This window comes from Streptomyces sp. NPDC093568 (assembly GCF_044764945.1).
Taxonomy (GTDB): domain Bacteria; phylum Actinomycetota; class Actinomycetes; order Streptomycetales; family Streptomycetaceae; genus Streptomyces.
In genome coordinates, this window is record NZ_JBIWJD010000016.1 from 1 (window position 1) to 55,262 (window position 55,262).

General features: G+C 72.8%; 52 protein-coding genes and 2 pseudogenes (1 of these 54 running past the window's edge). 24 read left to right on the top strand and 30 right to left on the bottom strand.

The genetic code is table 11. The features are described from left to right. Nucleotides 1-91: 91 nt before the first annotated feature. Complete coding sequence (locus tag ACIRD7_RS38420) at nucleotides 92-976, bottom strand: RNA polymerase sigma-70 factor (RefSeq protein ID WP_403460619.1); 885 nt, start codon at nucleotides 974-976, stop codon at nucleotides 92-94. Between the two features lie 145 nt (nucleotides 977-1,121). Here ACIRD7_RS38420 and ACIRD7_RS38425 point away from each other — a divergent pair, with 145 nt between their 5' ends. After that, entirely contained in the window at nucleotides 1,122-1,952 is an 831-nt protein-coding gene (locus ACIRD7_RS38425; protein ID WP_403460620.1) for an alpha/beta fold hydrolase, read from the top strand. A 61-nt stretch (nucleotides 1,953-2,013) separates the two neighbouring features. On the opposite strand, the gene ACIRD7_RS38430 is transcribed toward ACIRD7_RS38425, so the two are convergent. Beyond that, nucleotides 2,014-2,964, bottom strand: coding sequence for a DMT family transporter (locus ACIRD7_RS38430; RefSeq protein WP_403460622.1), 951 nt, complete (start codon nucleotides 2,962-2,964; stop codon nucleotides 2,014-2,016). A gap of 47 nt (nucleotides 2,965-3,011) precedes the next feature. Here ACIRD7_RS38430 and ACIRD7_RS38435 point away from each other — a divergent pair, with 47 nt between their 5' ends. The 5 genes from ACIRD7_RS38435 (at nucleotide 3,012) to ACIRD7_RS38455 (ending at nucleotide 12,007) form a co-directional block, all read left to right on the top strand. Next, nucleotides 3,012-4,460: a PLP-dependent aminotransferase family protein gene (locus ACIRD7_RS38435; RefSeq protein WP_403460623.1), complete on the top strand. Its 1,449-nt coding sequence runs from the start codon at nucleotides 3,012-3,014 to the stop codon at nucleotides 4,458-4,460. 180 nt (nucleotides 4,461-4,640) lie between these two features. Further along, nucleotides 4,641-6,215, top strand: coding sequence for an alkaline phosphatase D family protein (locus ACIRD7_RS38440; RefSeq protein WP_403460624.1), 1,575 nt, complete (start codon nucleotides 4,641-4,643; stop codon nucleotides 6,213-6,215). 151 nt (nucleotides 6,216-6,366) lie between these two features. Beyond that, the gene (locus ACIRD7_RS38445) at nucleotides 6,367-7,776 is read left to right on the top strand and encodes an SWIM zinc finger family protein (protein WP_403460625.1); all 1,410 of its coding nucleotides are present in this window, start codon (nucleotides 6,367-6,369) and stop codon (nucleotides 7,774-7,776) included. Then, nucleotides 7,773-10,451 (top strand): DUF6493 family protein, encoded by a 2,679-nt coding sequence (locus tag ACIRD7_RS38450; RefSeq protein ID WP_403460627.1) that lies wholly within the window; start codon nucleotides 7,773-7,775, stop codon nucleotides 10,449-10,451. The genes ACIRD7_RS38445 and ACIRD7_RS38450 overlap by 4 nt, the downstream gene beginning before the upstream one ends. 134 nt (nucleotides 10,452-10,585) lie before the next feature. Then, nucleotides 10,586-12,007, top strand: a complete 1,422-nt coding sequence (locus ACIRD7_RS38455; RefSeq protein WP_403460628.1) for a GNAT family N-acetyltransferase — start codon at nucleotides 10,586-10,588, stop codon at nucleotides 12,005-12,007. 12 nt (nucleotides 12,008-12,019) lie between these two features. Here ACIRD7_RS38455 and ACIRD7_RS38460 read toward each other — a convergent pair whose 3' ends face one another. Beyond that, nucleotides 12,020-13,441: a trans-sulfuration enzyme family protein gene (locus ACIRD7_RS38460; RefSeq protein ID WP_403460629.1), complete on the bottom strand. Its 1,422-nt coding sequence runs from the start codon at nucleotides 13,439-13,441 to the stop codon at nucleotides 12,020-12,022. A 60-nt stretch (nucleotides 13,442-13,501) separates the two neighbouring features. Here ACIRD7_RS38460 and ACIRD7_RS38465 point away from each other — a divergent pair, with 60 nt between their 5' ends. Together ACIRD7_RS38465 and ACIRD7_RS38470 are read left to right on the top strand one after the other, a co-directional pair. After that, nucleotides 13,502-14,008, top strand: coding sequence for an Lrp/AsnC family transcriptional regulator (locus ACIRD7_RS38465; RefSeq protein WP_403460631.1), 507 nt, complete (start codon nucleotides 13,502-13,504; stop codon nucleotides 14,006-14,008). Nucleotides 14,009-14,072: 64 nt separating this feature from the next. Continuing rightward, a complete protein-coding gene (locus tag ACIRD7_RS38470; RefSeq protein ID WP_403460633.1) occupies nucleotides 14,073-15,761 on the top strand; it encodes a DUF885 domain-containing protein in 1,689 nt (562 codons plus the stop codon). 15 nt (nucleotides 15,762-15,776) lie between these two features. On the opposite strand, the pseudogene ACIRD7_RS38475 reads toward ACIRD7_RS38470, so the two are convergent. From ACIRD7_RS38475 to ACIRD7_RS38485, 3 genes and pseudogenes are all read right to left on the bottom strand, one after another. Further along, nucleotides 15,777-15,878 (bottom strand): annotated as a pseudogene (locus ACIRD7_RS38475) (3-ketoacyl-ACP reductase); the annotation flags it as partial. A gap of 84 nt (nucleotides 15,879-15,962) precedes the next feature. Next, nucleotides 15,963-16,478: an immunity 21 family protein gene (locus ACIRD7_RS38480; RefSeq protein WP_403460634.1), complete on the bottom strand. Its 516-nt coding sequence runs from the start codon at nucleotides 16,476-16,478 to the stop codon at nucleotides 15,963-15,965. A gap of 57 nt (nucleotides 16,479-16,535) precedes the next feature. Next, entirely contained in the window at nucleotides 16,536-17,021 is a 486-nt protein-coding gene (locus ACIRD7_RS38485; protein WP_403460635.1) for a rhodanese-like domain-containing protein, read from the bottom strand. Nucleotides 17,022-17,115: 94 nt separating this feature from the next. Here ACIRD7_RS38485 and ACIRD7_RS38490 point away from each other — a divergent pair, with 94 nt between their 5' ends. Then, a complete protein-coding gene (locus ACIRD7_RS38490) occupies nucleotides 17,116-17,562 on the top strand; it encodes an Lrp/AsnC family transcriptional regulator (protein WP_403460636.1) in 447 nt (148 codons plus the stop codon). Here the strand turns inward: ACIRD7_RS38490 and ACIRD7_RS38495 are convergent. The 7 genes from ACIRD7_RS38495 to ACIRD7_RS38525 form a co-directional block, all read right to left on the bottom strand. Continuing rightward, nucleotides 17,556-20,585, bottom strand: coding sequence for an AAA family ATPase (locus ACIRD7_RS38495; RefSeq protein WP_403460637.1), 3,030 nt, complete (start codon nucleotides 20,583-20,585; stop codon nucleotides 17,556-17,558). The two genes, ACIRD7_RS38490 and ACIRD7_RS38495, sit on opposite strands and share 7 nt — an antisense overlap. Beyond that, on the bottom strand, nucleotides 20,582-21,745 hold the full coding sequence (locus tag ACIRD7_RS38500; RefSeq protein WP_403460638.1) for an exonuclease SbcCD subunit D: 1,164 nt from the start codon (nucleotides 21,743-21,745) through the stop codon (nucleotides 20,582-20,584). The genes ACIRD7_RS38495 and ACIRD7_RS38500 overlap by 4 nt, the downstream gene beginning before the upstream one ends. Nucleotides 21,746-21,899: 154 nt before the next feature. Continuing rightward, nucleotides 21,900-23,051 (bottom strand): aromatic acid exporter family protein, encoded by a 1,152-nt coding sequence (locus ACIRD7_RS38505; protein ID WP_403460639.1) that lies wholly within the window; start codon nucleotides 23,049-23,051, stop codon nucleotides 21,900-21,902. A 57-nt stretch (nucleotides 23,052-23,108) separates the two neighbouring features. Continuing rightward, a complete protein-coding gene (locus ACIRD7_RS38510; protein WP_403460640.1) occupies nucleotides 23,109-23,645 on the bottom strand; it encodes a hypothetical protein in 537 nt (178 codons plus the stop codon). Nucleotides 23,646-23,734: 89 nt separating this feature from the next. Continuing rightward, a complete protein-coding gene (locus ACIRD7_RS38515) occupies nucleotides 23,735-24,361 on the bottom strand; it encodes a YigZ family protein (protein ID WP_403460641.1) in 627 nt (208 codons plus the stop codon). 75 nt (nucleotides 24,362-24,436) lie between these two features. Continuing rightward, complete coding sequence (locus ACIRD7_RS38520; RefSeq protein ID WP_403460642.1) at nucleotides 24,437-24,979, bottom strand: SixA phosphatase family protein; 543 nt, start codon at nucleotides 24,977-24,979, stop codon at nucleotides 24,437-24,439. Beyond that, a complete protein-coding gene (locus ACIRD7_RS38525) occupies nucleotides 24,976-25,737 on the bottom strand; it encodes a hypothetical protein (RefSeq protein WP_403460733.1) in 762 nt (253 codons plus the stop codon). Before ACIRD7_RS38525 ends, ACIRD7_RS38520 begins: the two co-directional genes overlap by 4 nt. A 232-nt stretch (nucleotides 25,738-25,969) precedes the next feature. On the opposite strand from ACIRD7_RS38525, the gene ACIRD7_RS38530 reads away from it, so the two are divergent. Both ACIRD7_RS38530 and ACIRD7_RS38535 read left to right on the top strand, forming a co-directional pair. Then, nucleotides 25,970-26,377: a CoA-binding protein gene (locus ACIRD7_RS38530; RefSeq protein WP_403460643.1), complete on the top strand. Its 408-nt coding sequence runs from the start codon at nucleotides 25,970-25,972 to the stop codon at nucleotides 26,375-26,377. Nucleotides 26,378-26,451: 74 nt separating this feature from the next. Continuing rightward, nucleotides 26,452-27,678, top strand: coding sequence for a 4-hydroxybenzoate 3-monooxygenase (locus ACIRD7_RS38535; RefSeq protein WP_403460644.1), 1,227 nt, complete (start codon nucleotides 26,452-26,454; stop codon nucleotides 27,676-27,678). A 23-nt stretch (nucleotides 27,679-27,701) separates the two neighbouring features. Here ACIRD7_RS38535 and ACIRD7_RS38540 read toward each other — a convergent pair whose 3' ends face one another. Further along, on the bottom strand, nucleotides 27,702-28,061 hold the full coding sequence (locus tag ACIRD7_RS38540; protein ID WP_403460645.1) for an ArsR/SmtB family transcription factor: 360 nt from the start codon (nucleotides 28,059-28,061) through the stop codon (nucleotides 27,702-27,704). Between the two features lie 61 nt (nucleotides 28,062-28,122). Between ACIRD7_RS38540 and ACIRD7_RS38545 the strand changes: the two genes are divergently transcribed. Further along, nucleotides 28,123-29,244: a cation diffusion facilitator family transporter gene (locus tag ACIRD7_RS38545; RefSeq protein WP_403460646.1), complete on the top strand. Its 1,122-nt coding sequence runs from the start codon at nucleotides 28,123-28,125 to the stop codon at nucleotides 29,242-29,244. Nucleotides 29,245-29,246: 2 nt separating this feature from the next. On the opposite strand, the gene ACIRD7_RS38550 is transcribed toward ACIRD7_RS38545, so the two are convergent. Both ACIRD7_RS38550 and ACIRD7_RS38555 read right to left on the bottom strand, forming a co-directional pair. Continuing rightward, nucleotides 29,247-29,804 (bottom strand): YbaK/EbsC family protein, encoded by a 558-nt coding sequence (locus tag ACIRD7_RS38550; RefSeq protein WP_403460647.1) that lies wholly within the window; start codon nucleotides 29,802-29,804, stop codon nucleotides 29,247-29,249. 43 nt (nucleotides 29,805-29,847) lie between these two features. Next, the gene (locus ACIRD7_RS38555; protein WP_403460648.1) at nucleotides 29,848-30,420 is read right to left on the bottom strand and encodes a helix-turn-helix domain-containing protein; all 573 of its coding nucleotides are present in this window, start codon (nucleotides 30,418-30,420) and stop codon (nucleotides 29,848-29,850) included. Between the two features lie 106 nt (nucleotides 30,421-30,526). On the opposite strand from ACIRD7_RS38555, the gene ACIRD7_RS38560 reads away from it, so the two are divergent. Next, complete coding sequence (locus ACIRD7_RS38560; RefSeq protein ID WP_403460649.1) at nucleotides 30,527-31,384, top strand: EamA family transporter; 858 nt, start codon at nucleotides 30,527-30,529, stop codon at nucleotides 31,382-31,384. A 1-nt stretch (nucleotide 31,385) separates the two neighbouring features. On the opposite strand, the gene ACIRD7_RS38565 is transcribed toward ACIRD7_RS38560, so the two are convergent. After that, nucleotides 31,386-32,282 (bottom strand): DapH/DapD/GlmU-related protein, encoded by an 897-nt coding sequence (locus ACIRD7_RS38565; RefSeq protein ID WP_403460650.1) that lies wholly within the window; start codon nucleotides 32,280-32,282, stop codon nucleotides 31,386-31,388. A gap of 110 nt (nucleotides 32,283-32,392) precedes the next feature. Between ACIRD7_RS38565 and ACIRD7_RS38570 the strand changes: the two genes are divergently transcribed. After that, nucleotides 32,393-32,923 (top strand): gamma carbonic anhydrase family protein, encoded by a 531-nt coding sequence (locus ACIRD7_RS38570; protein WP_403460651.1) that lies wholly within the window; start codon nucleotides 32,393-32,395, stop codon nucleotides 32,921-32,923. Between the two features lie 93 nt (nucleotides 32,924-33,016). On the opposite strand, the gene ACIRD7_RS38575 is transcribed toward ACIRD7_RS38570, so the two are convergent. From ACIRD7_RS38575 to ACIRD7_RS38590, 4 genes are all read right to left on the bottom strand, one after another. After that, nucleotides 33,017-33,661, bottom strand: coding sequence for a DedA family protein (locus ACIRD7_RS38575; RefSeq protein ID WP_403460652.1), 645 nt, complete (start codon nucleotides 33,659-33,661; stop codon nucleotides 33,017-33,019). Between the two features lie 73 nt (nucleotides 33,662-33,734). Beyond that, on the bottom strand, nucleotides 33,735-35,279 hold the full coding sequence (locus ACIRD7_RS38580) for a carboxylesterase/lipase family protein (protein ID WP_403460653.1): 1,545 nt from the start codon (nucleotides 35,277-35,279) through the stop codon (nucleotides 33,735-33,737). 162 nt (nucleotides 35,280-35,441) lie between these two features. After that, a complete protein-coding gene (locus ACIRD7_RS38585; protein ID WP_403460654.1) occupies nucleotides 35,442-37,166 on the bottom strand; it encodes an RICIN domain-containing protein in 1,725 nt (574 codons plus the stop codon). Nucleotides 37,167-37,687: 521 nt separating this feature from the next. Beyond that, the gene (locus ACIRD7_RS38590) at nucleotides 37,688-38,125 is read right to left on the bottom strand and encodes a DUF4442 domain-containing protein (RefSeq protein WP_403460734.1); all 438 of its coding nucleotides are present in this window, start codon (nucleotides 38,123-38,125) and stop codon (nucleotides 37,688-37,690) included. 210 nt (nucleotides 38,126-38,335) lie between these two features. On the opposite strand from ACIRD7_RS38590, the gene ACIRD7_RS38595 reads away from it, so the two are divergent. Continuing rightward, nucleotides 38,336-39,637, top strand: coding sequence for an MFS transporter (locus ACIRD7_RS38595; protein WP_403460655.1), 1,302 nt, complete (start codon nucleotides 38,336-38,338; stop codon nucleotides 39,635-39,637). A 35-nt stretch (nucleotides 39,638-39,672) separates the two neighbouring features. On the opposite strand, the gene ACIRD7_RS38600 is transcribed toward ACIRD7_RS38595, so the two are convergent. The 3 genes from ACIRD7_RS38600 to ACIRD7_RS38610 form a co-directional block, all read right to left on the bottom strand. Continuing rightward, nucleotides 39,673-40,518, bottom strand: coding sequence for a spermidine synthase (locus tag ACIRD7_RS38600; protein ID WP_403460656.1), 846 nt, complete (start codon nucleotides 40,516-40,518; stop codon nucleotides 39,673-39,675). A 98-nt stretch (nucleotides 40,519-40,616) separates the two neighbouring features. Continuing rightward, the gene (tuf, locus tag ACIRD7_RS38605; RefSeq protein ID WP_403460657.1) at nucleotides 40,617-41,786 is read right to left on the bottom strand and encodes an elongation factor Tu; all 1,170 of its coding nucleotides are present in this window, start codon (nucleotides 41,784-41,786) and stop codon (nucleotides 40,617-40,619) included. A 303-nt stretch (nucleotides 41,787-42,089) separates the two neighbouring features. Beyond that, on the bottom strand, nucleotides 42,090-42,812 hold the full coding sequence (locus tag ACIRD7_RS38610; RefSeq protein ID WP_403460658.1) for a DNA alkylation repair protein: 723 nt from the start codon (nucleotides 42,810-42,812) through the stop codon (nucleotides 42,090-42,092). Between the two features lie 49 nt (nucleotides 42,813-42,861). Here ACIRD7_RS38610 and ACIRD7_RS38615 point away from each other — a divergent pair, with 49 nt between their 5' ends. Next, nucleotides 42,862-43,644, top strand: a complete 783-nt coding sequence (locus ACIRD7_RS38615; RefSeq protein WP_403460659.1) for a TVP38/TMEM64 family protein — start codon at nucleotides 42,862-42,864, stop codon at nucleotides 43,642-43,644. A 32-nt stretch (nucleotides 43,645-43,676) separates the two neighbouring features. Here ACIRD7_RS38615 and ACIRD7_RS38620 read toward each other — a convergent pair whose 3' ends face one another. Then, on the bottom strand, nucleotides 43,677-44,846 hold the full coding sequence (locus tag ACIRD7_RS38620) for a thiolase family protein (protein WP_403460660.1): 1,170 nt from the start codon (nucleotides 44,844-44,846) through the stop codon (nucleotides 43,677-43,679). Nucleotides 44,847-45,060: 214 nt separating this feature from the next. Between ACIRD7_RS38620 and ACIRD7_RS38625 the strand changes: the two genes are divergently transcribed. The 3 genes from ACIRD7_RS38625 to ACIRD7_RS38635 all read left to right on the top strand — a co-directional run bounded on the left by ACIRD7_RS38625 (nucleotide 45,061) and on the right by ACIRD7_RS38635 (nucleotide 46,921). Beyond that, entirely contained in the window at nucleotides 45,061-45,531 is a 471-nt protein-coding gene (locus ACIRD7_RS38625) for a winged helix-turn-helix transcriptional regulator (RefSeq protein ID WP_403460662.1), read from the top strand. Nucleotides 45,532-45,716: 185 nt separating this feature from the next. Then, nucleotides 45,717-46,592, top strand: a complete 876-nt coding sequence (locus ACIRD7_RS38630; protein WP_403460663.1) for an undecaprenyl-diphosphate phosphatase — start codon at nucleotides 45,717-45,719, stop codon at nucleotides 46,590-46,592. Between the two features lie 149 nt (nucleotides 46,593-46,741). After that, nucleotides 46,742-46,921, top strand: a complete 180-nt coding sequence (locus tag ACIRD7_RS38635; RefSeq protein ID WP_403460664.1) for a hypothetical protein — start codon at nucleotides 46,742-46,744, stop codon at nucleotides 46,919-46,921. 42 nt (nucleotides 46,922-46,963) lie between these two features. On the opposite strand, the gene ACIRD7_RS38640 is transcribed toward ACIRD7_RS38635, so the two are convergent. Next, entirely contained in the window at nucleotides 46,964-47,779 is an 816-nt protein-coding gene (locus ACIRD7_RS38640) for a DUF899 domain-containing protein (protein WP_403460665.1), read from the bottom strand. Between the two features lie 193 nt (nucleotides 47,780-47,972). On the opposite strand from ACIRD7_RS38640, the gene ACIRD7_RS38645 reads away from it, so the two are divergent. Then, nucleotides 47,973-48,458: a nuclear transport factor 2 family protein gene (locus ACIRD7_RS38645; protein WP_403460666.1), complete on the top strand. Its 486-nt coding sequence runs from the start codon at nucleotides 47,973-47,975 to the stop codon at nucleotides 48,456-48,458. 70 nt (nucleotides 48,459-48,528) lie between these two features. Next, nucleotides 48,529-50,112 carry an apolipoprotein N-acyltransferase gene (gene lnt, locus ACIRD7_RS38650; RefSeq protein ID WP_403460667.1) on the top strand — a complete coding sequence of 528 codons (1,584 nt, stop codon included), beginning with the start codon at nucleotides 48,529-48,531 and terminating at the stop codon, nucleotides 50,110-50,112. On the opposite strand, the gene ACIRD7_RS38655 is transcribed toward lnt, so the two are convergent. Both ACIRD7_RS38655 and ACIRD7_RS38660 read right to left on the bottom strand, forming a co-directional pair. After that, a complete protein-coding gene (locus ACIRD7_RS38655) occupies nucleotides 50,036-50,941 on the bottom strand; it encodes a Gfo/Idh/MocA family protein (protein ID WP_403460736.1) in 906 nt (301 codons plus the stop codon). The two genes, lnt and ACIRD7_RS38655, sit on opposite strands and share 77 nt — an antisense overlap. Before the next feature lie 30 nt (nucleotides 50,942-50,971). Further along, a pseudogene (locus ACIRD7_RS38660) lies at nucleotides 50,972-52,138 on the bottom strand (FAD-dependent monooxygenase); the annotation flags it as partial. Nucleotides 52,139-52,223: 85 nt separating this feature from the next. Between ACIRD7_RS38660 and ACIRD7_RS38665 the strand changes: the two are divergent. From ACIRD7_RS38665 to ACIRD7_RS38675, 3 genes are all read left to right on the top strand, one after another. Continuing rightward, complete coding sequence (locus ACIRD7_RS38665; protein ID WP_403460668.1) at nucleotides 52,224-52,814, top strand: TetR/AcrR family transcriptional regulator; 591 nt, start codon at nucleotides 52,224-52,226, stop codon at nucleotides 52,812-52,814. 58 nt (nucleotides 52,815-52,872) lie between these two features. Continuing rightward, nucleotides 52,873-53,382, top strand: coding sequence for a DinB family protein (locus tag ACIRD7_RS38670; protein WP_403460669.1), 510 nt, complete (start codon nucleotides 52,873-52,875; stop codon nucleotides 53,380-53,382). A gap of 112 nt (nucleotides 53,383-53,494) precedes the next feature. After that, complete coding sequence (locus ACIRD7_RS38675; RefSeq protein WP_403460670.1) at nucleotides 53,495-54,010, top strand: hypothetical protein; 516 nt, start codon at nucleotides 53,495-53,497, stop codon at nucleotides 54,008-54,010. Between the two features lie 129 nt (nucleotides 54,011-54,139). Here the strand turns inward: ACIRD7_RS38675 and ACIRD7_RS38680 are convergent, their stop codons facing one another. Beyond that, nucleotides 54,140-54,595 carry a hypothetical protein gene (locus ACIRD7_RS38680; RefSeq protein WP_403460671.1) on the bottom strand — a complete coding sequence of 152 codons (456 nt, stop codon included), beginning with the start codon at nucleotides 54,593-54,595 and terminating at the stop codon, nucleotides 54,140-54,142. A 121-nt stretch (nucleotides 54,596-54,716) separates the two neighbouring features. Continuing rightward, nucleotides 54,717-55,262, bottom strand: the 3' portion of a protein-coding gene (gene ung / locus ACIRD7_RS38685) for a uracil-DNA glycosylase (protein ID WP_403460672.1). Its footprint extends 138 nt past the window's final position; 546 of the gene's 684 nt are visible here — the last part of the coding sequence; its start codon lies off the right edge, out of view — the gene reads right to left on this strand; its stop codon occupies nucleotides 54,717-54,719.

Below are 55,262 nucleotides of genomic sequence, written 5' to 3' on the forward strand. Positions count from 1 at the left end.
GTGCGGTGCAGTCCTAGACAGCTCCACCACACCCGAGGTCTTCGCCATGATCAAGCCCGACGACTGTCAACAACGCTCGTGATCAATACACCTAGGCGGTGGTCAGGGACCGCAGCTTGTCGGGGTTGCGGATGATGTGGACGGCCTGGACGCGCCCGTCGCGCACCTCCAGCTGGAAGACGGAGTCGGGCTTGTCGCCCGACAGGGCCAGCACCGCGACGCCGCCGTTGATCTCCACGAACCGCCAGGACAGGCCCTCGACACCCTTGCGTACGACGCCCACGATGAAGCGGCCCACGTGGTCGGCCGTCTCCAGGACCCGCAGCGGCGCCTTCGCCTTGCCCCCGCTGTCGCCGACCAGCTGCACGTCCGGGGCCAGCAGGGACATGAGCCCCTCCAGGTCGCCCTCCGCCGCCGCGGCGAGGAACCGCTCGGTGAGGTCACGGCGCTGGGCCGGGTCGACCTCGTAGCGCGGCCGCCGCTCGTCGACGTGCTTGCGGGCGCGTCCGGCCAGTTGCCGTACCGCCGCCTCGCCGCGGTCGAACATGACGGCGATCTCGCCGTACGGGTAGCCGAACGCCTCCCTGAGGACGAACACCGCCCGCTCCAGGGGCGACAGCGACTCCAGGACGACCAGGAGGGCTAGGGAGACGGAGTCGGCCAGGACGGCGCGCTCCGCGGTGTCCTGGACGGTGTCCCCGAAGTCGGTGACGTACGGCTCCGGCAGCCAGGGGCCGACGTAGGTCTCGCCCCTCGCCTTGACCTGGCGCAGCCGGTCGATCGCGAGGCGCGTGGTGACGCGCACCAGATAGGCGCGCGGCTCGCGCACCTCGGACCGGTCCGCGCCCGACCAGCGCAGCCACGCCTCCTGCACCACGTCCTCGGCGTCGGCCACCCGCCCGAGCATGCGGTAGGCGACCCCCAGCAGGACGGGGCGGTGCTCTTCGAAGACGTCGGTCGCGATGTCGGTGGTCACCGAACCATCCCAGCCCACCCGTGCGGCCCTGTCCAGGCGGTATCGGTGCCACGGGGGCGGACCCCGCCCGGGGTCTACCCGCCGGTAGCAATTGCTGACAGGCTGTCTACCCACAGTCGGCCCCTGAGCCTCGGCGAGGAGCAGCATGTCCGCCACCGTCTCCTTCGAAGTCCCCACCTCGAACGGCCCGCAGAGCATGACCCTCGCCTACGCGCGCGTGGGCACCGGCGAACCGCTGCTCCTGCTGCACGGGATCGGTCACCACCGCCAGGTGTGGGACCCGGTGATCCCCGTCCTCGCGGGCGAGCGTGACGTGATCGCCGTGGATCTGCCCGGATGCGGTGAGTCCCCGACGCTGCCGCACGGGATGGCGCACGACGTCCCGACGATGACGCAGGTGCTGGCGGCCCTGTGCGAGGCCCTGGAGCTGGAACGGCCGCATGTGGCGGGCAACTCGCTGGGCGGACTGCTCGCCCTCGACCTCGGCCGGGCCAAGCTCGCGCGATCCGTGACGGCCCTGTCCCCGGCCGGTTTCTGGTCGCAGTTGGAGCGGCAGTACGCCTTCACCGTCCTCACGGGGATGCGGCGCACCGCCGAGCGCATGCCGGTGCCCCTCGTCGAGTGGCTGTCCCGCTCGGCGGCCGGCCGTGCCGCCCTGACCAGCACCATCTACGCCCACCCTGGGCGCCGTTCGCCCGAGTCGGTGGTCGCCGAGACGGTCGGGCTGGCTCGCGCGGGAGGCTTCTTCGAGACCCTGCGGTCGGGCAGGGAGGTGCAGTTCTCCGATGACGTGTCCGGGATTCCGGTCACGGTGGCGTGGGGCAGCAAGGACCGGCTCCTGGTGCCCCGGCAGGGGATCCGCGCGAAGCGGATCATCCCCCGCGCCCGGCTGGTGCGGCTGCCCGGCTGCGGTCACGTCCCGATGAGCGACGATCCGGCGCTGGTCGCACGGGTGTTGCTCGACGGCAGCCGCTGAGCGGGCCACCCAGTCGCGCCCCAGAGCTTCGGGGCGACCTTCAGGACGGGCGGGTCGTGGGTCAGGGCGGCGAGGCCGGTGCGGTCGTCAGGGTCGAGGTCGTGCCGGGCGATGGTGCCGAGGTGGCCCCCGGCTGCGGGGACGCCGGGCGGGCACGGCATCCCAGGACGACGCCCGCGCCGACCAGCGCGCTGCCGACGGCCTGCGGGACGCCGTAGGAGCCGGCTGCGACGAGTGGCGCGGTGCAGGCGGCGGCGACGGGGATGAGCCCGGAGAACAGCGTGGCGCGCTCGGCGCCGAGCCGCTGCATGCCCATGTACCAGCACACGAACCCGACGACGGTGACGATCACCGCCTGCCACAGCAGCGCGGCGACCTCGACGGCGTCCGGCCGGCGCAGCCAGGCGCCGCCGTCGAGCACCACCCCGGCCACCGCGGACTCGACGGCCGCGACGCCGCACACGGTGGCGGACAGCAGACGGGGGCCGAGGGGCCGCAGCACGGGCACGGCGAGCACGGCGAACCCCACCTCGCCGACCAGCGCGCACGCCGAGAAGGCGATGCCGGGGCCGTCCGTGCGCCCCCAGCCCTGGACCGCGCAGGCGCCGGCCACGACGAGCCAGGCGCCGCTCAGGACCGCGCGACCGGGCCTGCGCCGCTCCAGGAGAGGGACGAGAACAGCCACCAGCAAGGGCGCGCAGCCCACGAAGACGCCGGGTACGGCCGGTTCGGCGGTGCGCTCGGCGGCGATCACGGCGAGGTTGAAGCCGACCATGCCGACGGCCGCGAGCAGTGCGAGGCGGGACCACTGGCGGGGTGTCAGCGCCCGGATCCGGTCCGCGGCACCCGGCCCGACGAGCGGCAGGAGAAGCAGGCACGCCAGCGCGTAGCGGAGGAACTGGCCGCCCGCGTACGGGTAGTCACCGAGCAGGCTGTTGGCGGTGAAGGAGCCTCCGACGAGGACGCAGGCGAGCGCGGCGAGCAGGGCACCGCGCGTGGTGGTGGCATTCATGGCAGCGACGTTAGGAACGGATGCGGTCCGGATTAAGGTCCACTTCCATGACGTCATCGCGGACCAATCCGGACCTGGGCGCCGGGTCCCCTGCCTGGGAGCTGCTTCTCCCGGCCGCCTCGGCGCCCGCACGCGCGCGTGGGCGTTCGCTGCAGGCGGCGCTGCGGGAGGCGGTGCGGTCGGGGCGGCTGCTGCCGGGGACGCGGCTGCCGTCGAGCCGGGATCTGGCCGCCGACCTCGGGGTGTCGCGGGGGCTGATCACCGAGGCGTACGAGCAGTTGACGGCGGAGGGGTATCTGCGCAGCGGCCGGGGTGCCGGGACGTGGGTGGGCGACGCCGTGCGGTCGGCCCGGCCACGCGCGCGTGACCTCGCCCCGCGCTCCGCGGGCGCGCGCGCCGACTTCGTGCCGGGGTCGCCGGACGTGTCGCTGTTCCCGCGTGCCGCGTGGGCGGCCGCTCAGCGTGGGGTGCTGGCCGAACTGCCCCACCACGAGCTCGGCTATCCCGACCCGCGCGGTCTGCCCCGGCTGCGTACGGCGCTCGCGGAACTGCTCGCGCGCCGCCGGGGCGTGGTGGCGGACCCCGAGCGCCTCCTGGTCGTCTCCGGGGTGTCGCAGGCGACGACGGTGCTGGGCTTCGTGCTGGACGCGCGCGGGATACGCGAAGTCGGCGTGGAGAACCCGGGAAGCCCGCAGCACGACGCCCTGTACGCGGCGGCGGGCGTGACGACCGTGCCGCTGCCCATGGACGCGGAGGGGCTCGCGATCGGCCCGCTGCGGGAGTCGGGACTGCGGTCCGTGGTCACGACGCCGGCGCACCAGTTCCCCACCGGCATCGCCTACTCGGCCGGTCGCCGTACCGAACTGCTCGACTGGGCGCGTGCGGTCGACGGATACGTGCTTGAGGACGACTACGACGGCGACTTCCGCTACGACCGTGCCCCCGTAGGTGCGCTCCAGGGGCTCGACCCGGAGCGCGTCGCCTACGCGGGGTCGGTCAGCAAGTCCCTCGCCCCGGGGCTGCGGCTGGGCTGGCTGCTCGTGCCGGAGGCGCTGGCCGAGGACGTCGTCGAGCGCAAGCGGACCATGGACCTCGGTCATCCCACGCTCGATCAGGCGCTGTTCGCCCGGTTCGTGGAGCGCGGCGACTACGACCGCCAGCTGCGGCGCTGCCAGCGCGCGTACCGGGAGCGCCGGGACACCCTCGTCGCCGCCCTGGAGGAGCACTTTCCGGGCGCCGAGGTGACCGGGATCGCGGCGGGGCTGCATGTCATCGCCACGCTGCCGGAGCGGTACGGCCCCGAGGAACGGTTCCTCGCGCGCGTGGGCGCGGCCGGGGTGGCGGTGCGCCCGGTGTCGGACTACGCGCACGCGCGTGCCGGGGGCGGCGGGCGGCCGGACGTGCGGCTGGTCCTCGGGTACGCGCACGTGTCGCCCACGCGGATCCGGGACGGCGTACGGCTGATGGCCCGCGCCGCAGCCACAGGTGGGCCCTGACCGGGCCGCTGAGCAGGCGCTTCTCCGACGGGGAGGTGACTGGAGGCACACATCCGCGTGTGACGTTTCTCTTCCCTTGCGGACGCGGTCAGTTGTTCACTTGCGGTTTGCGCGTGCGCTGCGGCGCACCAGTAGTTGTGGCACTGAGCAATGGCCGGATACCGCCTCTGGAGGCCTCCCATGTCACACCGTCCGTTCCCGGGCCGCCGCAGCGTGCTGCGCGGCTCGCTCGCCGCGTCGGCGGCCCTGACCCTGCCCACGGCGCTCGGCTCGGCACCGGCGTTCGCCCTGTCGGGCCGCCCCAAGGCGGGCTGGGGCGTGCAGACGGGCGATGTGACCTGCAACTCGGGTCTGGTGTGGGTGCGCTCCGACCGTCCGGCCCGGATGATCGTCGAGACGTCCGCCACCGAGTCGTTCCGCAACGCGCGCAGATGGCACGGTCCGCTGCTCGGCGCCGGCACGGACTTCACCGGCACGACCCGGCTTAGCGGCCTGCCGTCCGGCGAGCAGATCCACTACCGCGTGCTGCTCGCGGACCCGGACGACCCGCGCCGCACCGGCGAGCCCGTCGCCGGCACCTTCCGTACCGCCTCCGCGCGGCGGCGCGACGGCATCCGGTTCGTCTGGTCCGGCGACCTGGCCGGGCAGGGCTGGGGCATCAACCCCGACTTCGGCGGCTACACCATCTACAACGCGATGAGCGCGCTGGACCCGGACTTCTTCCTGTGCAGCGGCGACAACATCTACGCCGACGGGCCGATCGCCTCCTCCGTCGCCCTGCCCGACGGCAGCACCTGGCGGAACATCACCACGCAGGAGAAGTCCAAGGTCGCCGAGACCCTGGCCGAGTTCCGCGGCAACTTCCGCTACAACCTGCTCGACGACAACCTCAAGCGGTTCAACGCCCAGGTGCCGTCCATCATCCAGTGGGACGACCACGAGGTCACCAACAACTGGTACCCCGGCGAGATCCTCGGCGACACCCGCTACACCGAGAAGAGGGTCGACGTGCTGGCCGCACGCGCCCGCCAGGCGTTCTCGGAGTACTTCCCCATCTCGACGCTGCGCCGCCCCGACGGCCGGGTCTACCGCACGGTCCGCCACGGCCCGCTCCTGGACGTGTTCGTGCTGGACATGCGCACGTACCGCAACGCCAACTCCACGGACGACCAGAGCACCGACGCCCAGGGCATCCTCGGCGAAGAGCAGCTGCAATGGCTCAAGGGCGAGCTGGCCCGCTCTCGCGCGGTGTGGAAGGTGATCGCCTCCGACATGCCGCTCGGCCTGGTCGTTCCGGACACCGGCGACGGCAAGCCGAACATCGAGGCCGTCGCCCAGGGCGACCCGGGCGTCCCGCTCGGCCGTGAGCTCCAGATCGCCGAGCTGCTGCGGTTCATCAAGCACCGGCGGATCACCGGCACGGTCTGGCTGACCGCCGACGTGCACCACACGTCCGCCCAGCACTACCAGCCCTCGCGGGCGGCCTTCACCGACTTCGAGCCGTTCTGGGAGTTCGTGTCGGGCCCGCTCAACGCGGGTGCGTTCCCGGCCAACGCCCTCGACAACACCTTCGGCCCCGAGCGGGTGTTCGTGAAGGCGCCGACCACCGCGAACGTCTCGCCCGCCGGCGGCTACCAGTTCTTCGGCGAGGTCGACATCGACGGCCACAGCGGTGAGCTGACGGTACGGCTGCGCGAGCAGGACGGCACGGTGCTGTTCACGCAGGTGCTCCAGCCGGGGCGCGTCGGCCAGTAGGTCCCGTACGCTCGTGGCGGTGCCGCGCACCTGAGTCATCCCCTGGTGCGCGGCACTCGCACGTTCGGCGGGGCAGCCTCCAACTCCTCTGGCCGCACGGCCTTTTCGCAGGTCAGAGCCGATTGTCAGTGGTCACCTCTACGGTTTTTCCATGACGCGATCTGTGCAGGCCGTGGCCTATCGACGACCCTCCGTGCTGGAGTCCGCGGCGGGTGGACGACAGCTGGGACTGGAGACCTCCAGGGGTGCGACACCCTCCGGGGTGCGCGACCATCCGCAGTTCTTCGCGGGCTTTCTGACAGCTCCTCAGGTGGCGTCGGCCGCGCTGCTCGCGGTGGCCGACGTGGCGGCCGCGCGGTACTACCAGCGCCAGCTGCGCGCCTCGCTGGACCCGGTGGTGACGGGCAACGGCGACCGGCTGCGCTTCGAGTCCTTCTCGGGCTGCTGCGGGGTCTACGCCCGGCTGGACGTGCTGGAGCCGGGCCTGGACGGCGGCGAGGTGGGGCACGGCACGACCAACGTGGACGTCAACAACCCGCTGCGCGAGGCCCTGTCCAGGATCGGCTCGGACGATCCGCTCCATCTGCGGGTCGGCCCCGAGGAGCTGGCCGTGACCACGCTGGACGGCCCGGTGGTGGAGAAGAAGGTGCCGCTCCCGGACCGCTGGCTGCGGGGGTTCGCGGAGGCGCAGGTGATTGCGGCGGGCTTCGACCTGCGGGCCGAGCTGTCGGCCGCCGAGGCGGTGCGGTTCCTGCGGGCGCTGCCGCGCGGCGGGGCGCGGGGCGCCTCGGCCGGTCCCCGCTGGGTGGTGCCCTCGGGGCAGGGGCTGCGGCCGACCACGCGCGCGGTGCCCGGCGCGGTGTGCCTGCCCGGCCCGGAGCGGCTGATCGCGCTCCAGCGGGTGCTGCGCCATGCCACGGCGCTGCGGGTGTACGGGCCGTCGGTCACGGGCGGTGCGGCCGCCATGGCGAGCGCCTGGGAGGTGGTCCTGCCGGGCATGCGGCTGACGCTGACGCTGTCCCCGGACGCCTCGCGGGGCTTCTCCGGCGAGGGCGGCGTCCTCGACGCGCTCGCCACGGACGAGGCCGCCGAGGACGCGGAGCTGATCGCGGTGCTCCTGGCCTGGGAGCCCCGCGTCGACGTCGCCGACCTGGCCGCGGCGTCGGGCCTCCCGCCCGAGCGCGTCCGCGCGGCCCTGATCCGCCTGGGCACCTCGGGGCGGGTCGGGTACGACACGGCGGAAGCGGCCTACTTCCACCGGGAACTGCCGTACGACGCCGAGCGCGTGGAGCGCCACAACCCCCGGCTGCGCTCGGCGCGGGCCCTGGTGGCGTCCGGCGCGGTCGCGCTGGACGGCGCGGTCGGGACGGTGACGGCCGAGGACGGGCATGTGCACCGGGTGCGGGACGAGGCGGGGGTGCTCAGTTGCAGCTGCCTGTGGTGGGCGAAGTACCGGGGCGGGCGCGGGCCGTGCAAGCACGCGCTGGCGGTGCGCATGGTGCGGCGCGGGCTCGCCGCGGCGGAGCGGGAGACGGCACTGGTCGAGGGGGACGCGCGATGACTTCACTGATGGACGCGGTACGGGCGGGGCGGACGGCCGAGGTGGTGAGCCTGCTGGACGGGATGACCGACGCCGAACGGCGGGCGTTCTTCCCCGAGTTGAAGGCGTTGCGCAAGGAGCTGCGGGCGGACCAGTGGACGCCGCAGGCCCGCCGCGCCTACCCCGCCCTGCATGCGGCGGGCGCCGCGTGCCAGACGGGTGCCGCCGGGGTGGCGGGCTGGCTGGCCGGCGCGGACATGCGCTGGTGGCCCGCGTCGCCGGGCGTGCTGATCGACGTCCTGGGCGACCGGTCCCCGGGCTGGCTCGGCGATGTGGCGCACCGGATCGCCGAGCGACCGCCGACGGCCCGGGTGCCGTACGAGCTGATGGCGGGTCTGGTCCGGCTCTCCGGGTGCCCGGTGCCGACGACCGAGGCCTATGTGCACGGTTGGGTCGACCACATCGGGCACGTCTGGCAGCGGGGCGACACGGTTCTGGACCGGCTGCGCAAGGACCCGCATCTCGCGCAGCTCACGGCCGCGCTCTTCGAGACGAACGACATCGGCGGCCGGCTCGCCTGGACGCCCGACGAGGGTCCGAACAGCTGGACCGAGGCGCTCGCGCAGCTCACCGCCCAAGGGGTGCTGGACCGCAAAGCCACGGTTGACGCGTGCATGGCTCGGCTGCTGCGGGGCGGCCCGGTCGCCGACCACCGGGTGTTCCTGCGCATGCTCCGGGCGTTCGGCCTCAGCCGGGACGAGGAGCGGGAGCACACGGCCGACTGGCTGGCCCTGGCCGCCGACGGCGCGTCCGTGGTGGCCGCGCACGCGCAGTCGGTGCTCGCGTCGCTGGCGCTGGACGGGGAGCTGACCGCGCGGCAGCTGGCCGAGATGTCGGGTGCGGTCCTGTTCCGCACCGAGAAGAAGCTGGTGCGTGCCCAGCTGGTCCTGCTGGGCAAGGTGATCACCCGGGACGCGTCGACCGCCGAGGAGCTGCTGCCCGCCGCCGCCCAGGCCTTCGGGCACGCGGACTCGGAGGTGCAGGAGCGGGCCCTGAAGCTGGTGGAGCGGCATGTCCGCAAGGTCGTCGGCTCCGACGTGCGCGAGGAGCTCGGCTCGGCGGCCGACCAGTTGATCCCGGCCCTTCGCAAGCGCGCGGCCCAGAGCCTCGGGGTGTCCTCCGTGGCGTCGGAGCCGGTCCCGTACGAGGAGGTCCTGCCGCCCGCCCCGGAGCCGGTGCGTCTGGCGCCCGCACCCGAGTCGGCGGTGGAACTCGCCGAGGAGGTCGGGGCGCTGCTCGCCTCCGGCGGCGACGTCGCGGCGTTCGAGCGGACCGTCGACGGTCTCGTGCGTCACGCGTACCGCGACCGGGACACGCTGCTGGAGGCCCTGGAGCCGGTCGTCGCCCAGCGCTGGTGGGACGAGCAGGAACCGCGGTACGCGTTCAACGTGGACGACTACTTCAGCAGGCACCACGGATCCAGCTGGCACCACGGCCTGGTCAGTGCGGCGCACGGCCTCGAACTGCTCTTGGCGACCCTGCGGGGAAGGGTCCGCACCGCCACGCTCCACGACGCGCTGCGGCGCGAGACCGTGACCGGCGGCTGCGGCCACAGCGCGCTCGCCGGGGCCTTCGAGGCTCGTATACGGGAGGTGGCGTACCGGCTCCGTTCCGAGCCGCTGCCGTTCCTGCTGTCGCGGCCGACCTGGGGCACCGGACTGCTGGAGCCGGACGAACTGGTGGCACGTCTCGGCGAGTACGAGCGGCTGGGAGCTCGGGTGTCGGAGGCCGACTTCGCTCAGGCGCTGCTGCGGGTCCGGCGCGGCGACCGTGCGGTGGCCGAGGCGGCTGCGGAGCGGGCGGCGGCGCTGGGCACGGCGGAGGGGAAGCGCCTGGCCCGGTGGCTGACCGCAGACAGCCCAACGGCACCGACCTGCCGGCGGCGGATCTCGACCGATCGCATACTCGTCGAAACCGGCGAGATCGCCGAGTTGCAGCAGGACTTCCCGCCCGCCTTCGGCGAGTTGGGCCGACCCGTGACCGGCTTCCGGGACCGCTGGCACTGCTACCACTGGAGCGAGGGCATGACCCCGCACTGGCTCGCCCTGCTGCCCGAGCGGCGGGAACTGGTGGCCGTCAGGATGCTGGGCGACCTCGCGGCGGTCGCCGTCGACGACACCCGGGGCCAGGGATCGGTCCTGCCGCAGCTGGCGGAGTCGGGCGGCGAGGCCGGTGAGGCGGTGCGTCTGTGCGTGGCGTACGGGCTCGGCGCCCGGTATCCGGAGGACCGCCTCGCCGCCGTGGACGCCCTGCTGGTGCTGGCGGCGCGTGGGCAGCTCGACGCGGACCGACTGGGCGCGGATCTGGGGCAGTTGATACGCCGTGGCGCGGTGAAGCCGTCCCGGCTGGTCGAGTCGGCGCGGACGGCGGCGGCCACGGGGGCGAACGCCACGGTGTGGGGAGTGCTGCGGCACACCCTGCCCGTGCTGCTCGCGGACCTCGCGACCGGCGAGACGGCCGCTCCGGCACGGGGGCTCGCGGATCTGCTGGCCGTCGCCGCGGAATGCGCCGAGCGAACAGGGGCACGCGAGGAGGTGCCGCATCTGGCGGGGACGGCTGAGCGGCGGGGCTCGTCCCGGCTGGTGGCGCAGGCCCGGCGGCTGCATTGTGCGCTGGTGGACGGCGTGGCCGCCTGACGGGTGGGCCGGTTCCGGCCCGGGTCGTTCCAGCCCACACTGTTGAATAAGCCACAAAAACGGCATAGTGGCTCTTTACCGCCCGGTCACAATGCGTTCGTGATCACGCAACACCGTTCCTTCACAGTGGGTGCATGAGTCGAGACATATCTGATGTGACGCGTGCGCGGCACGGACGCCCGGTCCGCCACTGGCGGCGTAACGTCGTCGAACTCGCCGCGGTCCTGACGGCGGTGGCGGTCGCGGAGACCGTGGCGCACCCGTACGGACTGGGTCCCGGCGCGGTGGCGCTGCTGCTGGCCTCGGCGGGCCTGCTGGTCGCCACGGCGGGGTTCCACGCAGGGCGGACACGACGCCACGGTCACGCACCGCCGACGAGTGATACCGGTGCCCGGCCGGGCTCGCAGGAGCCGGTCGGGCCGTCGGACGAGGCGCGGGAGACGACCGCGCCGGCGTCCGAGGAGAGCGCGCTGTGGCGGATGCGTACGACGGTGAAGGACGAACCGGGGTCCCTGGCCGCGCTGTGCACGGCGCTCGCCCACCTGCGGGTCGACATCCTGAGCCTGCAGACGCATCCGCTGGCCGCGGGCACGGTGGACGAGTTCCTGCTGCGGGCGCCCGGAGGTCTCGCGGCGCCCGACCTGAGCCGGGCGGTCGCGGCGGCCGGGGGTGACGGCACCTGGCTCGAGCGGGCCGACGCCCACGACCTGGTGGACGCGCCCACCCGGGTGCTCGGCCTCGCCACCCGGACGGCCCTGGACGCGGCGGAACTTCCCCTGGCCCTGCGGCAGTTGCTGGGCCGGTGCACCATCCGCTCGCTGCCCGCGACGCCTGCCGTGGGCAGCAGGGGCCCCGAACCGGTGCCAGTGGAAGGGGCACTGGAGGAGACCGTGATGCGGCTGCGAGCACCTGAAGGTGGAGTGATCACTGTGGAGCGGCCGTATCTGCCGTTCACGCCGACCGAGTTCGCGCGGGCCCGGGCGCTGGTGGAGCTGGACGCCCGGCTCGGCCCGCGGGTGCCGCGCAGCCAGGACGTGCTGACCCTGCCCATGGGCAGCGACATCACCGTGCGCCGCGCCGACCCCGGCGATCTCCAGGCCGCGAAGGAGATGCACGGCCGGTGCTCGGCACGGACGCTGGGGATGCGGTACCACGGGCCGGTCGGGGATGCGGACCGGTATCTGAGGCACCTGCTGAGTCCCCGGTTCGGGCGGACGCTGGCCGTGCAGACGGCCTCGGGGCGCATCGTCGGGCTCGGCCACCTGCTGTGGGACGGTGACGAGACGGAGGTCGCGCTGCTCGTCGAGGACACGTGGCAGCGGTGCGGGATCGGCGCGGAGTTGCTGCGCAGGCTGGTGGGGATGGCGGTCGAGGCGGGCTGCGCGAGCGTGTACGCGGTGACGCAGTCGTCGAACACCGGGATGGTCGCGGCGATGCGCGGGCTGGGTCTCCCCCTCGACTACCAGATCGAGGAGGGGACCCTGGTGATCACCGCCCGGCTGGACGAGACGGTCGCGGAACGGCTGTCTCGTGCGGGTGAGTTGGGGATCGCCTGAGAGCCACGAAAGTCATGACCGGCCGACGGCTGCGGGTGCGGGGTGGTTGCTCTCGCCCCGCGGCGGAGTCGCCTGTCGGTTGTGGTTGCTCTCGCCCTGCGGCGGAATCGCCAGTCGGTCGTGGTTGCTCTCGCCCTGCGGCGGAAGTGCCAGTCGGTCGTGGTTGCTCTCACCGCGCGGCGACGCCGCCAGTCGGTCATGGGTGCCCGCGCCGCGCCACGAAGCCGTCTCTCGATACAGCCCCGTGCCGCTTTCGGGGCTTTCCAGCGCCCGGTCCAGATCTGCCCACAGGTCCTCGACGTCCTCAAGACCCACCGACATCCGCAGCAGCCGGTCGCTGACTCCCGCACCCCGCCGGTCGTCCGCGTCCACGATGCGGTGGCTGATGGAGGCCGGGTGCTGGATGAGGGTGTCGACGCTGCCGAGGCTCACGGCGGGGGTGATCAGGCGGACACCGGCGATCACCTCGTGCGGGTCGCCGTGCACCTCGAAGGCGACCATGGCGCCGCCGATGCGCGGATAGTGGACGCGGGCCACACGCGGGTCGGCGGCGAGGCGGCGGGCGAGCTCGGCAGCGGTCGCCGAGGCGGCCCGGACCCGCACGGGAAGGGTCGACAGACCCCGCAGCAGGAGATAGCCGGCCAGCGGATGCAGCACGCCGCCCGTGGCGAACCGTATCTGCCGCAGCTGCCCGGCGAACTCCTCGTCGCAGGCCACCACGCCGGCCATCACGTCGCCGTGGCCGCCGAGGTACTTGGTGGCGCTGTGCAGCACCAGCCGGGCGCCCTGCTCGGCGGGCCGCTGGAGCACGGGCGTGGCGAAGGTGTTGTCCGCGAGCAGGGGGACGGAACCGCAGGCGTGGGCCACGGCCCGCAGGTCGACTTCGGCAAGGGTCGGGTTCGCCGGCGACTCCACCATCACCAGGCCGGTGTCGGGGCGCAGCGCCTCCTCGATCCCGGCGGGGTCGGTCCAGGTCACCTCCGAGCCCAGCAGGCCGGCGGTGAGCAGATGGTCGCTGCACCCGTACAGCGGACGTACGGCGACGACGTGGCGCAGGCCCATCGAGGCGCGGGCGAGGAGGACCGCGCTCAGTGCCGCCATGCCGCTGGCGAAAGCGACGGCGGCCTCGGTGCCCTCCAGGCGGGCCAGGGCGGTTTCGAAGCGGGCGACGGTCGGGTTGCCCAGGCGCCCGTATACGGGCGGGCCGTCCGGTTCGGCGCCGGTCGTGGCGAACGCGTCGATGCGGGCGGCCTCGCCGCGGCTGTCGTACGAGGGGTAGGTGGTCGACAGGTCGATCGGCGGGGCGTGCAGGCCCTGCCGCGCCAGGTCGTCGCGGCCGGCGTGCACGGCCTCGGTGGCGAATGCTCTCGGTGCGGTGCGTGCGTCGTCGTACCCGGACATGCGCTCGTACGCCTCCCTGCTCGCTGGGTCCATGGCCGGAAGAGTGAACAGCGAACGGGAACAGGTGGACGATTCCCGTGCTACGTTCGGCCAATGGCCGAATCTGTCGTACTGGATCCGGTCGATCTGCATCTGCTGCGGCTCCTGCAGAACGACGCCCGGACCACGTATCGCGACCTCGCCGCGCAGGTCGGGGTGGCGCCGTCGACGTGTCTGGACCGCGTGACGCGGCTGCGCCGGTCGGGGGTGATCCTCGGCCATCAGCTCAGGCTGGATCCGGCGAAGCTCGGCCGGGGGCTGGAGGCGCTGTTGTCCGTGCAGGTCAGGCCGCATCGGCGGGAGTTGGTGGGGCCGTTCGTGGAGCGGATCCGGGCGCTGCCGGAGTCGCGGACCGTCTTCCATCTCACCGGGCCGGACGACTATCTCGTCCATGTCGCGGTCGCGGACATGGCTGATCTGCAGCGGCTGGTGCTGGACGAGTTCACCGCCCACCGCGAGGTGGCGCGGGTGGAGACGCGGCTGATCTTCCAGCAGTGGGACTGCGGGCCGCTCATGCCACCCGGCGCGCCGAGAGGCACGCCCTCAGCGAAATCAGGCTGACCCCGGACAGGAGCCGGTCGAACCGGGCTGACGCGGCGGCGGTCTCCGTATGAGGATGGACCGCATGTCTCAGACCAACAGCCCGCTTCCACGTGAGGTCGCCGACGCGTATGTCGACGAGCTCATCGCCCTCGACCCGATCACGGGTACGTATCTCGGAGTGCAGGAGAGTTCGGGCCGGCTCCCGGACCTCTCCCCCGCGGGCCAGGAGGCGCTCGCCCAGCTCCAGCGGGACACGCTGGCCCGGCTCGACGAGGCCGAGCGCCGGCCCGGCGCGGACAGCGACATCGAGCGCCGGTGCGGGCGCCTGCTGCGCGAGCGGCTGACCGCGGAACTCGCCGTGCACGAGGCCGACGAGGGTCTGCGCGCGGTCGGCAACATGGCCACGCCCGCCCACTCGGTGCGCGGCATCTTCTCCGTCACCCCGAACCAGACCGACGAGGACTGGGCGGCGATCGCCCAGCGGCTGCGTGCGGTGCCGGCCGCCTACGCGGGCTACCGCGCCTCGCTCGAACTCGGTCTTGAGCGCAAGCTGTACGCGGCACCGCGCCCGACCGCCACCTTCGTCGAGCAGCTCGGCGAGTGGGCGGACACCGGCGAGGGGCGCGGCTGGTTCGAGGACTTCGCCTCGGCCGGCCCCGACGCGCTGCGCACCGAGCTGGACGAGGCCGCGCGCGCGGCGACAGCCTCCGTGGTGGAGCTGCGGGACTGGATGCGCGAGGTGTACGTGCCGGCCGTCGAGGGCGCGCCGAACACGGTGGGCCGCGAGCGGTACGCCCGCTGGGTCCGCTACTTCAACGGCACCGACCTCGACCTGGACGAGGCGTACGCGTACGGCTGGTCCGAGTTCCACCGCCTCCTCGGCGAGATGCGGAAGGAGGCCGAGAAGGTCCTGCCGGGCGCCGCGACGCCGTGGGTGGCGCTGGCCCATCTAGACGAGCACGGCCGGCACATCGAGGGCGTCGACGAGGTCCGCGAGTGGCTCCAGGGCCTGATGGACGAGGCGATCGAGAAGCTGGACGGCACGCACTTCGAACTCGCCGAGCCGGTGCGCAAGGTGGAGTCCCGCATCGCCCCGCCCGGGGGTGCGGCGGCGCCGTACTACACGGCTCCCTCGGAGGACTTCTCGCGTCCGGGCCGCACCTGGCTGCCGACGATGGGACAGACCCGCTTCCCGGTCTACGACCTCGTCTCGACCTGGTACCACGAGGGCGTACCGGGCCATCACCTCCAGCTCGCGCAGTGGACGTACGTCGCCGGGAACCTCTCCCGCTACCAGGCCACCATCGGCGGGGTCAGCGCGAACGCCGAGGGCTGGGCGCTGTACGCGGAGCGGCTGATGGACGAGCTCGGCTTCCTCACCGACCCGGAGCACCGGCTCGGCTATCTGGACGCGCAGATGATGCGCGCCGCCCGGGTCATCGTCGACATCGGCATGCACCTGGAGCTGGAGATCCCGGCCGACTCCCCGTTCCACCCGGGCGAGCGGTGGACTCCGGAGCTTGCGCAGGAGTTCTTCGGCGCGCACAGCAGCCGCCCGGCGGACTTCGTGCAGAGCGAGCTGACCCGGTATCTGACGATCCCGGGCCAGGCCATCGGCTACAAGCTCGGCGAGCGCGCGTGGCTGCTCGGCCGCGAGAGGGCGCGCGAGCGGCACGGCGACGCCTTCGACCTCAAGGCGTGGCACATGGCGGCGCTGTCCCAGGGTTCCCTGGGCCTGGACGACTTGGTGGAGGAACTGTCCGCGCTGTAGCCGTCCGCCCGGCGGTCAACGCCGGAAGCCACCGTCGGAGTTGATGACCTCACCGGAGATCCAGCCCGCCTCGTCCGTCGCCGGCCAGGCGATGAGGCGGGCGGGGTCGTCGGGCATGCGGGGCACGGCGGCTCATGATGGGGAGCGACCGGCTCCGGCGCATCCCGTTGTTCACGCCGGCCCGTGACCGGCCGGTGGGGGTCAGCGTGGCAGCCGGCGGAGTTGGACGAGCCCCAGCCAGGTCTCCGGGCCGGGCTGCACCTGGGCGGCGCGGACCGCGTACGGTCCCGGCTCCAGGGCCACGCGCAGATGCTCGGTGCGTTCGGTCTCCCGTCCCGGCCAGGCCGAGTCGAACAGCACCACCGGGCCGGGCACCCGCCAGCGCACCTCCGGTCCCCACTCCGCGGTGGTGAGCGCGCCGGGGACCGTGGCCAGGAGTTCCTCCTCGGAATCGGCCGCGCACCACCGTACGAAGATGCCGTGGTCGGGCAGATACGAGGTGGAGGCGGGCTCGTCACCGAGCACCAGGGCCGCGCTGTCCCCCACGGGCAGCAGTCCGACGAAACCGTCGACCTCGCAGGCCCGGTCGTAGTCCGAGGCCGTCTCGTCGCCGTCGGCGCCCGCCCAGAACGGCAGCACGGCCTCCGGCACGGCTATCAGGGGACCGCCGCCCGACTCGATCCACTCCACGGCGCCCGGATCCGCGTATCTCACCATGGCAGCAGAACCTACACGCACGGCGGAAGCACGGGTTCACCGTGTCCGACCGGCAGATCAGCAGCCGCAGTTCCCGGCATCGACCGGCGCCGTCAGAGGGTCCGGCGTGCGCCGCTCGCGGCCCTGCCAGGTGTCGAACTCGAATCCCTCACGGGCCCAGTACTCGAAGCCGCCGAGCATCTCCTTGACCCGGTAGCCGAGTTCGGCGAGGGCCAGGGCGGCGCGGGTCGCGCCGTTGCAGCCGGGACCCCAGCAGTACGTCACCACGGGCACGGACCTGTCGAGGAGCTGTTCGGCCTGCTCCGGGATGAGGGCGGTGGGCAGGTGGATCGCGCCCGGGATGTGGCCCTGGTCCCAGGACTCGGTGGACCGCGAGTCCAGGACGACGAATCCGGGATCGCCGCCGGCCGCGAGCGCGGCGGCGACGTCGGACACGTCGGCGTGGAAGGCGAGGCTCGCCCGGAAGTGGGCGGCGGCCTCGGCGGGCGCGGCGGGCGCGACGCGCAGGACGGGGTTGGCGGCGGTGGCGGTCGTGGTCGTCATGCCCATCAATTTATGGCCGGTGATCGCCACCCTGAACGGAGATTCCCCGGCACTCCTCTTGAACCGCCGGTGATTCCCCTGCTATCCATCGGCCATGACCACGTTTTCCCCGGACGCCACCGACTGGCGCATCCTCGACGTCCTCCAGCGCGAGGGCCGCGCCAGCTTCGCGGAGCTGGCCCGTGCCGTGTCCATGTCCGCGAGCGCGGTCACGGAGCGGGTGCGGCGGCTGGAGGAGGCGGGCGTGATCCAGGGGTACGCCGCCGTGGTCGACCCGGAGCGGCTCGGCCTGCCGATCCTGGCCTTCGTGCGCCTTCGCTACCCCAACGGCAATTACAAGCCCTTCCACGACCTGGTCGCCGTCACGCCCGAGATTCTGGAGGCCCACCATGTCACCGGCGACGACTGCTTCGTCATCAAGGTCACGGCCCGCTCGATGCGGCACCTGGAGGAGGTCTCCGGCAAGATCGGCACGCTGGGCTCGGTGACGACGAGCGTGGTCTATTCGTCACCGCTGCCGCGACGCCCCCTGGGTCAGTGACCCCGCTGCCGCAGCACCGACCCCGATCTCCCCTTCACGACCTCCAGCTGGGCGTGGATCCGGCGTCGCAGATCGGCGACATGGCTGACGATCCCGACGCTGCGGTCCCGCTCCCGCAGTGAGTCGAGCACGTCGAGCACCTCGTCCAGGGTCTGGTCGTCGAGGCTGCCGAAACCCTCGTCGATGAAGAGGGTGTCGAGGCGGACGCCGCCGGCCTCGTCGGTGACGACGTCGGCGAGGCCGAGCGCGAGGGCGAGGGAGGCGAAGAAGGTCTCGCCGCCCGAGAGGGTGGAGGTGTCCCGCTCGCGGCCGGTCCAGGCGTCGACGACATGCAGCCCGAGTCCGCTGCGGCCCCGGCCTGAGCGGTCGTCGGAGTGGACGAGGGTGTAGCGGCCGGACGACATCCGTTGCAGCCGTACGGTCGCGGCGGCGGCGACCTGCTCCAGGCGGGCCGCCAGCACGTACGACTCCAGGCGCATCTTGCGTTCGTTGTCCGCCGAGGTGCCCGCGGTGAGGGCCGCGAGCCGGGCCACGCGGTCGTACTCCGTCCGCAGTGGGCCGAGTTGGCGTACGGCTGAAGCCGCGCGGGCGGACAAACCGTCGAGTTCGGTGCAGCGGCGGGCGGCGGCGTCGCGGGCGGAGGCGGCGTCGCGGGTGCGCCGGCCCGTGGCGGATGCGGCGCGCTCCGCGGCGTCGAGGTCGGCGGGCGGCTGCTGGGCGGCGGCCGCGGTGTCGGCTTCGGCGAGGACCGCCCGCACGGCGGCCTCCTCGGACTGCCAGGCGTCCAGTTGCCGTTGCAGGTCTCGGTGCGCGGTGTCGTCGAGGAGCGCGGCGGACGCGGCCTGCGGGGTGTCGAAGCCGGCGCGGAAGGCGGCGTCGGCGAGGCGGGCGTCGGCGTCCTTGAGCCGCTGGGCGGTGTCCTCGGCGGCGCGCGCGGTGTCGGCGGCCTCGGTGAGCAGGGCGACCTGGCGCTCCAGTTGTGCGGCGCGCGCGGCGACGCTGTCAGCGGTGCCGCGGGCCTGGGCCAACTCGGCTTCGAGGGCGTCCTTCTCGCGGTCCAGCCGCTCGCGGTGGCCGACCCGGGCGGCGGCCCGGACCTCGGCCTGCCGGTGGGCGGCGGTGCGCTGCTCGTGCTCCGCCTCGGCCCGCCGCAGCTCCTCGTGGGCGGAGTGCAGCGCGGAGGCGTCCCTGCGGGCCCGCGCGTACAGCTGCTCCAACTCGTCCGCGGCCTCGGCGAGTCGACTTGTCGGCATGTCGCCGGCCTCGGCGGTGGCCGCGGCCAGGGCTTCGCGTACGACGCCGAGGCGCCGTTCGGCGTCCGCCTGCCGCTCCTCCGCCTGCTGGTAGGCGGCCAGTGCCCGCTCCTCGGCTTCCCGGTCGACGTGTCCGACGTCCTTGCGGGCGGGCGCGGGGTGGTCGACGGCGCCGCAGACCGCGCAGGGCTCGCCGGGCTGGAGCTGCGCGGCGAGTTCGGCGGCGATGCCGTTCAGGCGCTGTTCCTTGACCTCGAGCCAGTGCGCCTTGGCCGTCAGCGCCTGCTCCTGGGCCTCGGTCGCCCGGCGTGCGGCCGTGTCGGTGTCGCCTGCCAGCTCGTCGCGCATCCGCGCGGCCGCGAGCCGCTGCCGGGCCGGGTCGCGCTGTACAGCCAGCTGGTCGGCACGGTTCGCGGCCTCCTGCGCCGACTCGATCCGCGCCTGGAGCCCGGCCCGGGTCTCCTCCCACCCGGCGAGCCAGGTCTCCCCGTCCAGCCGGATGTCCTCGTCGGCCCGCTCCTGACGGTCCAACTGGGCACGCTCCGCCAGGAGTTCGGCCAGTCGACGCTCGCCGCGGCGGGCCGACTCCAGCCCGCCCAGCTCCTCGGCGACGCGCCGTGCGGCGGCTGCGAGCCCGGCGGCACCGGCGTCGTGAAGAGCGCCGTCGGGCCGAGACTCCTCCCACCCCTCGTCGAAGGCGCCGCGCAGCAGCGCACGCGCGCGTGCCTGTGCCGTGGCCGCCTGCTCGTGCTCCGCGTCGGCCGCGTCCCGCAGCTCCAGCGCGGGCGCCACCGCCTCCGCCTTGCGAGCCCGCTCCATCCGCGCCTGCGCCGCACGGTGGGCGTCGGCCCGCTCCTCCAGCAGCCGGGCCCGCTCCCGCGCCTCGGCGAACCTCCGTTGCAGCCGGGCCACTTCGCGTACGTCATCCAGCGTGCGGTCGGCGGCGGCCTGGGCGGACTCGGCGGCCAGGAGGCGGCAGTGGGCGATGGTCAGCTGCTCGCGCACGGTGCTGCGGGCGACGGCCGCTGCCCCCAGGACGGCCTCGGCCACGCCGGGCTCGCCCGGCGCGAGGTCGGGCAACGGCATGGCGTCGCCCGCCGCCTGCTGCATGCGGTGCGCGTCGGCCAGCAGCGCCGCGTCCCCGTCGCGCACCTGGGCCTCGGCGGCCCGCCGGCGCTCGGCGAGCCGCTTCTCGACCTCGGCGAAGCGATGCGTGTCGAAGAGGCGGCCGAGCAGCTTGCCGCGCGCCTCGGCGTCGGCGCGCAGGAAGCGGGCGAAGTCCCCCTGGGGCAACAGGACGACCTGGCAGAACTGCTCGCGGCTCATGCCGAGCAGCTGGGTGATCTCCTCGCCGATCTCCTGGTGCGAGCGGCTGAGGTCCTTCCAGGTCCCGCTCCGGGCGTCGTACTCGCGCAGCCGGCTCTGCGCCTTGTCCAGCGTCGTACCCGAGCCGCGCTTCTTCGGTCGCTCCCAGGGCGGCTGCCGGGTGACCTCCAACCGGCGACCGGCGACGGTCAGTTCGAGCACCACCTCGGTGCGGGTGCCGGGTTCGGCGTGGTCGCTGCGCAGGCTCATGCCCTGGCCGCTCTGCCTCGCGCCGGGCACGGAGCCGTAGAGGGCGTAGCACACGGCGTCCAGGACGGAGGTCTTGCCCGCGCCGGTCGGTCCGTGCAGCAGGAAGAGGCCGGCCAGCGACAGTGCGTCGAAGTCGACGCTCTGGGAGCCGCCGAACGGCCCGAACGCCGTCAGGTCGAGGCGATGCAGCCTCACCGCGCCACCTCCCGCACCGTCTCGTCCGCACGAACGGCGTCGAACGCTTCCCGCAGCACGCCCTGTTCACGCGCGTCGGGCCCGGCCCCGCGCACATGCGCGACGAAGTCCTCCGCGATCTCCTGGTCGCTGCGTCCCGCGAGCCGCCGGGCGTAGGACACCGCCGGGTCGTCCGGTGCCCGCTCCGGGTCGAAGACGAGGCTGAGGGTGTGCGGGAAGCGCTCGGCGAGACGGACCATGGGGTCCGCCGGGCGCACCGCGTCCGTGAGGGTCGCCTCGATCCACGCCTCCTCGTGGCGGTCGAGCCCGGGGTCCGCGAGCAGATCCTCCAGCGTTCCCCGGATCCGGGCCAGCGCACGCGGCACCGGGCAGTCGACGCGCTCGGCCGTGACCGCCCCGTCGGCGTCCAGGTCGACGAGCCACATGCTCTTGCGGTGGTCGGCCTCGGAGAAGGAGTACGGCAGCGGCGAGCCCGAGTAGCGGACGCGCTCGCCGATCGTCTGGCAGCCGTGAAGGTGCCCCAGAGCGGCGTAGTCGACGCCGTCGAACACCCCGGCGGGCACGGCGGCCACCCCGCCGACGGTGATGTCCCGCTCGCTGTCGCTGGCCTCGCCCCCGGTGACGAAGGCGTGCGCGAGGACGACCGACCGGGTGCCGGGCGCGCGTGCGGCGAGGTCGGCGCGCACCCGGTCCATGGCGGCGGCGAGCACGGCCTCGTGTCCGGGCTTGTCCACGCCGAACTCGTCCTTCACCAGGGCCGGTTCGAGATAGGGCAGTCCGTAGAAGGCCACGTCGCCGAAGTCGTCCCGGAGCACGACCGGCGTGCCGCAGGCCGCCGGGTCGGTCCGCAGATGGATGCCGGCGCGGCCGATGAGCCCCGCGCCCACGCCGAGCCGGCGCGCCGAGTCGTGGTTGCCGGAGATCATCACCGTCGGCACACCGAGGTCGGCGAGCCGGTGCAGGGCGTCGTCGAACAGCTCGACCGCGGCGAGCGGCGGCACCGCCCGGTCGTACACGTCTCCCGACACGACCACCGCGTCCACGCCGCGCTCACGCACGGTCGTGACGAGGTGGCCGATGAACTCGGCCTGGGCACCGAGCATGTTGACCCGGTGGAACGCCCGGCCGAGATGCCAGTCGGAAGTGTGCAGCAGTCTCATGATCCCCGAGACTAACGGCCGGGTCTGACAGCACGGGCGGTTACTCCCGTATCGCCCCGTCATGAACGTTCCTGCACCCGCCGGTTCACGATGCCGACTTGCCCCGATATGAGCCACATGCCTGCTACGTCCCGCACTTCACGTTGCTCACGCGTCAGCGCGTCACCAGCTGGTCGGCCAGACGCCGTGCCTGCGTGAGCAGTGTGCCGTGGGTCGCCAGCGCGTCGGGGTCGTCCAGCACGCCGCCGTGCAGCCGGCCCCGCAGCGCGTCCAGGGTGTGGACCATGTCGTCGACGACCTCGCGCAGCTCGTGATCCGCGTCCCGGTCGTGGCCGCCCGGGGAGAACCGGCACCGGGGGTAGAGCCGGATCGCGCGGGCGCTGTCGCGCAGGAAGTCCGCGTACGGCTCGGTGACCGCCGGGCCCGGTCGCGGTTCCGGCCGGTCGCCGTCGCTGGCCTCCAGCACCGCGCGGGTGACGCCTGTGGTGTGGACGGCGACGTAGTCGAGAACGGTGACCGCGTCGTCGTAGTCCTGACCGGGAGGTGAAGGAGCCCGGCGGCGGTGCAGCGGGTTGACGCGCAGGCTCTCCCGGCTCCAGCCGGCCGCGGAGCGGGCCTGCTCCACCAGCCGGAACAGCCGTAGCGCCCGCTCGTGCAGCTCCGCCGCGGCCCGGGCGTCCCATTCATCGGCGGTCAGCCGGTCGGCCACCGCGTCCAGGATCTCCTGCGCCTCGCGGGCCGCGCCCTCGAGGGCGACGCGGGTGCCGCGCAGATAGACCGGTGGCCGGATCAGGGCATTGACGGCGATACCCACGAGCGCGCCGAAGACGGCCTCCGCGATCCGGGCCGCCGACCCGGCGAGGGTGACCGGCCCGGTCAGCACGAACAGGGCGCCGGTGGCCGCGTAGATGCCCTGGCTGCCCAGGCGCCGCCAGTTGCCCAGCAGCACCACCGCCGGCAGCACCAGCCCCATCGCCGCCATCGGGGAATCCAGCATGAGGGCGACCCCCGTGGCCACCACCGTCCCGGTGGCGATGGCCGCCAGCTGCTGGAGCCCGTGCGCGATCGACCGGTACACCGTGGACTCCACCAGCACGATCGCCACCCACGGCGCGACGAACGCCATCGGCATCTTCAGCCACCAGCCCGCGACCGCCCAGGCCACGCATGCGGCCAGCGCCGCCTTGGCGGCCTGGACCGCCAGATCCCGCTCACGGCCCGGCCGCTCCCAGGCCAGCCGGACGGACTTTCCCATGGCACTGACGAGCCGCCGGACGGCCGGCACCGCTTCACTCATCCCCTGCATACCGGCCGGGTGCCACACCCGCGGGGATGAATTCCGGCCCCTGCGCGCCTGCCCGCGTCAGGCGTCCTGGAAAGCTGTCTCGGCCTGCTTGCGGCGCAGTTCCTCCAGCGTGCTCTGCTGGCGTCGGGCCCGGGCGAGGAGGTCGTCGAGCATGCGCCGGTCGAGGCGTTCGTCGGTGTCGGCGAGCAGGCGCAGCGTCTCCCATGCGGCGGCCTTGCCCTCGACGCCCAGCCGCAGCGCCTCCAGCTCCCACAGCGTGCTCAGCGGGGAACGGCGCACGAGGTGGCCGTTGCTCTTGAGCCGCCCCACCCGCTCCGCCGCCCGGCCTGCGTAGACCTTGTAGTGCCGTACCGGGACACCGAGTCGTCGCATGATGCGGATCAGGCTCGCCCGGTCCTCGGCGATCTCGTCGGCGATCGGCCCCAGCACCTCGACGATCGTGGTGTTGCCGTCCGACCGTGCGAGGTGGCGAGCCCGGTCGGTCCCGGCGGTGGCGCCGGCCAGATGGTCGTTGAGGTAGATGCCCAGGTAGGCCGCACCGCCGCCCTGGGCGGACAGGACGTGCCGGGTGTCGGACCCCGTTCGGTTGCTCATGGTGTGTCCCTTCACGATCGCGGGCCGACTGCGCGAGTACCCGTTCGGGGGCGGGGCGGCACCTGGGCAGCCGAGGAGAAGGGACCGGACTACGCGTCTCCGTACGCCTCCCCGCCGAGCTCGAACCCGGCGGTCCCCGCCGTGACGTCCGCGAGCCAGGCCCGGAACGCGTCCACATCGGCGTCCGGCAGCCCGATCTCGATGCTGACCGCCTCGGCGTACCGCACGTCGCGCACCTCGCGTCCGGTCGACCGCAGGTCGTTCTCCACCTTGCCCGCGCGCTGGTGGTCGACGGTCACCGTGGCCAGCCGGAAGCGGCGCCTGGTGAGGGTGCCGACCGCGTCGAGCGCCTCGCCCACGGCTCCGCCGTACGCCCGGATGAGGCCGCCGGCGCCGAGCTTGACGCCGCCGTAGTAGCGGGTGACGACCGCGACGACGTAGCGCATGTCGCGGCGCAGCAGCATCTGCAGCATGGGCACGCCTGCTGTGCCGCCCGGCTCGCCGTCGTCACTGGCCTTCTGGATCGAGGCGTCGGCGCCGATCACGTAGGCCCAGCAGTTGTGGGTGGCGTCCGCGTGCTCCTTGCGGACGGCGGCGAGGAAGTCCTGGGCCTCCTGTTCGGTGGCCGCCGGGGCGAGCGCACAGATGAAGCGTGAGCGGTTGACCTCGGTCTCGTGCACGCCCGCGTGGGCGACTGTGCGGTACTCGTCCTGCATCGGGCCAGCCTATGCGCAGCGCCCACGGCCGCCCGCGCGGGAGGAGCGGTGCGGGCACACGCGCGTGCCCGCCGCTCAGCCCTTCTTGCCCCGCGCCACCATCACGCCCGTCAGCAGCGCCGTGCCGGGCTTGAGGGACTGCCAGGTGGGGCCGTGCCAGGCCAGTACGGCGATGGCGGACGTGGGGAACTTCGTGCGGACCTCGTCCAGGGTGTCGTCGAGGCCGTCGCCGGCGAGTTCTAGGACGAGTTCCTCCAGGCCGGGGTTGTGCCCGACCAGGAGCAGTGTCCCGACCTCGGGGGACGCCTCGTGCACGACCTCCAGCAGGTCGGTGACGTCCGCCGCGTACACGCGCGGGTCGTGGCGTACCGGTGGCGGGGTGCCCCACTGGGCGGAGGCGAGTTCCCAGGTCTGCCGGGTGCGTACGGCCGTGGAGCACACCGCGAGGTCCGGCAGGCAGTCGGCTTCGGCGATCATCCGGCCCGCGACGGGGGCGTCCCGTCGGCCGCGCGGGGCGAGCGGCCGTTCGTGGTCGGCGACACCGTCCGGCCAGGCGGACTTCGCGTGCCGCAGGACGATCAGCCGGCGCAGCGGGCCCGCGCCGAAGTGTTCGGTCACGACAGGCCTCCCAGGTCGTGGGTGAGGTCGAGGCCGAGGAGGCGGTCGGCGTAGGCGTAGGTCTCGAAGCGCGCGCCGTCCGGCAGGTCGGGCTCGCTCTCCACCCAGCGCAGCACGCCGAGCACTCCGGGCACGTCGAGATCGTCCTCCCAGGCGGTGCGCAGCTCTGCCCGGACCTCGTCGGGGATGGGCCGCGAGGGCCGGCGGGCCCAGGCGGCGACGGCATGCCGCCAGCGTACGAGCGTGTCGTGGGCGTCGGCGAGAGCGGCCGCGTCGAGCTCCATGGGCGTACTTCTGCGCGGGGAGAGCAGGGCGAGACGCAGCGCGGCGGGGTCGGCGTCCTCGGGGGGTGCCTGCGAGTGCACCGGTGCGACGGCGAGGCGTACGCCGTCGGGTGCCGCGTCGCCGCCCGCCCGCACGACGTGGATGACCTGTGCCTCGCCCAGGCCGGCGGTGGCGTCCCGGCCGTCCTCGAAGGGACGGATGCCGAGCGCGGCCGCCCCCGCCCGCAGCTCCGCCTGTTGCCGTTCCTCGTCGAGCAGGGCCCAGACCGGCGTACCGCCGAGTTCGAGGGCGCGGACGAGGAGGTCGGCGGCCAGCAGCACGCGCAGGGCGGTGACGTCGAAGCCCTCCGTGTGCGCCTCGACGCGGGTCAGGCCCCTTCGGGCGGGCGCGGCGTCCACGGGCTGGCCGGTTCGGTCGTCGATGATGCGCAGCACGGAGCGAGCGTAGGTGCAGGCGCGGTCCTCCGCAGCCATCCGGCCCGCTTTCCGGGCGGCGTGGCGGGCGTCGGGTCCGTCGGGAGTTCCCTGGTCATCGGTGTCGTAGCCGGGCATCGCCATCCCCTGCCGTGCGGACTGCACGAACGGTACTGCGCACCGGCCCGCCCGGACAGGAGTTCGCGCGGTGGGGAATCCTGGTGATCCGTCGGCCGTTGTGGGTGATGACGACGGTCGGACGGCTGTCGCGGGCGGCGCGAGGAGGCCAGTGGTGTACGGCGACGAGGACACGGTCCGCAGGATCCTGACCGAACTGGGCGACACCTGGGCCGTCGTCGGTCTGTCCTCCAACCAGCGGCGGGCGGCCTACGGGGTGGCCGAGGTGCTCCAGCGCTACGGCAAGCGCGTCGTGCCGGTCCACCCGAAGGCGGAGACGGTCCACGGCGAGCCGGGGTACGCCTCCCTCGCGGACATCCCCTTCGACGTGGACGTGGTCGACGTCTTCGTGAACAGCGACCTCGCGGGGCACGTCGCCGACGAGGCGGTCGCCAAGGGCGCGAAGGCGGTCTGGTTCCAGCTGGGCGTCCTCGACGAGGCTGCGTACGACCGCACGCGCGCGGCGGGCCTGGACATGGTCATGGACCGCTGCCCGGCGATCGAGATACCCCGCCTGGGCTGAGCCCGGGTTCCGGGGTCCGCTCCCCCGCCCCCGGAACACTCCCCTCCCTCGTCACGCGCCCTCATAATGCTCGGGTGACTTCCACCTCCCCCCACCCCAACTCCGGCCCCACGCAGCGCTTTCCGGTGGTCGTCGTGGGTGCCGGGCCCGCCGGGCTCACCATCGGCAGCATCCTGCGGGCGGCGTCCGTCGACTGTCTGGTCCTGGAGACCGAGACGCGTGAGTTCATCGAGCAGCGGCCCCGGGCCGGGGTGCTGGAGGAGGGGGCCGTACGCGGGCTCCAGCGGCGCGGACTCGCCGACAACCTGCTGGCTCGGGCGCAGCGGCACACCGAGTGCGAGTTCCGGTTCGCCGGGGAGCGCTACCGGTTCGAGTACGCGGAGCTGACGGGTGTGCATCACTGGGTGTACCCGCAGCAGTTCCTGGTGACGGATCTGGTGCGCGAGTACGCGGACGTCCGTGGCGGGGCGATCCGCTTCGGGGTGCGGGACGTGCGGCTGCACGACCTCGACACCGACCACCCGTCGGTGTCGTACACCTGCCCGGAGACGGGTGAACGGCAGGTCGTGCACTGCGACTTCGTCGCCGGCTGCGACGGGGCGCGCGGCGTCACCCGAACCGCGCTGCCCGCCGACCGCGCCCACATCGCCCGCAGCGACTACGGCATCGGCTGGCTGGCGCTGCTCGCCGAGGCGCCGCCGTCCTCCGACTGCGTCCTGTTCGGCATGCATCCGCGCGGGTTCGCCGGACACATGCCGCGCAGCGCCGAGGTGACCCGCTACTACCTGGAGTGCCCGCCCGGGGACGACCCGGAGAGCTGGTCGCACGAACGGGTCTGGACGGAACTGCAGCAGCGGCTCGGGGCGAACGGCGCGCCGCCGCTGACGGAGGGGCGGCTGATCGAGAAGCGCGTCCTCGACATGCACAACTACGTCGTCGAACCCATGGTGTTCGGCCGCCTCTTCCTGGCCGGCGACGCCGCGCACCTGACCGCGCCCATCGCCGCCAAGGGCATGAACCTCGCCCTGCACGACGCCTTCCTCCTCGGCGACGGGCTCGTCGCCCACCTCACGAAGGGCGACGGCACGGCCCTGGACGGCTACTCGACGGCCTGCCTGAACCGGGTGTGGGACTGCCAGGAGTTCTCCCACTGGCTGTCCGAGGTCTACCACGGGGCGTCGTCGGGCGACCCCTACCGCGCGGGCACCACCCTCGCCCGCCTCCGCCGCATCTTCGACTCCGAGACGGCGGCCAGGGCGTTCGCGGAGCAGTACCTGGGCAGGTCCACCACCACCGGCTGAGCGGCCTCGCGCCCGGTGCCGGGTCAGTCGTGCAGCGGCCGGTCGCTGAGCCGGTGGTCCGCCACGTTCAGCGCCTCGTCGACGAGGCGGCGCAGATGGCCGTCGCGCAGGGAGTAGATCACCCGGCGGCCCTCCTTGCGCGTGTTCACCAGACCCGCGAGCCGCAGCCGGGCCAGGTGCTGGCTGACGGCGGGGCGGGCCGCTCCGCATGCCTCGGTGAGCGTCGTGACGTCGGCCTCTGACGCCGTCAGGGCGTGCAGCAGGGTGAGGCGGGTGCGGTCGCCGAGCAGGGCGAGGAGTTCGGCCGCGAGCGCGAACTGCTCCTCGCCCGGGGTGCGCGGATGCGCATCGTGCGCAGATGATAGGTGCATGCGTGCGCTCATACGCACATAATGGCGCCGTGGGCGACTCGCGTCCACTCCCACGCACCGGAAGGGGACCACCGTGAGCGACCGGCACGAGCACGGTCATGGCCATGGGCACGAGCACCACCACGGCCACGATCACCGTCATGGCGATCCCCATCCCCATCCCCACCCTCACGACCACGCCCAGGACGACTCCCGCAGCCGCGCCGGAGCCGGCCTCCGCCACCGCCTGACCCACCTCCTCAAGCCCCACTCCCACGAGACGGCCGACAAGCTCGACTCCGCCCTGGAGTCCTCCGCCCGTGGCATGCGCGCGCTGTGGGTCTCGCTGGCGGTGCTCGGCGTGACGGCGCTCGCGCAGGCCGTCGTGGTGGTCGCCTCCGGGTCGGTGGCGCTGCTCGGCGACACGGTGCACAACACCGTGGACGCGCTGACCGCCGTACCGCTCGGCATCGCGTTCGTCCTCGGCCGGCGCGCGGCGACGCGTCGCTTCACCTACGGCTACGGGCGGGCCGAGGACCTCGCGGGCATCGTCATCGTGCTGACGATCGCCGCGTCCGCGGCCTTCGCGGCGTGGACGGCGGTCGACCGCCTGCTCGATCCGCGGCCCGTGGAGCAGATCCCGGCGGTGGCCGTGGCGGCGCTCGTCGGCTTCGCCGGGAACGAATGGGTGGCCCGCTACCGGATCAGGGTCGGGCGGGAGATCGGCTCGGCCGCGCTGGTCGCGGACGGACTGCACGCCCGTACGGACGGATTCACCTCACTGGCCGTCCTGTTGAGCGCGGGAGGCGCGGCGCTGGGGTGGCAACTCGCGGACCCGATCGTGGGGTTGGCGATCACGGCCGCCATCACGCTGGTCCTGCGGGACGCGGCGCGCGAGGTGTTCCGGCGGGTGATGGACGCCGTGGACCCGGCCCTGGTGGACCGCGCGGAGCACGTACTGCGGGAGGTCGCGGGCGTGCGCGAGGTGGGCGAGCTGAGGCTGCGCTGGATCGGGCACCGGCTGCGCGCCGAGGTGGCGGTGGTCGTGGACGGCGAGGTGACGGTACGGCAGGCGCACGCCATCGCCGTCGACGCCGAGCACGCCCTGCTGCACGCCGTGCCCCGGCTCACCGCGGCCCTGGTCCACGCCGATCCGGCGCCGGTGCCGGGCGAGGCGGATCCGCACCTCGCCCTCGCGCATCACACCGTGTCCTGAGCTCAGGCGACGCCGAGCCCCTCCAGGACGACCGCGCCCGGCAGCTCGGCGAACGCCTTGCCCGGCACCAGCAGTTTGCCGCGCCGGCGGCCGCTGCCGACCAGGACGTAGGGCAGGTCGACGACGGCCGAGTCCACCAGCAGCGGCCAGCCGCCGGGCAGTCCGACCGGGGTGATGCCGCCGTACTCCATGCCGGTCTCACCGGTCGCCGTGTCCATGGAGGCGAACGACGCCTTGCGGGCGCCGAGTTGACGGCGCACCACGCCGTTGACGTCGACCCGGGTGGTGGAGAGCACGACGCACGCGGCCAGCGTGGTCTCGCCGCCGCGCTTTCCGGCCACGACCACGCAGTTCGCGGACTGCTCCAGCAGTTCCCGTCCGTAGTGCTCGACGAAGACGGCGGTGTCGGCCCACTGCGGGTCGGTCTCGACGTAGACGATCTGGTCGGCGGGGACGCTGCCGTGCCACTGGCGTACGGCGTCGGCGACCGGGCTGATGAGTGCGTCGAGGCAGTCGGGGGCGGGGGTGGCGCTGTCGAAGTTTCCGATGGGTGCGTCCATGAGCGCACGCTAACAGGGCCGCCCGTGCCGCCGGAGCGACGTCTCAGCGGGCGGGCGGGACCGAGACGGCCAGCATCCACTCCGTGGGGACGTCGCCCTGATTGCCGTAGGTGTGCGGGGCGTCGGCCTCGAAAGTGGCGCTCGAACCGGCCGGGACGAGGTAGTCCGTGCCGTCGACGGTGAGGGTGAGTTCGCCGGCCGTGACATGGACGATCTCGACCGTGCCGACGGGGTGCGGGTCCGAGGTGCTGCTCTCGCCCGGCATCACCCGCCAGTGCCACATCTCCAGCGGACCGGGCGCCTCGGTCCCGGCGAGCAGCCGGCTGTGGCTGCCCGCGTCGGTGTGCCACAGCCGCACGACCTGGTCGGCCGGGACGATCCGCACCTTCGGGCCCTGCTCGTAGTCGAGCAGGGTGGTGATGCTGACCCCGAGCGCGTCACCGATCTTGATCACCGTGCCGAGGCTGGGGTTGGTGCGGGCCTGCTCGATCTGGATGAGCATGCCGCGGCTGACGCCGGCCCGGGCGGCGAGCACGTCCAGCGTGAAGCCGCGCACCGCGCGCCAGTGCTTGACGTTGCGCGCCAGGGACTGGGTCAGCAGGTCGAGGTCCGACACATTCCGTCCAAGTTGCGGAGTCCAATATTCTGGATGACGGGGTTCACCCAACTGCACTACGGTGGGGTGCACCCGATCGTGCACCGAACTGTACTGCGAGGTCCCCGTGACAGCACTCTTCGCCCTGGCCACCAGCCTGCTGTGGGGCCTGGCCGACTTCGGCGGCGGACTGCTGACCCGGCGCACCCCGGCCCTCACGGTCGTCGTCGTCTCACAGGCGATCGCGGCGTCCGTGCTCGGTGTGATCGTGGTGGCCACGGGCGCCTGGAGCGAGGCCGGTTCGCAGCTGTGGTTCGCTGTCGCCGCCGGTGTGGTGGGCCCGGTCGCGCTGCTCTGCTTCTACAAGGCGCTCGCGCTCGGCCCCATGGGCGTGGTGTCCCCGCTCGGCACCGTGGGGGTCACCGTCCCGGTCGGCGTGGGCTTCTTCCTCGGGGAGCGCCCCGGATGGGTCCAGGTCGCCGGGATCGCGGTCGCCGTGTTCGGTGTCGTGCTCGTGGGCGGACCGCAGTTGCGCGGCGCACCCGTCCAGCGGCAGGCGATCCTGCTCACGCTGGTCGCCGCCTTCGGCTTCGGCACGGTCTTCGCGCTGATCGCGGAGGCGTCCTCGACGGTCACCGGCCTGTTCCTGGCGCTGTTCGTGCAGCGTGTGGTGAACGTGGGGGCGGGCGGCCTCGCGCTGTACGCCTCGGTGAAGCGGGGCGCGCCCGCCCTCCCGGACGGCGGTCTGCCCCTGGGCTCGCTTCCCGCGTTCGCCTTCGTCGGTCTCGCCGACGTCGCGGCGAACGGCACCTACGTGGTCGCCGCCCACCACGGCCCGGTCACCGTGGCCGCCGTACTGGCCTCGCTCTATCCGGTGGTGACCGCGCTGGCCGCGCGCGGCTTCCTCAGGGAGCGGCTGCGGGCGGTGCAGGCGGCGGGCGCTGGGCTCGCGCTGGTCGGCACGGTGCTGCTCGCGGCCGGCTGACTCAGGACTCGGCGTCCACCCCGGCGAGCCGGCCGGCCGCCTTCTCGTCCAGCGCCCCGAGCCTCTCCGCCGCCTTCTCGTCCAGCGCCCCGAGCCTCTCCGCCGCCTTCTCGTCCAGCGCCCCGAGCCTCTCCGCCGCCTTCTCGTCCAGCTCCGCCAGCTTCGCCACCGTCTCCTCGTCCAGTTCGGCCAGCGCCTGGAGCTCCTGCGGGGTGACCCCGTCGGGTATCGGCACGGGCGCCGGAGTCCGCAGCGGCGGCTGCCAGCCGTCGTCGGGAGTCCAGCGCCGTACGACACGGGCGGGCGCCCCCGCCACCACGGCGTGGTCGGGCACCGTGCCCCGGACCACCGCACCGGCCGCCACCACGACGTTCCGCCCGATCCGGGCGCCGGGCAGGATCACGGCCCCGGTGCCGATCCAGCACCCCGGGCCGATCTCGACCGGCTCCATGCGCGGCCACTGCTTGCCGATGGGCTCGTGGGGGTCGTCGTAGGAGTGGTTGGTGGAGGTGACGTAGACGTACGGCCCGAAGTAGCAGTCGCTGCCGATCGTGACCGTGGTGTCGGCGATGACATGGCTGCCGCGGCCCAGCACCACGCCGTTCCCTATGCGCAGGATCGGCTCCGGGCCGAGGTCGAGGTCCGGCATCAGGCCCGCCGTCAGCGTCACCTGCTCGCCGACGATGCAGTGGGAGCCGAGGTGGATCCACGGTTCGCCGAAGACGGTGCCGAGGGGGAAGGCGAGGCGGGTGGCCTCGCCGATCGAGCCGAAACGGAAGCGGCCGGGGTGCTCGGCGGTCACCGAACCCGTGCGCTGCGCCCAGGCCCAGCCCGCGTGGACGGCGCGCTGCGCCACTCGGCGTCGCCAGGATGAGAACGTGTTCTTGCGCTTCGGCACGCGCTCACCGTACTTACCGCAGGGCGACCTTATGAGGTGCAGGGCCTGTGATCTTCGCCCCAACGGGTGGCGTAGCGTGCGCCTACGACGTTTCGGGTGAGGAGAGAGTGATGACGCACAGCGCGCTGGTCATGGGTATCGGTGGGCGGGAGCCGAAGATCGACGAGTCCGCGTTCGTGGCGCCGGGATCGTCGGTGATCGGGGATGTGACGCTGGGCGCCGGGGCGAGCGTTTGGTACGGCGCCGTGGTGCGGGGTGACGTGGAGCGGATCTCCGTGGGAGCCCAGTCCAATATCCAGGACAACTGCACACTGCACGCCGACCCCGGTTTTCCGGTGAGCGTCGGGGAGCGGGTGTCGGTCGGGCACAACGCCGTGGTGCACGGGGCGACCGTCGAGGACGACTGTCTGATCGGGATGGGCGCGACCGTCCTGAACGGCGCGGTGATCGGGGCGGGGTCGCTGGTCGCCGCCCAGGCGTTGGTGCCGCAGGGGATGGAGGTGCCGCCCGGGTCGCTCGTCGCGGGGGTGCCCGCGAAGATCAGGCGGCAGCTGACCGAGGAAGAGCGTCAGGGTGTGACGCTCAACGGGACGATGTACACGGCGCTGGCCGAGGCGCACCGGGAAGCGCACGGGGGCTGAGGTCGCACGGTGTGTGTGCGGGTTGACCGTGGCCGCTCGCGCCCACGCGGCGGAGCCGCTCATCGATTGAGCCCCGCGCCCCCGAGCGGCGCCTCAGTCGGCGGCGGCCACCGGCTCCGGTTCCTGGTGCGCGCTCTGCGCCTTCTGCGCCTTGCGCCTGATGATCAGCATCGACGTCAGGCCGACCAGGACCGCGGCCACGAGACCCAGCCACGAGAAGCGCTTCAGCCAGGACTCGGCCACCACACCGACGTAGTAGATGACCGCCGTCGTGCCGCCCGCCCAGACGATGCCGCCGAGGACGTTGGCGATCAGGAACTTCCAGTACGGCATCCGCAGAACGCCCGCGAGCGGCCCGGCGAAGATGCGCAGGAGGGCGATGAAGCGGCCGAAGAAGACCGCCCACATGCCCCACTTCTGGAAGGAGCGCTCGGCGGTGGCGATATGGGCTTCGCTGAAGTGCTTGGGGAACTTGCCGCCCAGCCAGGCCAGCAGCGGCCGGCCTCCCTTGCGGCCGATGGCGTAGCCGATGGAGTCGCCGATGATCGCGCCCGCGGTGGCGCAGGCGCCGAGGACGAAGGGGTCGATCTCGTGGTGCTGCGAGGCGAGCAGCGCCGAGGAGACCAGGATGATCTCGCCGGGCAGCGGGATGCCCAGGCTCTCCAGGCCGATGACCAAGCCGACCAGCAGATAGATGGCGAGCGGTGGCACCGTTTCGAGCCATTCCTGGACGTGCAACGCCGCTTCCTCTCAAGTCCTGGACCCTGTGTTTCCCGGCGCACGCCCAGCCGTGAGCGTGCGCCGGGGCAGCCTACCCGCTCTGTGTGACGCGCTCGGCGTCCCAGAGGTTGCACCGATGCTCACCATGCACGGAAGTGCTCTGCTGGTTCCCGCCGGCGGAGGTGGTGCGCAGTGTCAGCACCTTCCCCGGCCCGGACGGCATCGCGGGCTCTCCCGCCGCGCGCGGCACCCCGTCGCGGACGAAGGAGCCCCAGTACCGGACCATCTGCCCCGCCAGCCTCCGCTGCTCGGCGTTCAGCGGGGTCTCCAGGCCGAAGTGCTTGAAGAGGTACTGCACCTCGTTGACGTGGGTGGCGCCGAAGTCGAAGTCGGTGCCGAGGTTGCGCAGGGAGGCGAAGGGCGGGGAGGTGCGGTCGGCGAACTCGTACGCGTAGACCCTGCCGCGTCCGGCGAGCGTGCCGTCGAGGCGCAGCGCCGGGCAGGCGAAGAGCTCGTCGCCCTGGGCGGTGGCGTACGCGATGGTCGGTGACGGGTAGGCCGGGAGCGGGTAGCGCGCGAGCACGTCCTCGCCGAAGTCCGTGCGCATCACCGTCGGGTACTGGTCGGCGGTGAGCGGGGTGCCGTTGAGGTCGAAGCGGCCGAAGGCGAAGAGGCGCCCCTCGTCCTGGTTGGCGCCGTTCATGACCGGTACGCCGGCCGCGGCTCCCCGCTCGAAGGCCTCCTTCGGCTGCCTCGGCAGGAAGGCGCCGCCCGCCACGGGTGCCCAGTCGAACCCGCTCTGCGCCGCGAGGATCTCGGCGGCCGGCTTGGCGCGCAGACAGGCGATGTCGGCGCAGCCGAGCTTGCGCGCGAAGGCGGCGCCCTGGGTCAGGGCCGTCTCGTGGGTGCGCGCGGCGCAGTCGCCGTACGCCCCGCTCTGGATGATGCCGGCCCGGAACAGGCCCTTCGCCGTCGGCGAGGCCAGCTGGGTGCAGACGGAGCGGCCGCCCGCCGACTCGCCCGCGACGGTCACCCGGGCCGGGTCGCCGCCGAAGCGTCCGATGTTGGCGCGAACCCAGCGCAGCGAGGCCTGCTGGTCGAGCATGCCGAAGTTGCCGGAGACGCCGTCGCGGGCCTCGCCGTCGAGTCCGGCGGCGGCGAGGAAGCCCATCGCCCCGAGGCGGTAGTTGACGGTGACGACGACCGTGCCGGTCTGCCGGGCGAAGGTGTCGGGGACGACGTCCTGGCCGGCCCCGGCGGTCAGTCCGCCGCCGTGGAACCAGACCAGGACCGCGCGACGGGCGGCGCCTTCGGGGACGTACACATTGAGGTCGAGGCAGTTCTCGGTGTGGCTCGGCTGCTCGTAGCCCGGGTCCCAACTCGCGCCCTGAACACACTTGTTGCCGAAGTCCGCCGCCGTACGCACACCCTGCCAGGGCCGCGCCGGACGCGGCTCACGCCAACGAAGGTCACCGACGGGTGGCTGTGCGTAGGGGATGCCGAGGAACTGCCGTCCCTCGGCGGTGGTCTCGCCCCGTACCCACCCGGCGTCGGTGCGGACGACGGGTGGGTCGGCGGCCTGCGCCGGCACGGGCGTGGCCAGGGCGGCCACGAGGGCCATCAGTGCGACGGACATACGACGTAACACGGGTCCACCTCCGCTTGTTGAGCATGGGACAGCACTCGTGCGGCGGGAAAACTATGAACCCTGGTGACTCGAGTCAACTAGGTGAACGAGAAACGGCCGGATGACGTCAGGGACCGAAGAAGGGGGCACCCCGGTGAGGGTGACCCGTGACTAGGGGAGGGTGGAGTCGAGGGCCTTCGTGGCGGTGTCGACGACCGTCGTCGCCACGGTGGCCACCACCTCGGCCGGCGGGGCCACAAGGGGCTCGGGAGCGGGTTCGTCGCCGGGGTCGGCCTGGACGTAGCGCGTCTCGTAATGGGACTGCGGCTCGCCCGGCTCGTCCTGCGGGGGTTCGGCGCGGGGCGGCTCGGGGGCGGGGTCGTGCGGGGAGCCGCGATCGGGTTCCAGAGGCTCGGGTTCCAGAGGGGCGGTGTCCTTCTCCCGTTTCTCCTTCCCTCCCGCGTCGGCGCCGTTCCGGGGCTCCTGCTTCCGTGCCCCGTCCTCGTGTCTCCCTTCCCCCTGTCCGCCCGCGTCCGCCGGACCGCCGTCGAGCCTCCAGCGCTGCGCACGGGAGCCGTCGCGTTCGGCGACGATCACGCCCCCGCCGTCGCCGCGCGCGACCGCCGCCCGCTCGGCCCGGCGCAGCAGCAGTTCCCCGTGCACGGTGAGGTCGTAGCGCACCTCACCGGCCGGGGCGAGACAGTTCGCCAGGACGACCGTGCCCGCGTCGGGGTCGGAGTCGAGGCAGAGGGTGGGATCGGCGGCGCTGCGCAGGACGCCGTTGTCCCGGTACGACCACTGCTGGGACGCGGTGGTCGAGCACTCCGCCAGTTCAACGCGGGCGCCGGTGCGGACGACGCCGTCGTGCAGGTCGAGGCAGCGGCCGTCGTCGAGGTTGCGGAGCCTGCCCTGGGCGATCTCGACGGGGTTCTCGGCGGATGCGGCGGACGGGGTGCCGCCGGACGAGGGCTCGGCGGCGCTCGGGTGGATCGACTGGCCGGCGGGCACGCCCCAGGTGGCCTGCGCGTCGGGGACGCCGCTCTCGTCGGACCAGCCCTTCGCGGTGAGCACGGTCACGAGCAGGGCGAGGGAGGTCAGCCCGACGCCGACGGCGACCGCCTTGCCGCGCACCCGCGGCGGGGCGCTCCGCTCCGGGCGGTGGCGTCCGCCCCGGCGATGGCGATCGCTCGACATCACCCCGGAGCCGCCGCGTCCGGGCCGGGAGTCGAGATAGCGGCGGGCGCCCCAGCCGAGCACGGTCTCGGCGAGCAGCACCTCGAGGCCGCCCTCGAAATGGCTGAGCTGCTCTGCGGCGTGCCGGCAGTAGCGGCACTCCATCAGATGCTGCTGGACATCGGGCAGCAGCGCGCCGCCGCGGCGAATGGGGACGTCGAGGAGCCGGTTGTAGTAGCGGCATTCCCGGGTGGGCGCGAGTTCGCCGTGGGCGCGCACACAACCTCTGCGGAATTGCTCGCGCACTCCTTCCAGGGCGGCGGACGCGGTGGCCCCGTCCACTCCCAGCAGACCAGCGGGTATGGTTATCGGCTCCGCCTCGACCTCGGTGTGCCAGAGGAGGCATTGCGAGGCTCCCGGCAGGGCCCGGAAAGCACGCTCGGCGATTTGCCGCCTTTCGGGCGTCGAGGGCCGTGCGGCGCGCAGCCCGCGCCCGCCGGTCGGTTTGCCGAGTTCCGGCAGAAGGGCGGAAATTCCCTCGTCGGCCGCCCACTCCTTCACCATGTCCCGCACGGCGACGAGAAGTTGGGGGCGCAACGCTCCGGCGGCCGGCCGGCGGAGCACGCGCTGGAAGGCCGCGGCGGCCACCATGGCGGCCGAACTCCGCATGGTCACCAGGCAGATGGCCGCGTAGTCGTGGACGGCGGGCCAGTGCCGCGCCATCAGAAGGGCGACGGCACGGGCGTCCGAGCCATCTTCGCCGAGCCTCGCGACGAGGTCGCGATCGGACTTACCGGAACTCGCTCCGGGACGAGGCGGGTACGGCGGTCGTGGGGGGTGGGGGGATTGCACTGAACCATTTCCTTCCCGGCCTCAGGACGGCACGGGGAATGCACGTCCGTCGGAAAAGCAGGCGCCTGATTGGTGCATACCTGAGCCGTGTCACCTGGGGACCGGCTATCGGGCCGCTCACTTTCGCACAAACGAAGCACGGGAAACAAGAAGTTCGAGTGACCATCGTCCAAGAAGCGCGAAATTAAGGAAAGTTACCGCCGGTATCCGCACCCGTATTCGAAATCGCTATCGAACCGAGTGCCAAGTTGTGTGCGGACAAAGACCATTGGTCCACGGAATCTTCAACTCCGCATGTCACGCACCGACAGAAGGCAGATCCACCTCTACTACCTGGAGGCGCGCGCGTGCGGCAGCACGCAGGAGGCCTGCGTGCTGCCGTACGGCCGGGCTCAGCTGTTCGGGCGCAGCGTCCAGACGACGGTCATCTCGGCGGTCACGGCCCCGTCCGCGCGCTGGATCTCGATCGCCACCGGGAACTCGGGGCGCTCCCCCGCGTCCAGCTGCGCGACGACCTCGGCGGCCGGGCGGCCCAGCGTCGCGGTGGCGGTGACCGCGCCCATGGCGAGCTTCCGGTAGGCGATCTCGGCGTTGACGGCGAGCGGCACGGCACGCGAGAGCTGGTCGCCGAACGCGGCCAGCACGATCGCGCCGCTGGCGGACTCGCCGAGCGTGAACATCGCGCCGGCGTGCGGCCCGCCGACGTGGTTGTGGAACTCACCCTGGTCCGGCAGGGCCACCACGGCCTTGTCCGGCGTGGTCTCCAGGAACTCGAGGTTCAGGGTCCGGGCCATGGGCACGGTTGCGGCGAGCATCTCGCCGATGGACATCTGGTCTGCGCTCATGGCGGTCATGTTACCCATGAGTAGGTTGCCGGAACAGGGTGCGCGGGATGTGACGCGCGTCGTATCCGCAGGGTCCGTCCAAATCTGCGTCCAGGTCTGGTTCCAGGTCTGCGTCCAGGTCTGCGAGCGAGCCCATCCGCCACGTGACCTGCAATTCAATTGGCAAATCGGGACCCGGGCGGCGATAGTCGGCCGGTGACCAACGCCGCCGATCTCCGCCGCCGCGCCCGCCGACCCGCCTGGGCGGGCCGCAACTACAGCCTCCTGACCGCTGCCGCGTTCGTCACGAACCTCGGCAGTCACGGCGCGCTGATCGCCGCGGCGTTCGCGGTGCTGGAGGCGGGCGGGGACGGCGGTGACGTGGGTCTGGTGGCCGCCGCCCGCACCCTGCCCCTCGTGCTCTTCCTGCTGATCGGCGGCGCGGTCGCGGACCGCCTTCCCCGGCATCGGGTCATGGTCGCGGCCAACGCCCTGAACTGCGTCTCCCAGGCCGCCTTCGCCGTGCTGGTCCTCTCCGGTGAGGCGCGGCTGTGGCAGATGATGCTGCTGACCGCGCTCGGCGGCACCGGCCAGGCGTTCTTCAGCCCGGCGGCCGAGGGCATGCTGCTGTCGTCGGTGCGCGGGGAGCAGGCGAGCCGGGCGTTCGCCGTGTTCCGGATGGCGATGCAGGGTGCGGCGGTGGGCGGTGCCGCGCTCGGCGGGGCCATGGTGGCGGCGATCGGGCCGGGCTGGGTGCTGGCGGCGGACGCGGCGGCGTTCGCGGTCGCCGGGGCCATGCGGGCATTCCTTGACGTGAGTCACATTCCGCGGCGGGCGCCGGGCGGCGGCATGCTCGCCGATCTGCGGGAGGGCTGGCGGGAGTTCGCCGGGCGGCCGTGGCTGTGGGGCATCGTCGTCCAGTTCTCCATCGCCAACGCGGTCGTCGGGGCGGCGGACGCGGTGTACGGCCCCCTGGTCGCCCGGGACCACCTCGGCGGGGCGGGCCCCTGGGGTCTGGCCCTGGGCTTCTTCGGGGCGGGCACGGTCGCCGGCGCCCTGCTGATGACCCGCTGGAAACCGCGCCGCCTCCTGCTCGCCGGCACCCTGTGCGTCTTCCCGCTCGCCCTGCCCTCGGCCGCGCTCGCCGTGCCGGTGCCGATCACCGTCCTGTGCGCGGTGATGTTCCTGACCGGCGTGACGCTGGAGGTGTTCGGCGTCTCCTGGATGACCGCGCTGCACCAGGAGATACCGGAGGAGAAGCTGTCCCGGGTCGCCGCGTACGACTGGTTCGGCTCGGTCGCCCTGGTCCCGCTGGCGACGGCCCTGGCCGGCCCGGCGGAGACGGCGTTCGGTCGCACCTCGGCGCTGTGGGGCTGCGCCGCGCTGGTCGTGGCCGTCACGGCGGCCGTCCTGTGCGTACCCGACGTACGGAACCTACGCCGTCGCACCAAGCACGTAACCACCGGCAGCCACCCCACCTCAGCCGACACCGAAAGCCCCGTCGGGGGGCTCGGGTGACGCCACGGCACGTGACCACCGGCAGCCACCCCACCTCACCCGATACCGAAAGCCCCGTCGGGAGGCTCGGGTGATGCCACGGCGTCCTCGTCCCGCACCGGCCGCGCCCCGCCGATGAACTCCCGCAGGGCGGCGCCGTGTTCGACCCGTGCCGGAAAGGCGTCGGAGGCGGTGAGCCGGGCCAGGGTGGCGGTGTCGACGGGGCCGTGCGCGGCGATCAGTACCGCGTTTCCGAACCGCCGCCCGCGCAGCACCCCTGGCTCGGCGATCAGCGCGAGCTCCTCGAACAGTGTTGCGTACGTGGCGAGTTGGGAGCGCAGGAAGGCGAAGGGCGCGGCGTCGGCGAGGTTCGCCAGATAGACGCCGCTCCCCCGCAGCACCCGCTCGGCCTCGCGGACGTACCCGACCGAGGTCAGATGCGCCGGCACCCGTGACCCCCCGAAGACGTCGGCGACCAGCACGTCCGCCGAGTCGTCCGGGGCCGCCTCCAGCCACTCCCGGGCGTCCTGGGCGTGCAGCCGGATGCCGTCGCCGTCCGCCACCGGCAGATGCTCGCCGATCAGCTCCATCAGCCCCCGGTCCGCCTCGACGACTTCCTGCCGCGAGCCGGGCCGGGTGGCCGCCAGGTACCGGGGCAGGGTGAGCGCGCCGCCCCCGAGGTGCAGCGCGTCCAGCGGCTGCCCCGGTGCGGCGACGGTGTCGAGGACATGGCCGAGCCGACGGGCGTACTCGAACTCCAGATGCGAGGGCTCGTCCAGATCGACGTACGACTGCGGAGCCCCGTCCACGGTCAGCAGCCACGCCCGCTTCCGGTCGACGTCGGGCATCAGCTTGGCGATGCCGTAATCGACGGACCGGGTGACGGGTATGGGCTCGTTCACCTTCCTATTGTGCCCGGGGGAAGCGCACCTTCGGGGCGCGGGGAACCGCGCGACCAGCCACCGAGGCCGCCCCGCGGTCCCCCACGAACCGCACACCGTCATTCAACGGCTGTGACGGTTCCCGCCCCGACCGTGCGCCCGCCCTCACGGATGGCGAATCCGAGCCCGGGCTCCAGCGGCACCGCACGCCCCAGCTCGACGGTCATGGTGACCGTCTCCCCGGGCCTCGCGACCGCCGCCCCGCCGAGGTCGACGTCCCCGACCACATCCGCCGTACGGATGTAGAACTGCGGCCGGTATCCGGTGGAAACCGGCGTCGAACGACCTCCCTCGCGCGTCGACAGCACATACACCTGCGCCGAGAAGCGACGCCGGGGCACCACATTGCCCGGCGCCGCGACCACGTGCCCGCGCCGGACGGCGTCGCGCGGAACCCCGCGCAGCAGCAGCGCCACGTTGTCCCCGGCCTGCGCCTCGTCCATCGGCTTGCCGAAGGTCTCCAGACCGGTGACGACGGTCTCGACCTCGGCCCCGAGCACTTCGACCCGGTCGCCGACCCGCACGGTGCCCCGTTCGACGGCCCCGGTGACCACGGTCCCCCGGCCGGTGATGGTGAGCACGTTCTCGACGGGCAGCAGGAACGGCGCGTCCACATACCGCTCGGGCATCGGCACGTAGGTGTCGACCGCGTCGAGCAGCGCCTCGACGGACGCCGTCCACTTGGGGTCGCCCTCCAGCGCCTTCAGCCCCGACACCCGTACGACGGGCGCGGCGTCGCCGCCGTAGCCGTGCTGCGAGAGCAAGTCGCGGACCTCCAGCTCGACGAGGTCGATGAGCTCCTCGTCGCCCGCGTCGGCCTTGTTGAGGGCGACGACGATGTGGTCGACGCCCACCTGCCGGGCGAGCAGCACGTGCTCGGCGGTCTGCGGCATGATCCCGTCGAGCGCGGAGACGACGAGGATCGCCCCGTCCAGCTGTGCCGCGCCGGTGACCATGTTCTTGACGTAGTCGGCGTGGCCCGGCATGTCCACGTGCGCGTAATGACGGGTGTCGGTCTCGTACTCGACGTGCGCGATGTTGATGGTGATGCCGCGCGCGGCCTCCTCCGGCGCGCGGTCGATGCGGTCGAAGGGGACGAACGTGCCCGAGCCGCGCTCGGCGAGGACCTTGGTGATGGCGGCGGTCAGGGTGGTCTTGCCGTGGTCGACATGGCCCATCGTGCCGATGTTCAGATGCGGTTTGGTGCGCACGTATGCCGTCTTGGACATGGCTGTACCTCGAAGTCTCTGCAGAAGTCTCCGCGAGGGAGAGGGGACCCCAAGGACTTGCCGACCCTCCCCCTGCGGGGTCCGCCGGACTGTCCGGAGAGGGTCAGCTTCGGGCGCCGTCGACTGTGGCCAGGAGGACCGGAACGGCAGCCTTCGGAGCATCCGCGACCGCGGATGCTGCGAGGACGAAGGCGTGCCGGAACATGACGTCGATCATCGCCGACGCGTTGCCCGGCGTCGAATGGTTTTCAGCGGTACGGGACTTCGGACGCGCCACCGGATTCCAGGGTCCCTACGGGGACTTCACGCGCCGATGTTCTTCAGCGCCTCCCGCACCGACAGCGGCGCGAACCGCCCCCGCTCGCGCGCCAGGAAGTCCCGCACGGCGTCCGGGTCCGTCTTGGCGTACTCGCGCAGACACCAGCCGATCGCCTTACGGATGAAGAAGTCGGCGTGCCCGGACTGGCGCAGGCAGTAGGCGAAGAGGCGTTCGGTGTCGGTGCGTTCCTTGTAGCGCAACTGGTGGAGCAGGGCCGTGCGGGCGACCCACAGGTCGTCGTCCGCGATCCAGGCGTCCATGTCCGCCGTGAGCTTCGGGTCGGCCGCGACGAGTCCGCCGACGACGTGCGCGGCGAGCAGGTCGACGGTGTCCCACCAGGGGACGGTGGTGACCAGATGCCGGGCCACCGGCAGGAAGCCGGAGGAACAGCGCTTCACATGCCGCCGCAGATAGTCGACCGCGAAGTAGTGGTACTCCCGTTCCGGCAGCTCCCAGCAGCGCAGGGCGACGGCCGTGCAGTCGGTCTCGTCGGGGCGCGGCGTGCCCTCGAGGACGGCACGGGACAGGGCGCGGCGCGCGGGGGTGGTGAGGCCGAGGAAGGGGGCGACATCCTTCATGTACGCCCGCATGGCCACGGCCCGTTCGGGGTCGGCCGCCGAGCCGTACAGGGCGACGAGCCGCTCCAGCACCGTGTCGGCCAGGACACTGCGGGGTACTTCCAGTGTTCCCGTTCCTGTGACGCCCATGAGACGAACCATACGGCGATCACACATCTTCGTCGGTTACTGTCGCCGAATGCTCGACGATGCCACCACCCGCTCTGGGGGCACCGCCACTGCCTCATCGCAGGCCGCTGCCAAGGAACTAGCCGTACCCCCGCCGACCGCGGCGCCTCTCGCCGCGAGTTTCGCCACGCGCTGCGCGAGAGCGCTGCTCTCGCCATGGTCGCGGCTGTCCCTGCTGCTGGTCCTGCTCGCGGCGGCCGCGACCTGCGTGCTGCTCTTCCAGCCGCACAAGCTCCTGGCGGACGGCTGGCCGCCCCAGGTCGGGGGCCCCGTGGCAGTGGTGCTGTTCGCCGTGGCGTACGGCCTGGTCACGGTGGCCTTCGTGCCGCGGCCGCTGCTGAACCTCGCGGCCGGCGCGCTGTTCGGCTCGGCGCTCGGCATGGGCGCCGCCATGGCCGGCACCGTGATCGGGGCCGCGATCTCCTTCGCGCTCGGACGGATGCTCGGCCAGGACGCGCTCCGTCCGCTCCTGCGCGGCCGGCTGCTCAAAGCGGCCGACAAGCAGTTCAGCAGGCACGGCTTCAGATCGATGCTGGCGGTGCGGCTGTTCCCCGGCGTGCCCTTCTGGGCCGCGAACTACGCCGCCGCCGTCTCCCGGATGGGCTACCTCCCCTTCCTGCTCGCGACGGCGCTCGGCTCGATCCCGAACATCGCCGCGTACGTCGTCGCGGGCGCCCGGGCCTCGCAGCCCACGTCCCCGGTGTTCCTGATCGCGGTGGCCGCGATCGCGCTGCCTGCGCTCGCGGGCGCGGTGGTGGCCTGGCGCAAGCGCCACCACCTGCGCCGCCGCTGAGCCACCACCTGCGCCGCCGCTGAGCCGGCGGCTCAGACCGATTCGATGATCATCGCGTTGGCCAGTCCGCCCGCCTCGCACATCGTCTGCAGCCCGTAGCGGGCGCCGCGCTCGCGCATGGCGTGCACCAGGGTCGTCGTCAGCCGGGTGCCGCTCGCGCCGAGCGGATGCCCGAGGGCGATGGCCCCGCCGTGCACGTTGACCTTGCCGAGGTCGGCGCCGGTCTCCTGCTGCCAGGCCAGGACGACGCTGGAGAAGGCCTCGTTGACCTCGAACAGGTCGATGTCGGCCAGGGACAGACCGGCCCGGCGCAGCACCTTCTCGGTCGCCGGGATCACTCCGGTGAGCATGAGGACCGGGTCGGAGCCGGTGACGGCGAAGCTGTGGAGGCGGGCCAGGGGGCGCAGGCCGAGACGGGCCGCCGTCTCGCTCGAGGTGATGAGGACGGCGGAGGCGCCGTCGTTGATGGGGCTGGCGTTGCCCGCGGTGACGTTCCACTCGATCTGCGGGAAGCGCTCGGCGAAGGCCGGGTCGTGGTAGGCGGGCTTGAGACCGGCGAGGGTCTCGGGGGTGCTGCCCGGTCGTACGCACTCGTCGCGCGCGACGCCCTCCAGGGGCGCGACCTCGGCGTCGAACAGGCCCTGGTCCCAGGCGGCGGCCGCCTTGTGGTGCGAGGAGACGGCGAACGTGTCCATCTGCTCGCGCGTGATCGACCACTTGGCGGCGATCAGCTCGGCGCTGATGCCCTGCGGGACCAGACCCTCCGGGTAGCGCTCGGCGATGCCGGGGCCGAAGGGGTCCTTGCCGGGCGGCACGTTCGACCACATCGGCACCCGGCTCATCGACTCGACGCCACAGGCGACGACCATGTCGTACGCGCCCGAGATCACGCCCTGGGCCGCGAAGTGCACGGCCTGCTGGGACGAGCCGCACTGGCGGTCCACGGTGGTCGCCGGGACCGTCTCCGGGAAGCCCGCCGACAGGGCGGCGTAGCGGGTGGTGTTCATGGCCTGCTCGCCGACCTGGTCGACGGTGCCGCCGATGACGTCGTCGATCAGCGCCGGGTCGGCACCCGAGCGCTCGACGAGGGTGCGCAGCGTGTGCGCGAGGAGCTCGACGGGGTGGACGTGCGCGACGGAGCCGTTCGGCTTGCCCTTGCCTATCGGGGTGCGTACGGCTTCGACGATCACTGCGTCACGCATGGTGCGGGCCTCCTTGGCCACGGGGCGACGACCGGCGCGCGGGCCGGTGGCGGCGAACCGGTTCGATCACCGGTGCGGCGACCGGCGGGATCACCGGTGCGGCGACCGGCTCGATTACCGGTGAGTAGGAAATCCGAACTCACTGTAGCTCGGTAGGTTGGAAAAACAAACCCGGAAGGTCGGAAAGGCGAACCCGCGCCCTAGACTGAGCGCCATGGCCGCCCCCAAAGACCCGCGCCCCTGCTCCATCGCCGACGCCCTGGCACTCGTCGGCGAGAAGTACTCGCTGCTCGTCCTGCGCGAGGTGTGCCTCGGCAACGGCCGCTTCGACCAGCTCGTACGCAACATCGGCGCCCCGCGCGACGTCCTCGCCACCCGGCTGCGCCGCCTGGTGGACGCCGGCATCCTCACCAAGCGCGCCTACAGCGAGCGGCCTCAGCGCTTCGAGTACCGGCCCACGGAGGCCGGACTGGAGCTGGAGCCGGTCCTGATGAGCCTCATGGCATGGGGCGACCGCCATCTGCGCCAGGACGGCGACCGTCCCATGGTGATCGAGCACAGCTGCGGCAACGAACTGCTCGCGGTCGTCACCTGCGAGGCCTGCGGCGACCCGGTACGCCACCAGGACCTCAGGGCCCATCCCCAGGTTCCCGGCTGGACGGTGGCGGGGCCTTCGGCGACCTGATGGCGATCTGAAGGGGATCTGACGGGGATCTGACGGGAGGGGGAGCGGGTGCCCGCACCGCCCCCTGTGCCGGAGCCGTCATCGCGGGACGCTACGCTGCCCCTCGACACCCGCGATCACTGCGCCGCCGACGAGGTGTCCCCCGTCACCCCTTGCCACCATGAGCACTTGGACTCCGTAACTACATGTCTTGGTTTGAATCCCTCATCCTCGGACTCGTCCAGGGGCTGACCGAGTTCCTCCCCGTGTCCTCCAGCGCGCACCTGCGCCTGACCGCGGCGTTCTCGGGCTGGGAGGACCCCGGTGCGGCCTTCACCGCGATCACTCAGATCGGCACGGAGACCGCGGTTCTGATCTACTTCCGCAAGGACATCGGGCGGATCATCTCGGCGTGGCTGCGGTCGCTGACGAACAAGGAGATGCGGCAGGACCACGACGCCCAGATGGGCTGGCTGGTGATCGTCGGCTCGATCCCGATCGGCGTGCTGGGCCTGACGCTCAAGGACCAGATCGAGGGCCCCTTCCGCGATCTGCGCATCACGGCGACGATGCTGATCGTCGTCGGCATCGTCATCGGCATCGCCGACCGGATGGCGGCCCGCGACGAGTCGGGCGGCCGGCACCGCGCGCCCAAGCAGCGCAAGTCGCTGCAGGACCTGAACGTCAAGGACGGCCTGATCTACGGCCTGTGCCAGTCCGCGGCGCTCATCCCCGGCGTCTCCCGCTCCGGCGCCACCATCAGCGGCGGCCTCTTCATGGGCTACAACCGCGAGGCCGCGGCCCGTTACTCCTTCCTCCTCGCGATCCCGGCCGTTCTCGCCTCCGGGCTCTTCGAGCTGAAGGACGCGATGGAGAGCGACCATGTCTCCTGGGGCCCGACGATCTTCGCCACGGTGATCGCCTTCGTGTCCGGATACGCGGTCATCGCCTGGTTCATGAAGTTCATCTCGACCAAGAGCTTCATGCCGTTCGTCTGGTACCGCATCGCCCTCGGCATCGTCATCATCGCCTTGGTGGCGGCGGGCGTCCTGAGCCCGCACGCGGCGGAGTCGGCGGGCTGACGCCCGGGTCACGGGCGGGGATACCGGCTGACCGACGGGTCAGTAGCCAGGCCCCGCCGACACCCACCCCGAAATCCGTGACCAATCACATATGTTCTGCGTAGCCGTCCGGTAGCGCGCTGTCAGTCCTTGCCCCTAGGCTTGGCCGCATGTCCTCCCCTTCCTTAGGCCCTGGTTCCGTGCGGTCTGCTGCCGAGGTGAACGAGGAGATCCGTGCCCTCTGGCTGCGCGCGGGCGGCTCCTTGTCGGCTCAGGAGCGCGCGGAATACGAGCTGTTGGTGGTCGAATGGGCAGCCGCCATCCGCGACGAGATCATCGAGGCCGCCTGAGGCCCGGACACCCGAGCGGCGGCCACCACCGGCCAACGCCCGTCAGTGACACTCCCCCTGCCGTCCCAGGGTCTCAACCGGTGTCGCGCCCGGGCGAGTCCACTGCGGTACCGGGCGGCTGGTCGGGCCCCAGGTGGCGTTGCCGTCCGCGTCCGAGCGCCAGTACCAGCAGGCCTGCCGGCCCACCGCCGGATACCCCTCGCGGACATCGCCGAGCACCGACCGGCCCTCGGGGTTGTCCTCCCACCCCTCGCCCCGGCCGTAGGGCGTCATGTCGAGCAGGCCGAAAGTTCCGTTGACCGGCTCGTTGCCGCGCCCCGTCGTCGAGTAGGTCAGGAAAACGCGATCGCCGTCGCGCAAGTAGCAGGTGAGGTAACCCATTTCACCGCCGACCGGCTCGTCGACTCCGCGCACCGAGTACCAGGGCTGCGTGTACCCCATGAACTCGACGAACGAGGCCACCTCCTCCCACCTGCCCGTGGTCACGATGGCCATGGAGACGCCCCGGGCGTTCAGGTACACCGCGTCCTTCATGTGCCAGGCCGTGGTGGTGCAGCCCTCGCACTGTCCCTGGTGCGGAGCGCCGTCGTACCACATGTGCTTGTAGACCAGGAGCTCGTCGCGGCCCTGGAACAGGTCCAGGAACGGGACCGGGCCGTCGGGTCCGACGACCTCGACCGTCCCGTCGAACTCCACCATCGGCAGCCGTCGGCGGGCCGCGGCGATGGCGTCGCCCGCACGGGTGTGGGCCTTCTCGCGGACCAGGAGCTCGTCACGGGCGGCCTGCCAGGTAGCCAGGTCGACGACGGGCGGACGGCCGGGCAGCTCGGGGGTCGGGGCGTTCGGCGTGGTCGTCATGGTGTCCTCCGTGGTGTGTCGTGCCGGGCGGCGTCGCACGACGCCCGCGGCCCTCACAGAGCAGACTCCCGTCCCGGCCGGAACTCATCGCGGCCGGCGGGAAGGTGCGGAAGGAGCAGGCCCGTCCTCACCGTCACCGAATACCGCCGTACGCCCTCTTGGCTCTTCCCACCTCATGCCCAACACTGAGCCGATGACGCAGCGTGTGGAACTCGCCACCCTGAGGGACCGGTTGGCGGTCGACGGAATGATCACCGAGTACGCGGCCGCCGTGGACGACGGGGACTGGGCCGCGTACCGAGACCTGTTCACGCCCGACGGACGCGCGGACTACCGCTCGGCCGGTGGTATCGAGGGCGACGCCGGAAGCGTCGCCACGTGGCTGGCGGAGAGCATGCGGGTGTTCTCGATGCGCCAGCACCTCATCGTCAACCGCCGGGTGCACTTCGGGGTGCTGGAACAGGACACCGGCGACACCGCCCGGGTGCGGGCGGACTACGTCAATCCGATGCGGTTCGCCGGGGGCGGCGAGGGCTCCTCGGCCCCCGACTTCGTGTGCGGCGGCCGGTACGCCTTCGCACTGCTGCGCACCGACGACGGCTGGCGGCTGCGCGAGGTGATCGTCCAGGAGAAATGGCGCCGCCTCCCCGAGCCGGCCGCGCCGGCGGTGATCGACTGAGCGGACGCCCACTGTCCCGGTGTCAGTGCCTGTGAGCACACTGGAAGGAATACGGGGTAGGAGGCGCCGCATGAAGACGATCAGCCACTGGCTCGCCTCGCCCTGGCGGCGCTCGATCACCGCCGCTGTGGCAGGTGCGCTGCCGGTGCTCGCCTTTCCCGCGCCGGCGCTGTGGTGGTTCGCGTACGTCGCTCTGGTTCCGTGGATCGCGTTGCTGCGCACCGCCCCGACCGGCCGGCGTGCCATGCGCGAGGGCTGGTGGGGCGGCTTCGGCTTCATGCTGGCGATGCACCACTGGCTGGTGCCGAATCTGCATGTCTTCACGTTCGTCATCGCCGCCCTGCTCGGCGCGCTGTGGGCCCCGTGGGGCTGGCTGGTGCGCAGGTTCCTGGCCTCGTCGCGCCCGTCCCCGGGCCGGGTGGCGGGGGCGCTTTTCGTCCTGCCCGCCGGCTGGCTGATGGTCGAGCTCGTGCGCTCCTGGCAGGAGCTGGGCGGCCCCTGGGGCGTGCTGGGCTCCAGTCAGTGGCAGGTGGAGCCCGCGCTGCGGCTCGCCTCGGTGGGCGGGGTGTGGCTGATCAGCTTCCTGGTGGTGGCCGTCAATGTCGCCGTCGCCGTGCTGGTGACGGTGCGCGCGTCCCGGGTTCCCGCGGTGGCCGGTCTCGCCGCGACGGCCGTGGCCACCTCGGCGGCCTGGGTGTGGTCCCCGCGCCCGGACGTCCAGGACCGGGTCCGGATCGCCGTCGTACAGCCGGGGGTCATCGAGGGGGGCAAGTCCGCGGACCGGCGTTTCGACCGGGAGGAGCAGCTCACCCGGGCCCTGGCCGGCCAGGGGGTCGACCTGGTCGTCTGGGGCGAGAGCAGCGTCGGCTACGACCTGGACGACCGCCCCGACTTCGCCCGCCGGCTCGCGGCACTCTCCCGTGAGACGGGGGCGGACATCCTGGTCAACGTGGACGCGCGGCGCTCCGACAAGCCGGGCATCTACAAGAGCTCGATCCTGGTCGGCGCGGACGGCCCGACCGGCGACCGCTACGACAAGATGCGCCTGGTCCCCTTCGGGGAGTACATACCGCTGCGCTCGATGCTGGGCTGGGCGACCTCGGTCGGCAAGGCGGCCGCCGAGGACCGCAGGCGCGGCACGGAACAGGTCGTGATGGACGCGGGGCACGGGCTGCGCGTCGGCCCCATGGTCTGCTTCGAGTCCGCGTTCTCCGACATGAGCCGCAGCCTCACCGACGACGGCGCCCAGGTCCTCATCGCCCAGTCGGCGACGTCGACGTTCCAGCAGAGCTGGGCCCCCGAGCAGCACGCCTCGCTCGCCGCGCTGCGCGCCGCCGAGACCGGCCGCCCGATGGTGCACGCGACACTGACCGGTGTCTCGGCCGTGTACGGGCCGGGCGGGCAGCGCGTCGGTTCCTGGCTGGGGACGAACGAGAGCACCAGTGCGGTCTACGACGTTCCGCTGGCCGGCGGTGTCACGCCGTACGTCCGCTTCGGCGACTGGGTGGCGCAGGCGGCGCTGCTGATCGTCGTCGCCTGGTGTGCGGGCGAGGGCGCGGCGAGGCTGCGGCCCCGGTTCAGGCGGCCCGCTCCTGAACCGCGCGTACCACCCGCTCGCACAACTCATGAGTCGCCAGCGCGTCCCGGGCGCTGAGCACCTTGCCCGCGCGCACGGCGTCGAGGAAGGCGAGCACGGCCTGCTCGATGCCGCGCTGCCGGGCCACCGGCACCCAGTCCCCGCGCCGCCGCACGGTCGGCTGGCCCTTGTGGTCGACGACCTCGGCGAGGTTGAGCACCTGGCGCTTGGTGTCCTGCCCGGACACCTCCAGGACCTCCTCGGCCGAGCCGCTGAGCCGGTTCATGACGCCGAGCGCGGTGAAGCCGTCGCCGGCGAGCTGGAGCACGACGTGGTGCAGCAGCCCGCGCTCGACGCGGGCACGCACGGTCACGTCGTCGATCGGGCCGGGCACGAGGAAGCGCAGGGTGTCGACGACGTGGATGAAGTCGTCGAGGATCATCGCGCGCGGCTCCTCGGGAAGCCCGATGCGGTTCTTCTGCATCAGGATCAGCTCGCGCGGATGGTCGGCGCACTGCGCGTAGCCGGGGGCGTAGCGGCGGTTGAAGCCGACGGCGAGGCTTACGTTCCGCTTCTCGGCGAGCACCACGAGCCGCTCGGAGTCGGTGAGCCGGTAGGCGAGCGGCTTGTCGACGTACGTCGGCACGCCCGCTTCCAGCAGCCGGGTCACGATCTCCGGGTGGGCGACCGTGGGCGCGTGCACGAAGGCGGCGTCGAGGTCCTGGGCGAGGAGCGAGTCGAGGTCCTCGTGGCGCTGCCCGGCGGGGAGGTGGAGGCCGTCGGCGACGCGGGCGAGCGTGGCGGGCGTCCGCGTCTGGAGGTGCAGTTCGACCCCGGGCTGCACGCCGAGCACCGGCAGGTAGGCCTTCTGCGCGATGTCACCGAGTCCGATGCAGCCGACCTTCACGGGGTGTGCTCCTCTGTCGCTCGCCTGCGTGGTCTTCTCGGCAGCATACGGCGCCTGCGGGGGCCGCCAGTCGGCGATGCCGTCGAAGCCGCGCAGGAACAGCAGCGGGGCGGCCTTGGACAGGGCGGCCAGCGTCGTGTTCCGTACGGCGATCCGGGCGCGGCCGGTCATCATGTTGAGGCGCCCGATCCGGGCGGCCTGGCGGGCGATGGCGGTCGTACGCGGCAGCCGGGCCGTCGTGTAGGCGGCCAGGTCGGTGGGGTGCGCGGCGAGGACGACCGCGTCCTCGACGGCCTGGTTGCCGCCCTGCCCGAGCGTCGGCTGCATGGCGTGCGCGGCGTCCCCGACCAGCGCGACCCGGCCGCGGTGGTAGGCGGGCAGCGGTTCGGCGATGTGGTGGACGTCGTGGCGCAGGACGTCCTCGGGGCGGGCTGCGGCGAGGATCGCGGGGATCGGGTCGTGCCAGTCGCCGTAGCGGCGCAGCAGTTCGGCCTTCTCGTCGTCGGGCGCGCGTTCTCCGGCGGGTGTGATCGCCGCGGCGTACGCGTAGACGCGGCCGTCCTTGAGCGGGTGCGAACCCCAGATGCGGCCCGGGCCCCAGGTCTCGTGCGAGGCGAACTCGACGCCGGGCACCGGGATGACGACCCGCCAGGTGGTGAACCCGGAGTACGCGGTTCCGGGGTGACGCGGGAACAGGGCGCCACGTACGGCGGACCGGATGCCGTCGGCGGCCACCACGAGGTCGGCCTCCAGATCGCCGTCCGGTGTGCTCACGCGGGCGGGCCGGCCGGTGTCGCCGGGGTCGGCCAGCGTCGCGGCGGCTGAGGTGCGGACGGTCCCGGCCGGGAGCCGGGCGGCGAGACTGTTGATCAGGGTGGCCCGGTGCAGGAGGACGAGCGGGCCGCCGAAGCGTTCGGCGACCGCGGCGGCGTCGGTGCGGGAGAGCCAGCGTCCGGACGGGGTGCGCAGTCCTCCGTCGCCCTGCCAGGCCGCGAGGTCGCGGATCTCGTCGCCGATCCCGACGACGTCCAGCGCGCGCAGGGAGTTGGGCGCCAGGGAGATGCCCGCGCCGACCGGCTCCAGGGACGGGGCGCGCTCCAGCACGGTGACGTCCCACCCGACTTGGTGCAGTGCGACCGCCGCGGTAAGGCCTCCGATACCGCCGCCGATCACGACGGCCCGCCTCGACTGTGCCATGGTTCCTCCAGGGGCTAACTACAGATGTAGTGACCGTGCACGTCGACTGTACTACAGGCGTAGTGCGACAGGTAGGTTGATCTCCATGGCCGTATCCACCACGGGTGCCGCGCGCGCCGATCTCGTCGCCGACACCGCCCTCGCGCTGCTCGCGGAGCGCGGTATGCGGGGCCTCACGCATCGGGCCGTCGACGAGGGGGCCGGGCTGCCGCCGGGCTCCACGTCGAACCTCGCGCGCACCCGGCAGGCCCTGTTGGAGCTCGCGGTGCGACGGCTCGCCGACCGCGAGGCGCGCGTACTGGCGCTGGAGGAGATGCCGGATCCGCGCGGTGGCCTCGACTCACTGGCCGACGGCCTGGCGCTGGCGACGCACCGGGCCCTGACCCGTCACCGCGAACTGACGCTCGCCCGCTACGAGTTGGCCCTGGAGGCCACGCGCCGCCCCGAGCTGCGCGCGTACTTCGACGCGACGGGCGCCCGCTTCCGCGACCAGCTCACCACGCTGGTGACCGCGATGGGTTCGACGACTCCCGCGCGGCATGTGCTGTCCCTGGTGGCCTGGGCGGACGGGCTGATGTTCAGCTGCGTGGCCGGATCCTTCAGCGCGGAGCCGCCGAGTCTGGAAGAGGTCCGGGCGGGCTTGCGCGAACTGCTCGACGGGATGTTCGGCGACTGAGCCCGCCGACCGCAAAAACTCCTGGTGAATCGCCCTGGGGTGCGCGACGATGCGGGGCATGACAATCGAACGCCATGAACCCTCCACCACCGCCGACGAGCGCGCGATGCTGGAGGGCTGGCTGGACTACCACCGCCAGACCCTCGCATGGAAATGCCATGGACTGACCGACGCCCAGCTCAGGACGGCCTCCGTGGAACCGTCCGAGCTGACCCTGATGGGGCTGGTCCGGCACATGGCGGAGGTGGAGCGGTTCTGGTTCCACGAGATCCTCGTGGGCGAGGACCTCGGGGTGCTCTACTCCAGCGAGGAGGACCCGGACGGTGAGTTCCACTTCACCGACGCGGACACCTGGGACGAGGCTCACACCACCTGGCAGCGCGAGATCGACAACGCCCGTCGCGACGCGGCCGGGTTCGGCCTGGACGACCTCTCCAAGGGCACGAGCCGGTCCGGCGAACGTTTCAATCTGCGCTGGATCATCACGCACATGATCGAGGAGTACGCCCGCCACAACGGGCACGCCGACCTGATCCGCGAGCGCGTGGACGGCGCCACCGGCGACTGACGTCAGCGGGGACGGGCCCACGCCGCCCGTACGGGGACGGAGATCACCCGTGTGGACCAACCTCCGCTCGTCCGCTGTCCGGGCGGCCGCCCGACCCAGCAGAGTTGCGCGGGTGCATCGAACGACGACCACCGCAACGCTCCTGGTCACCGTGGCCGTCTCGGCCCTCTCCGGCTGTACGACGGTCCAGCGGCCGCCGACGTCCGGCACGCCGGCGGCACCGTCCCAGCCGTCGGTCCCCCGGCCCAGCGGGCCCGCGGAACCCGAGGTCGTACAGGCGCCGGCCCGCGAGGCCCTCGCGCTCATCGGCCCGTCCCCCAGCCCCGACCCCACGCCGGCCGCCGCACGCTCCGCGCCCCCGAGCACGCCACGCCAGGCGTCACCCGCTCCCCGGGCTCCCCGACCGGGCCAGGACCCGCGCTCCGCGCACCACGCACCACGCCGCCCGCATTCCGACGCGGCCCCGGCCGCCCCGGAACGGGCCGGCCCCCCGGTCCCGGACGTCTCGAAGTCGCTCCCCCGGGAGGTCCAGGGGAACCCGGACGTCTGCGCGCTGGGCAGGAAGTACGGCGGTTGGCCGGCGGACAGCCCCGAGTCGAGGATCTGCGACCAGACGTACGGACGGTGAGGGCTCGGGGGGGCAGACGCCCGGGGCCTCCCGGGCTCCGGGGGGACAGGCGACCGGACGTCCCGCGGGCTCCACGGGGGCAAGCGCCCGAACGACCCGGGCGCCGGTCGCTCCCAATAGACGAGGCCCCTACGCCTCCTCCCCCAGCCACCCCTCCAGCCGCCGGATCTCCGCCCGCACCCCGTCCCCGTAGCTGTCGTCCCGCAGCGCCCCCGCCGCTCCCCGGGCCCGGCGCAGATGCGCGCGGGCGGCTTCCGTGCGCTCCAGCTTGACGTAGTCGGCGGCCAGGTTCAGATGCAGTGCGGGATACAGGGCGCGCACGCCGACCGCACCGCCCGCACCCTCCGCCTCCGTCAACGCCCGCAAATCCCAGGCGAGTTCGTCCGAGGGGTCGTCCTGTGTGTCGGCGAGGTAGTGGGCCAGGGTGCACCGCTGCAGCGGGTCGCCGTCCTCGCCGAGCTCCGTCCACAGGTCCAGCAGCCGCCGCCGGGCCTCCTCGCGGTCGCCGGCGTGATGGAGCATCACGACCTGGCCGATCCGCGTCAGCACGGCGTCCGGCGCCGCCTGCTCCTGTCGCTCCGCCACCGCGTCCTCCGGCCCCTCGTCGGCTGGTCCGTCCCGACGCTAACCGCAGTCACCGGCATTCCCGGTCAGGCGGGACCGGGCAGGCAGGCGAGAGGCCGGTCCGAGTGGCGGCGCCGGGCGGTCAGCCCAGGTCGGGGATCCGCCAGTCGATCGGCTCGTGCCCCTGCCGGGCCACCGCCTCGTTGATCTGCGTGAACGGGCGGGAGCCGAAGAACTTCTTCGCCGACAGCGGGGAGGGATGCGCGCCCTTGACCACCGCGTGCCGCGTCTCGTCGATGAGCGGGAGCTTCTTCTGCGCGTAGTTGCCCCACAGCACGAACACCGCGGGGTCGGGCCGGCCGGCCACGGCCTTGATCACGGCGTCGGTGAACTTCTCCCAGCCCTTGCCCTTGTGCGAGTTCGCCTCGCCGGCGCGCACCGTCAGCACCGCGTTGAGCAGCAGGACGCCCTGCTCGGCCCACGGCATCAGATAGCCGTTGTCCGGGACGGGGTGGCCGAGCTCCTCCTTCATCTCCTTGTAGATGTTGCGCAGCGAGGGCGGGGTCTTCACGCCGGGCCGGACCGAGAAGCACAGGCCGTGTCCCTGGCCCTCGCCGTGATACGGGTCCTGGCCGAGGACGAGGACCTTCACCTTGTCGTAGGGCGTCGCATCCAGCGCGGCGAAGAC

Bases quoted from the DNA above. Each gene is read 5' to 3' on its own strand.
- ACIRD7_RS38620 (WP_403460660.1), bottom strand. From the start codon at position 44,846: ATGCGTGACGCAGTGATCGTCGAAGCCGTACGCACCCCGATAGGCAAG.
- ACIRD7_RS38430 (WP_403460622.1), bottom strand. From the start codon at position 2,964: ATGAATGCCACCACCACGCGCGGTGCCCTGCTCGCCGCGCTCGCCTGC.
- ACIRD7_RS38665 (WP_403460668.1), top strand. From the start codon at position 52,224: ATGGCCGTATCCACCACGGGTGCCGCGCGCGCCGATCTCGTCGCCGAC.
- ACIRD7_RS38435 (WP_403460623.1), top strand. From the start codon at position 3,012: ATGACGTCATCGCGGACCAATCCGGACCTGGGCGCCGGGTCCCCTGCC.
- ACIRD7_RS38540 (WP_403460645.1), bottom strand. From the start codon at position 28,061: ATGAGCGCACGCATGCACCTATCATCTGCGCACGATGCGCATCCGCGC.
- ACIRD7_RS38450 (WP_403460627.1), top strand. From the start codon at position 7,773: ATGACTTCACTGATGGACGCGGTACGGGCGGGGCGGACGGCCGAGGTG.
- ACIRD7_RS38505 (WP_403460639.1), bottom strand. From the start codon at position 23,051: ATGCAGGGGATGAGTGAAGCGGTGCCGGCCGTCCGGCGGCTCGTCAGT.
- ACIRD7_RS38525 (WP_403460733.1), bottom strand. From the start codon at position 25,737: ATGGCTGCGGAGGACCGCGCCTGCACCTACGCTCGCTCCGTGCTGCGC.
- ACIRD7_RS38615 (WP_403460659.1), top strand. From the start codon at position 42,862: ATGCTCGACGATGCCACCACCCGCTCTGGGGGCACCGCCACTGCCTCA.
- ACIRD7_RS38640 (WP_403460665.1), bottom strand. From the start codon at position 47,779: ATGACGACCACGCCGAACGCCCCGACCCCCGAGCTGCCCGGCCGTCCG.
- ACIRD7_RS38425 (WP_403460620.1), top strand. From the start codon at position 1,122: ATGTCCGCCACCGTCTCCTTCGAAGTCCCCACCTCGAACGGCCCGCAG.
- ACIRD7_RS38515 (WP_403460641.1), bottom strand. From the start codon at position 24,361: ATGCAGGACGAGTACCGCACAGTCGCCCACGCGGGCGTGCACGAGACC.
- ACIRD7_RS38580 (WP_403460653.1), bottom strand. From the start codon at position 35,279: ATGTCCGTCGCACTGATGGCCCTCGTGGCCGCCCTGGCCACGCCCGTG.
- ACIRD7_RS38470 (WP_403460633.1), top strand. From the start codon at position 14,073: ATGTCTCAGACCAACAGCCCGCTTCCACGTGAGGTCGCCGACGCGTAT.
- ACIRD7_RS38445 (WP_403460625.1), top strand. From the start codon at position 6,367: ATGACGCGATCTGTGCAGGCCGTGGCCTATCGACGACCCTCCGTGCTG.
- ACIRD7_RS38460 (WP_403460629.1), bottom strand. From the start codon at position 13,441: ATGGACCCAGCGAGCAGGGAGGCGTACGAGCGCATGTCCGGGTACGAC.
- lnt (WP_403460667.1), top strand. From the start codon at position 48,529: ATGAAGACGATCAGCCACTGGCTCGCCTCGCCCTGGCGGCGCTCGATC.
- ACIRD7_RS38645 (WP_403460666.1), top strand. From the start codon at position 47,973: ATGACGCAGCGTGTGGAACTCGCCACCCTGAGGGACCGGTTGGCGGTC.
- ACIRD7_RS38465 (WP_403460631.1), top strand. From the start codon at position 13,502: ATGGCCGAATCTGTCGTACTGGATCCGGTCGATCTGCATCTGCTGCGG.
- ACIRD7_RS38480 (WP_403460634.1), bottom strand. From the start codon at position 16,478: ATGGTGAGATACGCGGATCCGGGCGCCGTGGAGTGGATCGAGTCGGGC.
- ACIRD7_RS38585 (WP_403460654.1), bottom strand. From the start codon at position 37,166: ATGGCGCGGCACTGGCCCGCCGTCCACGACTACGCGGCCATCTGCCTG.
- ACIRD7_RS38635 (WP_403460664.1), top strand. From the start codon at position 46,742: ATGTCCTCCCCTTCCTTAGGCCCTGGTTCCGTGCGGTCTGCTGCCGAG.
- ACIRD7_RS38485 (WP_403460635.1), bottom strand. From the start codon at position 17,021: ATGACGACCACGACCGCCACCGCCGCCAACCCCGTCCTGCGCGTCGCG.
- ACIRD7_RS38570 (WP_403460651.1), top strand. From the start codon at position 32,393: ATGACGCACAGCGCGCTGGTCATGGGTATCGGTGGGCGGGAGCCGAAG.
- ACIRD7_RS38440 (WP_403460624.1), top strand. From the start codon at position 4,641: ATGTCACACCGTCCGTTCCCGGGCCGCCGCAGCGTGCTGCGCGGCTCG.
- ACIRD7_RS38670 (WP_403460669.1), top strand. From the start codon at position 52,873: ATGACAATCGAACGCCATGAACCCTCCACCACCGCCGACGAGCGCGCG.
- ACIRD7_RS38510 (WP_403460640.1), bottom strand. From the start codon at position 23,645: ATGAGCAACCGAACGGGGTCCGACACCCGGCACGTCCTGTCCGCCCAG.
- ACIRD7_RS38455 (WP_403460628.1), top strand. From the start codon at position 10,586: ATGAGTCGAGACATATCTGATGTGACGCGTGCGCGGCACGGACGCCCG.
- ACIRD7_RS38630 (WP_403460663.1), top strand. From the start codon at position 45,717: ATGTCTTGGTTTGAATCCCTCATCCTCGGACTCGTCCAGGGGCTGACC.
- ACIRD7_RS38610 (WP_403460658.1), bottom strand. From the start codon at position 42,812: ATGGGCGTCACAGGAACGGGAACACTGGAAGTACCCCGCAGTGTCCTG.
- ACIRD7_RS38625 (WP_403460662.1), top strand. From the start codon at position 45,061: ATGGCCGCCCCCAAAGACCCGCGCCCCTGCTCCATCGCCGACGCCCTG.
- ACIRD7_RS38490 (WP_403460636.1), top strand. From the start codon at position 17,116: ATGACCACGTTTTCCCCGGACGCCACCGACTGGCGCATCCTCGACGTC.
- tuf (WP_403460657.1), bottom strand. From the start codon at position 41,786: ATGTCCAAGACGGCATACGTGCGCACCAAACCGCATCTGAACATCGGC.
- ACIRD7_RS38550 (WP_403460647.1), bottom strand. From the start codon at position 29,804: ATGGACGCACCCATCGGAAACTTCGACAGCGCCACCCCCGCCCCCGAC.
- ACIRD7_RS38500 (WP_403460638.1), bottom strand. From the start codon at position 21,745: ATGAGACTGCTGCACACTTCCGACTGGCATCTCGGCCGGGCGTTCCAC.
- ACIRD7_RS38590 (WP_403460734.1), bottom strand. From the start codon at position 38,125: ATGTCCATCGGCGAGATGCTCGCCGCAACCGTGCCCATGGCCCGGACC.